This is a genomic window from Burkholderia sp. BCC1640 (assembly GCF_902833125.1).
Classification (GTDB): domain Bacteria; phylum Pseudomonadota; class Gammaproteobacteria; order Burkholderiales; family Burkholderiaceae; genus Burkholderia; species Burkholderia diffusa.
The window spans coordinates 230,687-287,926 of sequence record NZ_CADFEF010000002.1 but is presented as its reverse complement, the minus strand read 5'-3'; the positions used below and the strand labels follow the sequence as shown (position 1 = coordinate 287,926).

At 66.2% G+C, this 57,240-nt stretch carries 50 protein-coding genes and 1 pseudogene (2 of these 51 only partly in view); 26 read left to right on the top strand and 25 right to left on the bottom strand.

Going from position 1 to position 57,240, the window contains the following annotated elements:
* Positions 1-598, top strand: partial view of an acyltransferase gene (locus tag HWX25_RS03700; RefSeq protein ID WP_175907185.1) — the 3' portion only. It extends 572 nt beyond the left edge of the window; 598 of the gene's 1,170 nt are visible here — the last part of the coding sequence; its start codon lies beyond the left edge, outside the window; the stop codon is at positions 596-598.
* A 139-nt stretch (positions 599-737) separates the two neighbouring features.
* On the opposite strand, the gene HWX25_RS03695 is transcribed toward HWX25_RS03700, so the two are convergent.
* From HWX25_RS03695 to HWX25_RS03685, 3 genes are all read right to left on the bottom strand, one after another.
* Positions 738-1,817, bottom strand: a complete 1,080-nt coding sequence (locus tag HWX25_RS03695) for a glycosyltransferase family 1 protein (protein WP_175907183.1) — start codon at positions 1,815-1,817, stop codon at positions 738-740.
* Positions 1,818-1,844: 27 nt separating this feature from the next.
* The gene (locus HWX25_RS03690; protein WP_175907181.1) at positions 1,845-2,993 is read right to left on the bottom strand and encodes a glycosyltransferase; all 1,149 of its coding nucleotides are present in this window, start codon (positions 2,991-2,993) and stop codon (positions 1,845-1,847) included.
* Between the two features lie 458 nt (positions 2,994-3,451).
* Positions 3,452-4,501: a glycosyltransferase family A protein gene (locus tag HWX25_RS03685; protein ID WP_175907179.1), complete on the bottom strand. Its 1,050-nt coding sequence runs from the start codon at positions 4,499-4,501 to the stop codon at positions 3,452-3,454.
* 415 nt (positions 4,502-4,916) lie between these two features.
* On the opposite strand from HWX25_RS03685, the gene HWX25_RS03680 reads away from it, so the two are divergent.
* A complete protein-coding gene (locus HWX25_RS03680) occupies positions 4,917-6,206 on the top strand; it encodes a right-handed parallel beta-helix repeat-containing protein (RefSeq protein ID WP_175907177.1) in 1,290 nt (429 codons plus the stop codon).
* 114 nt (positions 6,207-6,320) lie between these two features.
* Here HWX25_RS03680 and HWX25_RS03675 read toward each other — a convergent pair whose 3' ends face one another.
* Both HWX25_RS03675 and HWX25_RS03670 read right to left on the bottom strand, forming a co-directional pair.
* On the bottom strand, positions 6,321-7,895 hold the full coding sequence (locus HWX25_RS03675; protein WP_175907175.1) for a mannose-1-phosphate guanylyltransferase/mannose-6-phosphate isomerase: 1,575 nt from the start codon (positions 7,893-7,895) through the stop codon (positions 6,321-6,323).
* Positions 7,892-8,476: a drug:proton antiporter gene (locus HWX25_RS03670; protein WP_059819647.1), complete on the bottom strand. Its 585-nt coding sequence runs from the start codon at positions 8,474-8,476 to the stop codon at positions 7,892-7,894. Before HWX25_RS03670 ends, HWX25_RS03675 begins: the two co-directional genes overlap by 4 nt.
* A gap of 1,299 nt (positions 8,477-9,775) precedes the next feature.
* Between HWX25_RS03670 and HWX25_RS03665 the strand changes: the two genes are divergently transcribed.
* Complete coding sequence (locus HWX25_RS03665; RefSeq protein WP_059525160.1) at positions 9,776-11,167, top strand: sigma-54 dependent transcriptional regulator; 1,392 nt, start codon at positions 9,776-9,778, stop codon at positions 11,165-11,167.
* A gap of 45 nt (positions 11,168-11,212) precedes the next feature.
* Here the strand turns inward: HWX25_RS03665 and HWX25_RS03660 are convergent, their stop codons facing one another.
* The 6 genes from HWX25_RS03660 to HWX25_RS03635 form a co-directional block, all read right to left on the bottom strand.
* Positions 11,213-13,687 (bottom strand): glycoside hydrolase family 2 protein, encoded by a 2,475-nt coding sequence (locus HWX25_RS03660; RefSeq protein ID WP_175907171.1) that lies wholly within the window; start codon positions 13,685-13,687, stop codon positions 11,213-11,215.
* Positions 13,684-14,739 carry a DUF1839 family protein gene (locus HWX25_RS03655; RefSeq protein WP_175907169.1) on the bottom strand — a complete coding sequence of 352 codons (1,056 nt, stop codon included), beginning with the start codon at positions 14,737-14,739 and terminating at the stop codon, positions 13,684-13,686. Before HWX25_RS03655 ends, HWX25_RS03660 begins: the two co-directional genes overlap by 4 nt.
* Positions 14,736-15,707 carry an amino acid--[acyl-carrier-protein] ligase gene (locus HWX25_RS03650; protein ID WP_175907167.1) on the bottom strand — a complete coding sequence of 324 codons (972 nt, stop codon included), beginning with the start codon at positions 15,705-15,707 and terminating at the stop codon, positions 14,736-14,738. Before HWX25_RS03650 ends, HWX25_RS03655 begins: the two co-directional genes overlap by 4 nt.
* Complete coding sequence (locus tag HWX25_RS03645; RefSeq protein ID WP_175907165.1) at positions 15,704-16,900, bottom strand: acyl-CoA dehydrogenase family protein; 1,197 nt, start codon at positions 16,898-16,900, stop codon at positions 15,704-15,706. Before HWX25_RS03645 ends, HWX25_RS03650 begins: the two co-directional genes overlap by 4 nt.
* On the bottom strand, positions 16,897-17,148 hold the full coding sequence (locus HWX25_RS03640; RefSeq protein ID WP_047903457.1) for an acyl carrier protein: 252 nt from the start codon (positions 17,146-17,148) through the stop codon (positions 16,897-16,899). Before HWX25_RS03640 ends, HWX25_RS03645 begins: the two co-directional genes overlap by 4 nt.
* Before the next feature lie 168 nt (positions 17,149-17,316).
* Entirely contained in the window at positions 17,317-18,099 is a 783-nt protein-coding gene (locus HWX25_RS03635; RefSeq protein WP_175907162.1) for a Crp/Fnr family transcriptional regulator, read from the bottom strand.
* Between the two features lie 917 nt (positions 18,100-19,016).
* On the opposite strand from HWX25_RS03635, the gene HWX25_RS03630 reads away from it, so the two are divergent.
* Both HWX25_RS03630 and HWX25_RS03625 read left to right on the top strand, forming a co-directional pair.
* Positions 19,017-19,799: a Crp/Fnr family transcriptional regulator gene (locus HWX25_RS03630; protein ID WP_059818969.1), complete on the top strand. Its 783-nt coding sequence runs from the start codon at positions 19,017-19,019 to the stop codon at positions 19,797-19,799.
* Between the two features lie 32 nt (positions 19,800-19,831).
* Complete coding sequence (locus HWX25_RS03625) at positions 19,832-21,220, top strand: undecaprenyl-phosphate glucose phosphotransferase (protein WP_175907160.1); 1,389 nt, start codon at positions 19,832-19,834, stop codon at positions 21,218-21,220.
* 82 nt (positions 21,221-21,302) lie between these two features.
* Here HWX25_RS03625 and HWX25_RS03620 read toward each other — a convergent pair whose 3' ends face one another.
* Positions 21,303-21,476 carry a hypothetical protein gene (locus tag HWX25_RS03620; protein WP_175907158.1) on the bottom strand — a complete coding sequence of 58 codons (174 nt, stop codon included), beginning with the start codon at positions 21,474-21,476 and terminating at the stop codon, positions 21,303-21,305.
* Positions 21,477-21,819: 343 nt separating this feature from the next.
* Here HWX25_RS03620 and HWX25_RS33875 point away from each other — a divergent pair, with 343 nt between their 5' ends.
* Entirely contained in the window at positions 21,820-22,212 is a 393-nt protein-coding gene (locus HWX25_RS33875) for a TraR/DksA C4-type zinc finger protein (RefSeq protein WP_059818971.1), read from the top strand.
* Between the two features lie 169 nt (positions 22,213-22,381).
* Entirely contained in the window at positions 22,382-24,148 is a 1,767-nt protein-coding gene (gene polX / locus HWX25_RS03610; protein WP_175907156.1) for a DNA polymerase/3'-5' exonuclease PolX, read from the top strand.
* Positions 24,149-24,163: 15 nt separating this feature from the next.
* Here polX and ald read toward each other — a convergent pair whose 3' ends face one another.
* Entirely contained in the window at positions 24,164-25,279 is a 1,116-nt protein-coding gene (gene ald / locus HWX25_RS03605; protein ID WP_175907154.1) for an alanine dehydrogenase, read from the bottom strand.
* A gap of 354 nt (positions 25,280-25,633) precedes the next feature.
* Between ald and HWX25_RS03600 the strand changes: the two genes are divergently transcribed.
* Entirely contained in the window at positions 25,634-26,050 is a 417-nt protein-coding gene (locus HWX25_RS03600) for a DUF3995 domain-containing protein (RefSeq protein WP_175907152.1), read from the top strand.
* 244 nt (positions 26,051-26,294) lie between these two features.
* Here HWX25_RS03600 and HWX25_RS03595 read toward each other — a convergent pair whose 3' ends face one another.
* Positions 26,295-26,657, bottom strand: coding sequence for a hypothetical protein (locus HWX25_RS03595; RefSeq protein ID WP_175907150.1), 363 nt, complete (start codon positions 26,655-26,657; stop codon positions 26,295-26,297).
* A 6-nt stretch (positions 26,658-26,663) separates the two neighbouring features.
* Between HWX25_RS03595 and HWX25_RS03590 the strand changes: the two genes are divergently transcribed.
* The 4 genes from HWX25_RS03590 to HWX25_RS03575 all read left to right on the top strand — a co-directional run bounded on the left by HWX25_RS03590 (position 26,664) and on the right by HWX25_RS03575 (position 32,501).
* A complete protein-coding gene (locus tag HWX25_RS03590) occupies positions 26,664-27,401 on the top strand; it encodes a gluconate 2-dehydrogenase subunit 3 family protein (protein ID WP_059818974.1) in 738 nt (245 codons plus the stop codon).
* Entirely contained in the window at positions 27,401-29,179 is a 1,779-nt protein-coding gene (locus tag HWX25_RS03585; RefSeq protein WP_175907148.1) for a GMC family oxidoreductase, read from the top strand. Before HWX25_RS03590 ends, HWX25_RS03585 begins: the two co-directional genes overlap by 1 nt.
* Positions 29,176-30,570 carry a cytochrome c gene (locus tag HWX25_RS03580; protein ID WP_175907146.1) on the top strand — a complete coding sequence of 465 codons (1,395 nt, stop codon included), beginning with the start codon at positions 29,176-29,178 and terminating at the stop codon, positions 30,568-30,570. The genes HWX25_RS03585 and HWX25_RS03580 overlap by 4 nt, the downstream gene beginning before the upstream one ends.
* A 209-nt stretch (positions 30,571-30,779) precedes the next feature.
* On the top strand, positions 30,780-32,501 hold the full coding sequence (locus tag HWX25_RS03575) for a cation:proton antiporter (RefSeq protein WP_059525184.1): 1,722 nt from the start codon (positions 30,780-30,782) through the stop codon (positions 32,499-32,501).
* Positions 32,502-32,630: 129 nt separating this feature from the next.
* On the opposite strand, the gene HWX25_RS03570 is transcribed toward HWX25_RS03575, so the two are convergent.
* Positions 32,631-34,523, bottom strand: a complete 1,893-nt coding sequence (locus HWX25_RS03570) for a penicillin-binding protein 2 (protein WP_175907144.1) — start codon at positions 34,521-34,523, stop codon at positions 32,631-32,633.
* Between the two features lie 375 nt (positions 34,524-34,898).
* A complete protein-coding gene (locus HWX25_RS03565) occupies positions 34,899-35,246 on the bottom strand; it encodes a DUF3564 family protein (RefSeq protein WP_059525188.1) in 348 nt (115 codons plus the stop codon).
* A 650-nt stretch (positions 35,247-35,896) separates the two neighbouring features.
* Here HWX25_RS03565 and HWX25_RS03560 point away from each other — a divergent pair.
* Positions 35,897-37,108 (top strand): SDR family oxidoreductase, encoded by a 1,212-nt coding sequence (locus HWX25_RS03560; RefSeq protein WP_175907142.1) that lies wholly within the window; start codon positions 35,897-35,899, stop codon positions 37,106-37,108.
* A 78-nt stretch (positions 37,109-37,186) separates the two neighbouring features.
* Here HWX25_RS03560 and hpaR read toward each other — a convergent pair whose 3' ends face one another.
* Entirely contained in the window at positions 37,187-37,627 is a 441-nt protein-coding gene (gene hpaR / locus HWX25_RS03555; protein ID WP_124660096.1) for a homoprotocatechuate degradation operon regulator HpaR, read from the bottom strand.
* Positions 37,628-37,787: 160 nt separating this feature from the next.
* Between hpaR and HWX25_RS03550 the strand changes: the two genes are divergently transcribed.
* From HWX25_RS03550 to HWX25_RS03510, 9 genes are all read left to right on the top strand, one after another.
* A complete protein-coding gene (locus HWX25_RS03550; protein WP_175907140.1) occupies positions 37,788-38,477 on the top strand; it encodes a fumarylacetoacetate hydrolase family protein in 690 nt (229 codons plus the stop codon).
* Positions 38,474-39,238 carry a fumarylacetoacetate hydrolase family protein gene (locus HWX25_RS03545; protein ID WP_175907138.1) on the top strand — a complete coding sequence of 255 codons (765 nt, stop codon included), beginning with the start codon at positions 38,474-38,476 and terminating at the stop codon, positions 39,236-39,238. The genes HWX25_RS03550 and HWX25_RS03545 overlap by 4 nt, the downstream gene beginning before the upstream one ends.
* 22 nt (positions 39,239-39,260) lie before the next feature.
* Positions 39,261-40,724 carry a 5-carboxymethyl-2-hydroxymuconate semialdehyde dehydrogenase gene (gene hpaE, locus HWX25_RS03540; RefSeq protein ID WP_175907135.1) on the top strand — a complete coding sequence of 488 codons (1,464 nt, stop codon included), beginning with the start codon at positions 39,261-39,263 and terminating at the stop codon, positions 40,722-40,724.
* Between the two features lie 64 nt (positions 40,725-40,788).
* Entirely contained in the window at positions 40,789-41,637 is an 849-nt protein-coding gene (hpaD, locus tag HWX25_RS03535) for a 3,4-dihydroxyphenylacetate 2,3-dioxygenase (RefSeq protein WP_175907133.1), read from the top strand.
* Between the two features lie 29 nt (positions 41,638-41,666).
* Positions 41,667-42,059: a 5-carboxymethyl-2-hydroxymuconate Delta-isomerase gene (locus HWX25_RS03530; RefSeq protein WP_059525202.1), complete on the top strand. Its 393-nt coding sequence runs from the start codon at positions 41,667-41,669 to the stop codon at positions 42,057-42,059.
* Positions 42,060-42,079: 20 nt separating this feature from the next.
* A complete protein-coding gene (gene hpaH / locus HWX25_RS03525) occupies positions 42,080-42,883 on the top strand; it encodes a 2-oxo-hept-4-ene-1,7-dioate hydratase (RefSeq protein WP_175907131.1) in 804 nt (267 codons plus the stop codon).
* A 12-nt stretch (positions 42,884-42,895) separates the two neighbouring features.
* Positions 42,896-43,702, top strand: a complete 807-nt coding sequence (gene hpaI, locus HWX25_RS03520) for a 4-hydroxy-2-oxoheptanedioate aldolase (protein WP_175907129.1) — start codon at positions 42,896-42,898, stop codon at positions 43,700-43,702.
* Between the two features lie 108 nt (positions 43,703-43,810).
* The gene (locus HWX25_RS03515) at positions 43,811-43,969 is read left to right on the top strand and encodes a hypothetical protein (protein ID WP_175907127.1); all 159 of its coding nucleotides are present in this window, start codon (positions 43,811-43,813) and stop codon (positions 43,967-43,969) included.
* On the top strand, positions 43,966-45,609 hold the full coding sequence (locus HWX25_RS03510) for a DUF6396 domain-containing protein (protein ID WP_244138728.1): 1,644 nt from the start codon (positions 43,966-43,968) through the stop codon (positions 45,607-45,609). Before HWX25_RS03515 ends, HWX25_RS03510 begins: the two co-directional genes overlap by 4 nt.
* Before the next feature lie 275 nt (positions 45,610-45,884).
* On the opposite strand, the pseudogene HWX25_RS33350 reads toward HWX25_RS03510, so the two are convergent.
* Positions 45,885-46,008 (bottom strand): annotated as a pseudogene (locus HWX25_RS33350) (helix-turn-helix domain-containing protein); the annotation flags it as partial.
* Between HWX25_RS33350 and HWX25_RS33345 the strand changes: the two are divergent.
* Both HWX25_RS33345 and HWX25_RS03505 read left to right on the top strand, forming a co-directional pair.
* Positions 45,981-46,175, top strand: coding sequence for a DUF6402 family protein (locus HWX25_RS33345; RefSeq protein ID WP_244138731.1), 195 nt, complete (start codon positions 45,981-45,983; stop codon positions 46,173-46,175). The pseudogene HWX25_RS33350 and the gene HWX25_RS33345 sit on opposite strands and share 28 nt — an antisense overlap.
* Positions 46,172-46,672, top strand: coding sequence for a hypothetical protein (locus HWX25_RS03505; protein WP_244138727.1), 501 nt, complete (start codon positions 46,172-46,174; stop codon positions 46,670-46,672). The genes HWX25_RS33345 and HWX25_RS03505 overlap by 4 nt, the downstream gene beginning before the upstream one ends.
* Positions 46,673-46,818: 146 nt before the next feature.
* On the opposite strand, the gene HWX25_RS03500 is transcribed toward HWX25_RS03505, so the two are convergent.
* The 4 genes from HWX25_RS03500 to HWX25_RS03485 form a co-directional block, all read right to left on the bottom strand.
* Entirely contained in the window at positions 46,819-47,892 is a 1,074-nt protein-coding gene (locus tag HWX25_RS03500; RefSeq protein WP_175907125.1) for a porin, read from the bottom strand.
* 138 nt (positions 47,893-48,030) lie between these two features.
* Positions 48,031-49,098 carry an ABC transporter ATP-binding protein gene (locus HWX25_RS03495; protein ID WP_175907123.1) on the bottom strand — a complete coding sequence of 356 codons (1,068 nt, stop codon included), beginning with the start codon at positions 49,096-49,098 and terminating at the stop codon, positions 48,031-48,033.
* On the bottom strand, positions 49,091-50,863 hold the full coding sequence (locus HWX25_RS03490) for an iron ABC transporter permease (RefSeq protein ID WP_175907121.1): 1,773 nt from the start codon (positions 50,861-50,863) through the stop codon (positions 49,091-49,093). Before HWX25_RS03490 ends, HWX25_RS03495 begins: the two co-directional genes overlap by 8 nt.
* Before the next feature lie 114 nt (positions 50,864-50,977).
* Complete coding sequence (locus HWX25_RS03485) at positions 50,978-52,078, bottom strand: ABC transporter substrate-binding protein (RefSeq protein WP_175907120.1); 1,101 nt, start codon at positions 52,076-52,078, stop codon at positions 50,978-50,980.
* 125 nt (positions 52,079-52,203) lie between these two features.
* Between HWX25_RS03485 and HWX25_RS03480 the strand changes: the two genes are divergently transcribed.
* Both HWX25_RS03480 and HWX25_RS03475 read left to right on the top strand, forming a co-directional pair.
* On the top strand, positions 52,204-52,878 hold the full coding sequence (locus tag HWX25_RS03480) for a response regulator (protein WP_059450182.1): 675 nt from the start codon (positions 52,204-52,206) through the stop codon (positions 52,876-52,878).
* 127 nt (positions 52,879-53,005) lie between these two features.
* Positions 53,006-54,403, top strand: coding sequence for a sensor histidine kinase (locus HWX25_RS03475; protein WP_175907321.1), 1,398 nt, complete (start codon positions 53,006-53,008; stop codon positions 54,401-54,403).
* Between the two features lie 81 nt (positions 54,404-54,484).
* On the opposite strand, the gene HWX25_RS03470 is transcribed toward HWX25_RS03475, so the two are convergent.
* From HWX25_RS03470 to HWX25_RS03460, 3 genes are all read right to left on the bottom strand, one after another.
* Positions 54,485-55,351, bottom strand: a complete 867-nt coding sequence (locus HWX25_RS03470; RefSeq protein WP_059525223.1) for an MOSC N-terminal beta barrel domain-containing protein — start codon at positions 55,349-55,351, stop codon at positions 54,485-54,487.
* A gap of 99 nt (positions 55,352-55,450) precedes the next feature.
* Entirely contained in the window at positions 55,451-56,410 is a 960-nt protein-coding gene (locus HWX25_RS03465; protein ID WP_175907118.1) for an ABC transporter substrate-binding protein, read from the bottom strand.
* A gap of 38 nt (positions 56,411-56,448) precedes the next feature.
* Positions 56,449-57,240, bottom strand: partial view of a cytochrome c gene (locus HWX25_RS03460; protein ID WP_175907116.1) — the 3' portion only. It continues 390 nt past the right edge of the window; only the last 792 of its 1,182 coding nucleotides appear in the window; its start codon lies beyond the right edge, outside the window; the stop codon is at positions 56,449-56,451.

Below are 57,240 nucleotides of genomic sequence, written 5' to 3'. Positions count from 1 at the left end.
CGTGTATGGATGGCTCGTAGGCCTCGACAACGACAAACTGACCGTCATCCTGAATCAGGGTTGGTCGGCCGATAACTTCATCGGCGGGTTCTTCAGAGTCGGCTACGGATTCCTGCTAGGAGTGGCGATCGGGAAGATGCACGACGCCAGTCTCTCGGCCAGGCCCCACTGGTTTGTCGCCAGGCTCATCAAGAGCGATTACATGCTGTTTGTCGCTTTCCTGCTGGTTGTCGTGTTTCCGACGTCGATCAAGGGGATTTACGCGCTGGCCGTGCTATGGTTCGTCGCGCCTGCGCTGGTTTATCGGGGTGCCATGCTGGCTCCGAGCGGCAGGGTCATTGCCCGTATCAGTGCATTCCTCGGCTGGATCTCTTACCCGCTCTATTGTGTGCATTACCCGATCGGAAGGCTGGTGTTCGCGTATGCACCGCATGGCGACATCCACGTCGTCAGAACGGCGATGCTTGCGGCGTGCGTTTCGATCGTCTCCGCTGCCGTCCTCGCGAAATTCGTCGAGGAGCCGATCAGGTCGTATCTCGGCAAACGCCTGTTCGGAAATCGACGGGCCGCGGCCGGTAGCACGGTCAACGTCGCGTAATTGCGTCGATTTGCCGAGCATGCCGGCCGGTGGCGGCGCGACTACATGAAACTGCGAGTCTCGATCGGGGCGCGGGGAGGCGCATGAGAGAAGGGCGTGTCGATCGATCGCTTCCCGATGACGACACGCCGCGATCGACCTACAGCGACTCGAAGATCTCCTTCATCATCTCGGCACTTCGGCTCCAGCGATATTTCTCCGCGTGCAGGCTTCCCTTGCGTTTGAGCTCGGACCTGAGTTCGGCGGAATCGAGCAGGCTCCGTAACTTTTGTGCAATGTCGTCCTGCGAATACGGGTCGCAGTACAACGCCGCATCGGCGCAGACTTCCGGCAGTGCGGCCGATTTACCGACAACCACCGGACAGCCGTATCGCATCGCCTCGAGCGGCGGTATGCCGAAGCCTTCGTAGATCGACGGGTAAAGGAAGCACGCCGCATTCTGGTACAGCGCCTTCAGTTGCTCGTCGCTGATGTAGCCCACGTACTTGATGTTCGGCTCGGCTGCCGAGAGGTGATCCTGCTTGCCGAACACGGTGGCGTTCTGCATGCCGACGATGACGAGATCGACCGACGGATCGTTGATTTGCCGGAACGCCGCGATCAGCCGGCCGAAGTTCTTGGTGGGATTCATGCTGCTGACCGCGAGCACGAACCGGTCCGGCGTCAGCGCATGCTTGTCGAGCACGCTCGTGTCCGGTTCCAGGGCGTCGAGGTGATCCGCGCCGAGCGGCACGACGCTGATCTTCTCCGCGGAAACGCCGCAGTGATGCGCGAGGCGATCCCGCGAGAAACAGGAGTTGGTCAGCACGCAAACGGAGGTTCGCGCGAGGATCCAGAACATGATCCGGTACCACGCGCGAAACGCCCTGGAGAAATGCGCGGGCGTGTCGAACACCGCCGCGTCGTGCATGTAGATGATCTGGTTGCCGATGAAAATGGATGCCGAATTGCTGAGATTGACGATGCGGCCGCGGCGCGCGAATAACGGGAGAACCAGCTGCTCCCAGACCACGCCCTTGTAAAACCCCACCTTGACCGTCTTCGCGCCGCTTACCTCGACGCTCGGCTGCGGCGGCACCAGCACGGTCACCGGATCCTGCGGCTGAAACTTGATCAGTGCGGCGATCAGTTCGCGCGCGACGCGTTGCACGCCGGTTGTTTTCTGCGTCGTGAATCGGCCGTTGTAGACGAGTTGCTTCGATTTCTTGAAAGCGGTCATGTCGATAAGGGAATGTCGAATTCGGAATCAGGCTTTGACGTGATCCGGAACAACCGGCTTGAAGTCGCGCGTGTCGACACGCGGCTCGTCGGTGTCGAGTCCGTATAGGGCGTGCCACTGACGGAAGATCGCGTTCATCGAAAATCGCTGAATCGCCCGTTGCCGGGCAGCCGCACCCATTTCCTCGCGAAGCTGCCGGTCGTCGCGGAGCAGGCTCAGATATGCGGTCATCTCGTCGGCGTTGGACGCGACGTAGCCGGTCACGCCGTGAATCACCACGTCGCGATTGCCCACGACGTCCGTCACCACGGCCGGTATGCCGGCGACCTGCGCTTCGATCAGCGCGACCGGCATGCCTTCCCAGCGGGAAGTCTGGACATAGATGTCCAGTTCCGACGTCAGCGCGAGCGCGCGTGCGCGGGTTACCCAGCCGCTGCAGACGACGGCGCGGCGCTGGCCGGGGTCCGGAATTTCGGCGGCGTCGCCGCCGATCCAGAGAAACTCGACGTCCGCGCCGTGCAGCGCGTCGGCCAGACGCACGAATGCTTCGTGATTCTTCTGGAACGACGCCCGACCGCTCATCCCGATGACGACCTTGCGATCGTCGCGCGTTCGACGCAGCGGAATCTCTGCCGCATTCACACCGTTTTCCACCAGGACGGCCGACTTCGCACGAACCTTTCCCCTGATCTCGGCGAGTTCGCTGCCCGAGCACGCGACGATGGTTCCGCCGATATGCGCCGCGATGCGTTCGAAGCTCAGATAAGCGTATTGCTTCATGCGCGATACGTCGCGGCGCAGGAACGAGAGTCCGTGCGGCGAGTAGAGGACCCTTGCGTCCGGGGCGGCGATCCGGGCGGCGACTCGCCCCAGCACGCCGGCCTTCGACGAGTGCAGATGAATCGCGGTCGGCTTGCAGTCGCGCAGGTTCCGGACCAGCGCACGCAAGCTCCGCAGATCCTGTTTGATGCTCACCTCGCGCGCCATCTCGACGTATACGAGCTTCACGTCGGGCAGGAACAGCGTCGAGAAATCGGCCGGAGTTTCCGGTCGGATCGAATGCAGCACCGTCACGTCGACACCGGATGCCGCCGCATGGTTCGCGAGATGGGTCAGCATCGAAAGCACGCCGCCGCCAAATGCCTCGGCAATATGAACGATCTTTTCTTTGGTCATCTTTGGGTCTGGCGATCCGATCGCACACTCATCGCCCATCGTGACGATGAGTCGCCTGCAAATCGTGCGGTCTAGGTGTCCGGTTCGTTAAACTATGCATTCCTGATTGATAAATGCATGGTGGTCTTGACCATTGGATCCTGCAGTCGCGGTCGCATGTGTGAGCTGGCGAGGCGGCCGGGTGATTTCAGCCGATGCAATATCGGGTAGACGTTGCCGGAGAGCACCGAAAACGATCCGGCACGAAGCATCCATGCCGCGCGCTACGCGTCGGCCAGATTTCTCCGAACATCGGATGCCGGTGTTCGACTACGACGACTGGAGAGAGAACACGGCGAGATCCGGTCAGCGCGCGTGAATCCACTGGTCCGGATCATTGTGCAGCGCATGCGCGGCCCACTGGGTGCGATGGCTTACCGAAGGAGCGATTTGGCGCGGGATGCGCTGGCCCGACGCTGCTATCGAGCGTCGGCGCGATGCCCGGATGACTTGCGCACGCGTGCGAGAGGGTTGGAGATGTAGTGAATCGCGCGATTGCTGAGCGTTGCCGACGGCAGCAGGCATGCGAGTGAAAGTCCGGCGACGGCCACTTTCTTGGCAGGACCCCAGAACGGGTTGCGCAGCACGGTTTGCCAGTAGCGCCCGGATTCGCACAGGAACCAGCGCCAGCGCCTCACGAGCGGCGCGTGATACAGCGTGCTTGCGAAGCGCGCCTTCTCGATCGCGAAGTCGAGCGGCGCGATCGGCAATGTCTCGTGCAGCCGCGTGCCGGCGATCATGCGCAGCGTCGACCAACGGCGTTCGGCTTTCAGCGCGCCGGTCGCGGCGTCTTCCGAATTGGTGAGGGCAAGTGACGGCGTGTCCTCGGCCGGCCGCGTATCCGACTGCTGATGCACGCGATAGCCGCCGAGCGTTGCATCGATCATGTGCACGGCGCCAAGCAACGCGATACCGTAGATCGCGTAGAAATCGGCGCCATGCAGGTTGTCCGGCGTGACGGGCACCGGAAAGATGCGCTTGAGCGCATCGACCCGATACGCGTTGCCGGATGCCGGCGGCGACGGGTACAGCCAGCCCGCGCGCAACAGTCGGCCGCAATCGGAGTCGACGGCCGACTGCGGCACGCTCGCCCCGGTCACTGCACCGTCCCGCGCGATCACGTCGAGCCGGAAATGCACCTTCACGAAGTCGCCGGACGCGAACGCGGCCAGCACGCGGACCGCGGCGTCGTCATAGAGCAGGTCGTCCGCGTCGAGCAGGATGACGTAGCGCGTCGTGACGTGCTCGAGCGCGCGATTGTATGCGGCGACCTGACCGCGATTTTCCTGAAACACCGCCGTCACCCGCTCGCCGTACGAGCGAATGATGTCGCGCGAATCGTCGGTGGAACCGTCGTCGACGACCAGCACGCGTACACCGTGCGCGGTCTGTGCGAGCGCCGAATCGATCGCGTCGCGCAAGTAAGCGCCATGGTTGTAGTTGCAGATTGCGATGGTCAGGTCGGTCATGAACGGGTTCTGGACGAGCGAAGAGCGGACGATGCGGGTGGGGCGCGCATGGGACCCCGTCGGGACCACGACGCCGGATCGGCGGCGGCCGGTGTCTTTGGGTGATGCCGTACCACGGTCGCGTCGCACGATGACCATGATACGCGTCGCCGATCTGCACTCGGTTCGCGAGCCTACCGTTCGGCGATTCGCGTCACGGGAGGCGCGACGAATGATCAACGGTACGTGAGCGCATGCCGCGCAGGAGGGATGCATTGGTCTGTTGACGCACCGAAACGCGCCTGGTTCGAATGATCTAATCGAACATATCGCGTCGCCCGCTTCGGCGGTATCACGGGCAGGCAATCCGGCTGGGATCCCGCGTTCGGCTGCGCCAGCCGACGCGCATGAAGTCATTCGAGGGAGTCGATTCGATATGTGTAGATCACCAAGCCCGTTCCTCGCATGCGCGGCGATCGCCGGCATGTGCATTGCAGTCGGGCTGGCGTGGCCGGGTAGTGCCGTGGCGGCATCCGGCACGCCCGCACCCGGCGCACTTCATGCGAGCGTACCGGATGCATACGTGCGTCCCGCCGCGGACGGTGCAGATCAGGCCGACATGCTGCAACGTGCGCTGGACGCATTGCAGCCGGGCCAGCAACTGATATTCGCGCCGGGGCGGTACGTGATCGGCCGTTCGCTGGTCGTGCGGCAGCCGAACGTGGTGTTGTCGGGCTACGGCGCGACGCTGATCGCGACGACCCCCGACGACCAGACGATCGAGATGCGCGGCGACGGTACGACACTCGTCGGCTTTCGGCTCGCGGGAACCGGCACGACTCGGCTCACGACGCCCGCATCGACGAAGGTCGAGGTCACGGGGCGCGGCGTGCAGGTGCTCGACAACGTGATCGACGGCGGCGCCGGCGCCGGCATTTTCGTGTTTGGCGGCGCGGACGTCGCGATCGTCGGCAACGAGGTGCTGTCGACGCTGGCGGACGGCATTCACATGACGCACGGCTCACACAACGTGCTCGTGCAAGGCAACGTCGTGCGCGGCACCGGCGACGACATGATCGCCGTGGTGAGTTACCAGGCGGAAGGCGTGCTGACGCGCAACGTGCTGATTACCGGCAACTCGCTGGAGGGCAATCCGTGGGGCCGGGGCATCACGGTGGTCGGCGGCGCGAACGTCACCATCTCGAACAACATCGTGCGCAACGTGGAGGTGAGCTCGGGGATTCTCGTCGCGCAGGAAGACAGCAACCGCACCGCCGGCTCGTCCGACATCCGCATCGAGAGCAACTCGATCGCGGATATCCAGACCGCGGCGGGCCGGCCCGATCATCGCCCGATCACACAGCAGGCGGCAATCGAGGTCAGCACGTGGTCGGGTTCGGTGTCGCGCGTGACCGTGATCGGCAACCGCGTATCGCATGCGCGATTCGACGGCATTCGTCTGTGGGGAAACGTGTCGGGCGTGCGTCTTGCGGACAACAAATTATCGGAGATCGGCGGAATGCCGGTCCGGATCGACCCGGCGCACGATTGCGCGACCAGCCGGCCGGCGATGGCATCGGGAGGGCGGGCGAAGGGCACGCCGTGTGCGGCCGGGCATCAATCGCCGTTGGCGGCGGGTGACGCGGTCGGCGCGGATGCGTCGTTGTTGCCGCGCGTGCGCGAGTCCGTCAGGCAGGCGCGCTGGTCGCAAGGCGGAATCGACTGATGATGCGTCGCATGGGCCGCCGGTCCGAAGCGACATACGGTGAGCGGTCCGCCGCCGCTTGTTCGCGCGGCGGCGCCCGTCATCGTCGCGCGCGCCGCCGCGATTCGCATGCGCCTACCGGATGACGTCGCGTTCCGTGGCTTCCTCGTCCGGTTCGCGCGAGGCGAGCGACGGTCGCTGCCGCGCGGTCTCGGCGACCGGCCGTCCATATTGATCGTCGAACCGCACGATATCGTCTTCGCCGAGATAGTCACCCGACTGCACCTCGATGATCTCGAGCGGAATCCGGCCGGGATTCTCGAGACGGTGAACCTCGCCGACGGCGATGTAGGTCGATTCGTTCTCGCTGAGCAGAAAGGTCTCGTCGCCGCGCGTGACCTTCGCGGTGCCGCGCACGACGATCCAGTGCTCGGCACGGTGATAGTGCATCTGCAGCGACAGCCGCTTGCCGGGCTCGACGACGATCCGCTTCACCTGGAACCGCTCGCCGAGATCGATCGAATCGTAGTGTCCCCACGGCCGCTGCACCTTGCGGTGTTCGCTTGCCTGCGGGCGCTGCTCGGTCTTCAGGCGCGTGACGATGTTCTTCACGCGCTGGACGTCGTGCTTGTTCGCGACCAGCACCGCATCGGGTGTCTCGATCACGACGACGTCCTTCATCCCGACGCACGCGATCAGGCGGCCTTCCGAGCGCACGAGACTGTCCTGAGTGTCCTCGAACACGATCGGGCCACGCGCGACGTTGCCGTGATCGTCCTTCGGCATGATTTCCCAGATCGCATCCCAGGTGCCGACGTCCGACCAGCCTGCGGAAAGCGGGACCACGATGCCTTCGATGCCAAGTTCGGGGCTCTCCGCGAGACGTTCCATGACCGCGTAGTCGATCGAGTCGGACGGACACGCGTCGAAAGCCGCCGCGTCGATGCGGAAGAATGGATCCTCGGCGGTGCCCGCGCCCCATGCCGCGTCGCAGGCCGCATGGATGTCGGGTGCGAGCGCGCCGATGGCCTTCAGCCAGATCGATGCGCGCGTGATGAAAATCCCGCTGTTCCACCAATAATCGCCCGAATGCAGGTAGCGTTCGGCGAGTGCGGCGTTCGGTTTCTCGACGAACCGCCCGATTGCATAGCCGCCTTGTCCGCCGAGGCGACCGGCGCGCGGTTCGCCGACCTGGATGTACCCGTAGCCGGTTTCCGCGCGGCGCGGCAGCACGCCGAGGGTGACGATCGCGCCTTCCTGCGCGTAGCGCGCCGCGCGTCCGATCGCTTCCTGGAATGCGGCGACGTCGCCGATCACGTGATCGGCCGGCATGACGACGAGGATGGGATCGTCCGCAAGCGCACTGGCGTCGAGCGCCGCGAGCGTCAGCGCGGGTGCCGTATTGCGCGCGGCCGGTTCGAGCAGGATACGGGGAGGCGCCGCGCGCCCGACCACCTGAGCGGCGCTCATGATGCGATGCTGTTCGCCGCATACGAGCAGCAGCGTGTCGCCGAGTGCCGCGTTCGCGATGCCGTTCAGGCGGCGCGCGGTCGACGACAGCGGCGATTCGTTCGAGGTCAGCTCGATCAACTGCTTCGGATACTGCTCTCGCGACAACGGCCAGAGGCGCGTGCCCGAACCGCCGGCGAGAATGACGGGCAGGATGCAGGGCAGCTCCGGGTCGGGAACCGGGCGAAGGGTGGCGCTCATCGATTGGCTCCGGTATCGGCGGGCAGCCGGTTGTGCGCGCGGCCGTCGACGCGCGCGTCCTCGTTTCGCGATCGCGGCGCGGAGATGGCCCGTGACAGGAGCTGACGCAGCGCGCCGGCGGCGCGGTCTGCCGGCCGGACGAGACCGACGAACGGCGCGCCCTGTTCGAGATAGGGGCCGTAGGCCTTGCGGAATCCGAAACGCTTGTAGAAGGACTGACGCTGAGCGGGCACGTGCGTGCGCACAGCCACGTCGGGCCATGCGGCTTGCGCGGCCGTGAGCGCGCGCTGCATCAGTTGTTCGAGGGTGCGGTCGTCGCGACATGCCTCGCTTGTCAGCACCTTGTCGATCACAACGTCCGGATCGGCGTCGTCGCCGGGGAGGACGCGCGCGTAGGCGACGACTTCCGTCGTGTCGCCCCTGTGCATGCACGCGAACACGTGCAATGCGTGCGCATCCTTGCCGTCGATGTCGAGATGCGTGTGCGCGTCCTCGACCACCAGCACCGCGTTTCGCGAACGCAGGATTGCGTAGAGATCGATCGGGCTCAGATGTTCGAATTCACAACAATGCCATTCCATGATGCGGTCCTCGTGTGAAGCCTTCAGCACGCCGGGCCGCATGAACGCCTTCGTTCCGTGCGGCCGGACGATATTCATGATGCGGATGCGGCGTGCGGCGGTCTGTTCGAAAGCGCACTCACGCTCCCGTTATTCCTGTTTCGCGCGGCCGATGCCGGCTGCGCGACACGGACCGCGTGCCGCGAACGGGGCAATGTGCGGTAGCACACGGTGGCCGTATGGCGGCTTTCCCATAATTGAATCGTCGCGACGCCCGCTGCGAAATTCGCAGGGAGGTCGTCCGCATCGAACGCGATTGAAGAACCGGGGCCGTACTTGAAGATTGCGATCGTTCACGGCAGGCAGGTCGCGCCTCGCGATCGGCTGTCGCTCGCAAGCCAACGTCCATCGCATCGCCGGTTTCCTCGCGGTGCGCACATCTTTCATCTGGCCGCGATCGTTTCGCCGCGCCGGCCAACACGCGCATACTTGCCATTTAGCGCTGCCCGGCCCTTTTCGGGCTGCATGCGGGCTTGCACCAGCGCGGTGCCTGTCGCATCGGCACGTCGGCAGCGACAGGGGGTGCGACAGGCATGGAGGTCATGCTGCATCGCGGCAGTAGGCGGATGGTCCGGCCGGCCGCTTCGTTACGATGTTGTAACGAACACGCCCGGTTTGCCCGCATTCGATGCGTCATGCTGCGTCGCGCGCGACGCGCGATTACCGACGGACGAAACATGCTGTCCGGACTTTTTGTTCGATTCAGGCGAGAATCGCGGGCAATGGGAGGGGCCGATCTTGCAGAAAAGTGGGATTTGCCACTGATTGACGGGAATGGTCGTAGATAATCAAATCTGAGTCGCTAAACGCGCGCCGCGCAGGCGGAGCGGCACCGTAATCGGCTGAATCGATGTTTAGCTTTTGGTAACAAGGCCATCTCGATACGGGGTGTAAATTCAGGAGCGGATGAAATGAGGTCACCATTCCGAAAGCGGGTTGGCGGCCATCCGGTTCAGCATCGGGCGCGACTGTCGTGTACGACGCGACGCAAATGCGGACGGAATTCCCGTTTGCCGACGTGCTCCGCCTGACGGCGCGTCGCATGAAAGCCGGAACGCCGCGGCTCCCGCGGCCGTGCGTTCCCTTCGAGTTCGATGACAACGAGGCCGGATGACATCCGGCTCGACCTCCGGGGGCTCTCGCCGTGTGCAGTTTCGATCTTCGCCAAAGCTGCGGAAACGCAGCGCGGACAGGCGGCCATGCACCGCCGTCCGCAGCGCACGCGAACGGTTCGCGGAGTGGAGAAAGTGATGGTTCGTTATGAATATGCCAATAACGCGCGATAAGAGCGCCGGCGGGGGGAGGACTACCGGGCAGCGTCCTCTGATTTACTGGACCCGGTCGCCGTCCGTCATGCTGCGCAAGGAACTTGCCCGGCGTGACTGGAAAGTGACGGTCGTTGCGCACGCAAACGAATTGCGCGACACCTCCGGCGAAATCACCTGCGGCATCCTCGACCTGAGCGGCGGCCACGCCGACGCGATCGGCAGCATCGCGTCGACCTGCGCGTCGATGCGCGATGTCGTATGGGTCGCGCTCGTCGAAACCGGTCAGACCGCGTCGCCGAACGTGCGCGCACTGTTGCGCGACTATTGCTTCGACTACATCACGTTGCCCGCGTCGCACCAACGAATCGCCGATACGGTCGGCCACGCGTACGGAATGGAATGCCTGTTCGCGCGGGATCGCGAAGCGCTCGAATCGCGGGAGCACGGCATCGTCGGCACCTGCAGCGCGATGCTGCGGCTGTTCGATACGGTGCGGCGCTTCGCGCGCACCGACGCACCGGTGTTCGTGTTCGGCGAGACAGGAACCGGCAAGGAACTGACGGCCGTCGCGATCCATCGTCATTCCGAACGGCGCAACGGCCCGTTCGTCGCGGTCAATTGCGGTGCGATCCCGCCCCACCTGCTGCAATCGGAACTGTTCGGCTACGAGCGCGGCGCGTTTACCGGCGCGAACGCACGCAAGATCGGCTACGTCGAAGCCGCGAACGGCGGCACGCTGCTGCTCGACGAAATCGGCGACCTGCCGCACGAGAGCCAGGCGAGCCTGCTGCGCTTCCTGCAGGAGCGTGCGATTCATCGCCTCGGCGGCAGCGATCCGGTGCCGGTCGACGTGCGGATCGTCTCCGCGACGCACGTCGACCTGCGCGAAGCGATGGAAGAAGGGCGTTTCCGCGCGGACTTGTTCCACCGTCTTTGCGTGATGCGCATCGATCAGCCGCCGCTGCGTGCGCGCGGCAAGGATATCGAGCTGCTCGCGCATCACATGCTGGAACGCTTTCGTGGCGACGCGCGCCATCGCGTGCGCGGCTTCTCCACGGATGCGATCACGGCGCTCTACAAGCACGACTGGCCGGGCAATGTCCGCGAGCTGATCAACCGCGTGCGGCGCGCGGTCGTGATGACGGAAGGGCGCCTGATCACCGCGCAGGATCTGGAGCTCGAATATTGTCTCGACGCGGCGTCGCCGTCCGTTGCCGATATCCGCAAGTCGATCGAACGCGAAGCGATCGAAACCGCGCTGCTGCGCACGCGCGGACGCGTCGCCGCTTCCGCGCGCGAGCTCGGCGTGTCGCGTGCCACGCTCTATCGCTGGATGGAAGCGTACGGAATCGAGCGGCCGCGCGGCACGGGCTCGTCGGACTGACGTGCGCGGCGCGGCCGTGCGACCGTGTGAGCGGTCCCGCCCGCGTCAGCCGGCCAACGCGGCGCGCACGGTTCGCGCGGCGTTGACCGCACGGATCTCGACGGTCGGTGGCGCGCCGGCGGCCGGATGGTCGCCGGTGTTATCCAGCGGCACGAGCGCGACGCGTGCCGGCGTGCCGGGCGCGAGATCGAACCAGTCGTCGCGCGGCACGAAGCCCGGTGCGTCGATCTGCACGTGACGCGCGACGTGGCGCGTATCGATGTCGACGTGCCACGTGTCGCCGGTGCGCGACACGCATGCCTCGATGCCGGGTTCGCGGCGGGCGAACACGGCCGGATGCGTGCGGGACGGAAAGTAGAAGGCCTGCGACAGCAGCGTGCCGTCCTCGGCACGCAGCGTCGCGACGACGGTATCGTGCTCGCACGGGCCGAAGCGATACGCATAGGTCCAGTCGAAAAAGCGGCCGAGCAATTCGGCCGACTCGAGCCGCACCGTGTCGTGCGCGGCGATCCGGAGGGACCCGCCGGCCCGCGCGACCGGCGTACGGCCGTCGCGCAGCGCGACCAGCTCGACCGCTGCCGACAGCGGCGCCGGCCGTTCGTTGATCACATGCACGTCGAGCCCGTTCAGCCCTTCGTCGACGAGCAGGACCTGCACCGGTTGAAGTACCTGGCGCAGCGCATACCATGCCGATTTCGGCCGATGCGTCGCATCGAGCAAGCCCCATCCGGCGCCCGCCATCACGTCCTGGAACTGCCAGACGAGCGCACCCGCGCAGCGTGAGCCGGTGCGCCGCCATTCCGAGAACGTGTCGCGCATCAGGTCCGCGATCACCGCGCGCGACAGCTCGAAGTAACGCGACGGGTCCTCGCGCCGCAGGCGGTCGGGCGCCACGTCGTACAACGTCTGCAGATAGTGATCGCGAATATCGTCGAAATCCCACGACGTGCCGGGATCGCGCGGCACGGCCGCTTTCCAGCGCGGCTCATGAACGCCCGGCCAGCCGAGGCTTGCGAGCATCGCATCGCACGGCACGTTCGCGAACGCGAGGCATTCGCTTGCGAAGCGCACGTCGGCGCGACGCGCGTCGTCGAGCGGGCGAAGGTACGCGCCGACGCCGTAGTAGTGCGACACACGTTCGCGCGGCATGAACGGCAGCACGCCGCCGTCGGGCGAGTCGGGGACGTAAACCGTGTCGGGCCGTCGCGCCGCCGCATGGCCGGCGAGGCGCTCGGCAGTCAGTTCAAGGAAGCGCTGCTTCGGCCCGAGCCCCGACATCGCGGCCTGCTGCGCGATCTCGCTGCCGCCGCACAGAACCGCGAGCGACGGCGATGCGCGGTGGCGCGTGAGGAACTGTTCGGCTTCGCGATCGACGGCGTCCGCGAACGCGCGATCGTCGAGCGCGTAATCGAAATTCGCGAACATGAAGTCCTGCCAGACCAGCAGTCCGAGCCGATCGCACCACGCGTGGAATGCGTCGGCCTCATACGCCATCGTGCCGCCGACGCGAATCATGTTGAAGCCGGCGTCGCGCGCGAGTCCGAGCAGCCGGCCATAGGTTGCGTCGTCGGCGTGCAGCGCGAGCGGTGCGGCGCTGCTCCAGCAGGCGCCGCGCGCGAACACGCGCACGCCGTTCACGCGCAGGCCGAACCCCTTGCCGTCGTCGCCCGCGTCCTGCTCGATCGTGCGAAACCCCGTCGAGCCGAGCGGTCGTCGATCGGCGCCGATGTGCAATGCGACTTCATAGAGCACCGGTTCGCCGTGCGTGTGCGGCCACCAGCGGCGCACGTTCGGCACCGCGACGGTCGCGTGCAGCCGGTCGGCGCCGCTGCGCTCGAGCGTCGCGTGGTGCTCGCCGCACGACAGCCGGGCCGTGAACGCATCGGGCAGCGGCCCGGCGAACGCGAGTTCCGCGTCGAGCCAGCCGGTGTCGCCATCGATGCGCGCATGCAGGTCGCAATGAACGAGAACGGGCCCGGCGGCCGGATCGAGCACGTCGACGGGCCGCCACGGTCCGGTCGGCACACAGCGCGGAAACCAGCCGGGCATGTGCCCGAGCAGCGACGTGCGAACGGTACGCAGCGTCGCCGGTTCGGCCAGTCGCGTGCGCCAGCGTGCACGGCGCGGTGCGCGCACGTCGTGCAGGTGCGGCGCGAGGGCGCGGAAGCAGACGGTCAGGCGGTGTGTGCCATCGAGCGACACGAGCACGTCGTGCGCGACGAACATGCTGGCAGAGCGCAGGATCGGCGTGTCGTCGAGCCAGGCCTCGGCGAGTGTCGCGAGGCCATGAAAGCGCAGCACGCGTGGCCCGTGCCCATGCAGCTCGACGCGATACCAGTGGTCGCGCTCGTCGAGCGACGCCGTATCGTCGGGGCGTCCGGCCTGCACGAGCGCTTGCGCGACCGTGCCGGGGACGGGGGCGGCGATCCAGCCGTCGGCGGGAAGATCGAGCGGCCCGCGCGTGGCGCCCGCTGCCGTGGCGAGCATCGACCACGCGAGCGCGGCGGGCGCGCGTCTCACCGCATCGACGGCACGGAGGCCGCGTCGACGCGAACGGGCACCGCGCGCTGAAGCGGCGGGGTGATCTGCCGCGCGCAGTCGATCAGGTCGGCGTATGCCGCTTCGATCGCTTCGAGCGTCGCGTCGCCGCGCTCTTCCTTGCCGCGCGCGCAGGCCCGCGCCAGCCGGAACTCCAGCACCATCGCCTCGGACGCGATGCGGTCGCAGGCGGTGCGAATCTCGGCGAACGGTCCGACGCAGCCGCTTGCCTGCAGCCAGCGCGCGTAATGGCCGAACAGTTCGAAGTTTGCACCGAGTTGCCGCACCGAATTGAACGAGTACGCGTGGAACCGTTCGAGCGGCGAATCGGCGAGCGACTTCGCATCGATCTGCAACTGGCGCCGGAACGCCGCGACCGGATTGACGACCGGCAGGCGGCGCAGATGGCGCTGCAGCGCCGCGAGCGAGGCTTCGCACAGCGCGCGCTCGTCGAGCGGCGCGAAACGCCGCTTCGCGCACTCGACGTACGGCGGCAGCGGCATCGGCGAACCGCCGCCGACGAGGCCGTCGTAGTCCACATCCTCGGCCACGTAATAGCCGCTGTTGTGGAAGTAGCCGATCTGGCGGTGCGTGCGATCGATCGAGTCGATGCCGATCGTCGTCTTCGTATGCTGCGCGCGGTAGCTGCTGCCGCGCGTGTCCGGCAGGAACCACGCGTCGACCTCGACGATCATCAGGTGACCGCGCGCGACCTGCGTCTCGACGTGCTGGTCGAGCGGCTCGTAGATCGAATGCTCTTGCACGACGATTCCGTAAAGCCGCTCCAGTTCGTCGTGCGGAAACTTGAAGAACGTGAACTGGTCGCCCTCGAAATCGAGCGCGATCGTAAACGGCAGTGCCGCGTACGGATTGAGGCCCCACCAGCGGAGCACCTCGAGCCACATGTCGACGTAGCAGTTGGTCTGCTTCCAGACCATCTCCTGACTGTGCAGCGGGTGCGGCCGGTAGTGGCGTGCGCGATGGCGCACGTCCTCGAACGACGCGTCCTCGCCGTCGCGGGACACGAATTTCATCGCGTACCCCACAGCACGTCGCGAACGTCGGCCGGCCATGCGTTGATGTCGAAACCGTGATGACGGAACAGCGCGAGCGTCAGCCGCTCGAGGCCGAAGCCGACACAGCCCGTGTGCGCGACGTCGCCCGTCGCGGTGCGGATGTCCCACAGCAATCCGAAGTGATCCATGTGGTAGTTGAAGCTCAGGCACGCGGTTTGGCGATCGTCGTGCTCGATGGGGATCAGAAGCTCGAACTTCAGGTTCTGCTCGCGCTGGCTGTTCGCGACGATCTTGCCGCCGCGCCCGAAGAACGGATCGTTCGCGAGATCGATCGCGTTCGGCAGGCGCAGCGCCTCGATCATCCGCGTGCCGCGCTCCATCCACGTCGCGCGGAACGCGACGATCTGCTCGGGCGTGCCGATCCGCACGTATTCACGCATCCGGAACAGCTGCATGCGGGTCGGGTCGAGCGACGGCTCGTGGCGAAAGCAATACGAGAACACGTCGACGATGCGGCCGTCGTCGGGCAGCGCACCCGCTCGCACGACGACCGGATAGACCGGGTAGCAGGCGGCCGGCGTCAGCACGACGTAAGTCGGCTTCTGGCTTTCGGTCCAGTCCTCGCCGCGGTCGAGGCACTGCAGCACGCGCTGGTGGCGCTGCTCGTCGCCGCAGAACGCATGCACGGTGCCCGCGAGCTGCGGGAAGCTCTTCATGTATTCGCTGCGCTCGAACTCGGTGCGGCTCATCGCCGGCGGGAAGCGCAGCACTTCGGCCTGTTGGTCGGCGCCGAGGCGCGTGACGAAGGCGTCGAGCGCTTCGACGACGCGCTCGAACCGTTCGCTGCGGCCGAACAGGCCCTGGATGCCGGTCGACACGAGCAGGCCCGCATCGATCAGCGCGTCGCGCAGCGGATTGACGCCCGCGCGGTCGAGCGGTGCGTCGGACGGGGTGGCGGCAGAGGGCACGGACAGGCGGTCGTTCACGAATGTTTCTCCAGCGTCGCGGGACGCAATGCGAGCAGCAGGCTCGCGGTATTGGCGGCAATGCGGTCGTTGCTGATCATCAGCGGCGCCGCGTGCAGGTCGCGCAGGTGGCGGCCGATGCTGAACGGCGTGCCGTGCTTGTAGCCGGCCATTCCGCAGATCATCATCGCCTGCTGTGCGACTTCGAGCGCGGTCGACGACACATAGGTTTTCAGCGTGTTGATCTCGGCGGCCCAGGCCATGCCGGCCGACCACGAGCGGGGCGACGCGCTGGCATAGAGGCGCAGTACGTTGTCGACGCGGGCCTGCATCGCCTGCATCAGCGCAAGCGATTCGGCGATGCGCCGCGACGCGGGCGACGGCGCGCCGTCGGTCTGGCGCGCCTGCGCGCGGAAAAACTGATGCGCGCGATGGAACGCATCGCCGGCCACGCCGATCCACACCGCCGCCCACAGGATGTGCGAAACCGGCACCATCGTCTGTTCGGCGATCTGCGCGAACGGAACGGGCAGGCATTGTTCGGTCGCGCCCTGTGCGTCAAGCACGAAGCCGTTGCTGCACGTTCCGCGCATGCCGAGCGTGTCCCATTCGCCGCGGCGCGTGAGCGTATAGCCGTCGCGCAGCAGCGTGACGAGCACCTGTTCGGACGCCGGCGCGTCGGCGTCGCGCCGCGCGGTCGCGAGGATGCCGTCGGCATAGTCACCGTACGAGATCGTCGGTGCGGATTTGTGCAGCCGGAATGCGCCGCCGTTGGTCTCGAGCGCGCACTGGCTCGCGCGCAGGTTGCCGCCGACGCCGTCTTCGGATGTCGCCGACGCGAGCAGCCACTGATGGCGCACGAGCTGCTGCAGGAACAGCTTGTGCCAGCCCTGGTCGGCAGCGTGATTGACGATGCACGCGACCTGGATCTGGTGCATCGCGAACACCATCGCCGACGATGCGCACGCTTGCCCGAGGATCGAGCATGCCGACGCGATGTCGGCCAGCGACGCGCCGGCACCGCCGAGCCGGGCCGGGACCATTGCGCTCAGCAGGCGGCGCGCGCGCATGGCCTCGATCGCTTCGACGGGGCAGCGCGCGTCGCGATCGACCGCATCCGCATGCTGGGCGGCGATATGCGCAACGGCATGCGCGGCCTCGTCGAGCCGGCGTGCTTCGTCGTCGGCCGCGAGTTCGGGAAGCAGCGCGCTCATGCGGAATGCTCGGAGCGTTGCAGGGTCGCGATCGTATCCGCGAGCGCGTCGATGCTGCGGAACAGATTGCGGTTCAGCATCTCGTCGGGAATCTCGATGTTGAACTGCTTCTCGATCGCGAGCATCAACTGGATCGTGTCGAGCGAGGAGAGGCCCGCTTCGTAGAGGTCGTCCCCGTCACCGATCGAATCGATCGCGGCTTCGAGGTGGGCGACGTGCTTGAGGATGGTTCTGATTTCGTTTTTCACGTGCTGCTCCGGCGTGTGTGGTGTCGTCCGCACGGGCGGACGCGCGCAGCGCGCTGACATCCCCCCGGCAGTCCGGCATCAGTAGACCATTCGCAAGCACGGCGTTCTGTTCGCCACCCTACAATCGGCTGACTCGGATCGCACGCGTGCGCCGAAACGACGTGCGTATCACGCGCGTGCCGCAGCGGTCACGCTCGAGTCGGCCGACAGGATGCGCTTCATCTCGTCGCGCACGATCGCGCGGCAGCCGCACGACATTTTCTCGAGGCCCGCAAGGTCGGCAAGCTCGATCGAGCTCCGGTACTGGCGGATCAGGCCGAGTTTCTGGATCTCGCCGGCTGCGTCCGTGACCGTCTCGCGCCGCACGCCGAGCATCTGCGCGAGCATGCTGTGAGTCACCTGGATCTCGATGCTGCGCGACCGGTCGTAGGCAAGCAGGAACCATCTGCATAACTGATGTTTGAGCACATGATGGCGGCTGCAGAACGTGATCTGCGATACCTGGGCCATCAGCAGCCGCACGCAGACGAACACCAGGTGGCGAATCACCGGTGACGCATCGAACGCGGCGGCGAAGACGCGTCGGTCCAGCCGGTAGACGAAGCCGTCGCGGCATGCGACGGCACGGCAGGGCATCCGGCCGCTGCCGCCGATCACGTCGTCGCACACGACGCTCTCGCTGCCGATCTCGGCCACTTCCAGCGTCATGCCGCCGGACGATACGTACTGCAGCGAAATCGCCGTCGTGACGGGCAGATAAACCGCGGTGAGCATTTCGCCGGGTTCGCACAGCACCTGGCCCGATTTCAGGTGAACGAGCTGAAGATTGGCAATCAGCGTGGCGCGTTCCTCGCGGTCGAGGGCCGCGAGGAACCGGTTGGCGTCGAAGCTGTGGGAGAGCTCGATCATGCCGCTCGCGTGGGCGACGGCGTCATTGGCCTGGTGGGTCACGGCGCATCCTCGTAGGGGGCGGTCGCACGTCGCGCGGCGGCATCCATGGGGATTTAGCACGCGCGTGCGGATTTGAGTTCGTCGGAATTCGAATGCCGATGGCGGGAAAAGGCTAGCACGCAATTGAATTCGATAAATTGCGCACTGCGTAACTTCACAAAGTTTGACGATTTGGGATAAATGAAAACGTTATATGGATTTGAAGATCATGTTTTCGCGAGTTAATCGCCGTGATATGGATAGACGGTTAAGTCGGGAATTCGATGATGATCTGGAATCAATCGGGAGTCGATGCATATCGTACAGGTAAAACATTAAGAATGCATTGAACATTATTTGACAATTTGGATTTCTGTCGTAAATTGGTCAATTGAATCATGGTGTTACGGTGGTTGTGTGCGTTTGCTTACAGAGTCGTAAATTAATATGCCGATTCATATTTGAGACAGTTTCAAACGATCATTCGAGGTGTCGTGCGCCGCTCGGGTGACGCGCGGGACATCACGGAAACAATTGAAAACGGGCCGTAAGTAGTTGAACGATAAGCTTCGTGGCCCGGCTGTCGGAGCCGCCGCATACTCGGTGGCCATTGATCAGTCGAATCGCCGGCGGTGTCCGCTGCGGCAGAGGGTGTCCGAAAATGAGACGCTTTTTGCGGTTTTCAGTCGGCAATTCGGGGGTGCAAAATCGCGGGTCATTTATATATTAAGGATGAGGCGGGTATTGGCACGTAAATCGCTTATTGAGATGGGCGCATCGAAACGGGACTGCCGATTCGATCCGGCGGCGTGAAGCTGACGGTCGATTGGAAGGAGGGTTGTGGGCCGCAACCCGCGTCGCCGTCGGGACGCGCATCGCGATAACGAGTTCCGCTGACGCGGCTGCATGCGGCGCGGACGACAAAATGGGATACAGACATGCTTCATCTTCACTCGAGCTACTCGGCGAACGCCATCCTCGATGCCCTCCCGGAGGACAGCATCCGTGCCATCGCACCGCACCTCGAACTGGTCAGAATCAAGGCCGGCATGCTCGACCGTGTCGGGGAGCCGATGCGCCACCTGCATTTCCCGACGACCGCCATGATGTCGGTGCAGCACCTGATGGAGGACGGTGCGATGGTCGAGGTCGCCGTGGTCGGCCGCGAAGGCGTGGTCGGTCTGGCGACGCTCGTCGGCGGTACCGCGATATCGAACCGCGTCGAAGTCCGTATCGGCGGCATGGCCTATCGCGTGCCGACCTGCGTGATGCGCTCGGAATTCGAGCGTTCCCCGGCGACGTATCGGCTGCTGCTGAACTACTGCCAGGCGACGATGGCGCAGATCTCGCGCAGCGCGTTGTGCAACCGGCATCACTCGGTCAGCGAGCAGTTGAGCCGCTGGCTGCTGCTCGCGCATGACCGGATCGACGGCGACGAACTGGCCGTCACGCAGCAGACGATCGCGAACATGCTCGGCGTGCGTCGCGAAGGCGTGACGGAAGCAGCCGGCCACCTGCAGGAAGCCGGACTGATCCGTCAGCGTCGCGGCCGCATCACGGTGCTCGACCGCGACGGCCTCGAGCGCCAGGCGTGCGAATGCTACGAGCTGATTCGTGCGGACTATCGCCGGCTGCTCGGCACGCGGAACGGCGCGCGATCGATGCCGGTGCGACCGCGCATGCACGACGTGCACGGCGGATTCCCGGTGCATGGTGCGTGACGATGCACGCGACGGCGGGTGGAACGAATACGATGCGGCGCGCCGCGATCGCCGCGGCCGATGCCGCGCTCGTGCTGGCAGGCGCGCTCGCCGCGCAGGTTGCGATGGGGCTCGCGTGGCGCGATCTGTCGGATGCGCAGCGCGGCGCGATTGCATTGCTGTGCGCGCTGACGGTCGCGTTGTTGCCGCGCAGTGTGCGCGTGTCGCGCGGGGCGTCGTCGCATGACAGCGGAACCGTGCTGACGCGCACGGTGGTGGCCGTCGTGTGCGCGGGCACGCTGACGGTGGCCGGCACGATGTGGATCATGAACCGCGGCGGCACGGTCACGACGCGCTGGATTGCGCGGACGGTGCTGTCCGGCGACGCGGCACTGCTGCTCGGCAGGCTGGCACTGTGCGCGCTGGCGATGAAGCGCGGCGATCCGCGCACACGGCAGCGGCGGGTCGCGATCGTAGGCGCGACCGCTTACGGACGGGTGGCGATCGAGCGCATGCAGCTCGAGCCGACCGGCCCATTCGCGGCGGCCTGCGTGTTCGACGACGACGCGCCGGCCGCTGCAGCCACCGCCGGGATCGGCGGCGTGCCGGTGATCGGCGACTGGGTCGCACTTCGGCGCATGATCCGCGGCGGCGAGATCGACGAAGTGTGGCTCACGCTGCCGATGTCGCACGAGTCGCGCATTCAGCGCATCGTGCGCGAACTGCGCGACGAGTTTGTCGAGTTGAGACTGTTGCCGGACGTGCGGCAGATGGCGGTCGTCGAGCGATCTGCGACCGATGTACTCGGCATGCCGGCAATCAACCTCGCGACTACGCCGCGTTCCGCGCCGGAACTGTGGGCGAAGTTCGCGTTCGACCGGCTGTTCGCGGTCGCCGTGCTGATCCCGCTGCTGCCGCTGCTTGCGGTGCTGGCGATCGCGGTGAAGCTGTCGTCGCCGGGGCCCGTCTTGTTCAGACAGCGCCGCAAGGGTGCCGACGGCCGCGAGTTTCACATCCTCAAGTTCAGGACGATGCGCGTGCATCGCGCACAGCCCGGTGTCGTGCGGCAGGCCTCGCGCAACGATGCGCGCATCACGCCTGTCGGTGCGTTTCTGCGGCGCACGTCGCTCGACGAGCTGCCGCAGTTCTTCAACGTGTTGTTCGGCCAGATGTCGGTGGTGGGTCCGCGTCCGCATGCGATCGAACACGACGACTTCTACCGGCAACTGGTCGACTGCTACATGTATCGCTATCGCGTACGGCCGGGGATCACGGGATGGGCGCAGGTAAACGGCTATCGCGGCGAGACGCGCAAGGTCGAGGCGATGGCCGCGCGCGTGAAGTTCGATCTGTTCTACATGCAGAACTGGAGCTTCTGGTTCGACATGAAGATCATCCTGATGACGGTCGTGCGTGGCTTCGTCGGGCGCAATGCCTTCTGACGAAGAGGATTGCGAAGTATTCTGTGCGGCGTTTTCGTCGTCGATGCGATGCGCCACGCAACGGCGCACCTGAAACCGCGTGTCAACCGTCCGACGGCGGCTGAGCGGCCGCCGGCAACGCAGCGGGCGTGGCGGCGGGGCTGGCGTCGGGCGCGGCTTGCGCACTCGACGGCTGGATGGCGTGCTGGATCGTCGGCACGACCATCGTCGGGAACAGGGCCGCAAGGGCCACCCAGATGACGACGCCGAACAACATGACGTTCTCCCTCAAAGCAGCGGATTCGCCGCGCATGTTTTCAATCTATGTCGCAACTTTTTACAGGGGATTGATCGACCTCAACGGCGGCTGCGTCAGACGAATGCGGGTATGCGGGATTATCGCGTCGGTCCCCCGTTTTCGCGCGCACGAGGTGGGCGCTGACGCCGGTCAACACATGCGTGTGCATTGGGTTTATGCTGCGTCGAAGGCGTCCGGCGCTTCGTGCGGCCGGGCGTGCATCCGGGCGCGGCGAGCCGGGGCGTTCCGGCCCGCCGCGCACCGGCGCGACAACCGCGCGCCGTATGCTCGTTGCGCGGAACCCGGAAAAGGAGAGACGGCGATGGCGCTCGATCAAGAACAACGGCGGACGCTGCAGCAGCGGCTGACCGAGAGCGAGCAGGCGTTGCGGGCGGATATCCGCACGAGCGAGGACCAGCGCGCGTCGGAGTCCTACGCGGAGCTCGCCGGCGCGGCGCCGGACGAGGGTGACGAGGCGAACGCCGATCTGTTCGTCGACATGGATCACGCGCTGATCGGGATGAAGCTGGCCGAGTTGCGTGCGATCGGGCGCGCGCAGCAGCACATGCGCGACGGCAGCTACGGCGAATGCATCGATTGCAATGCGCCGGTCGGCTACGAGCGGCTGCTCGCACGCCCGACTGCCGAGCGTTGCACGCATTGCCAGTCCCTGTACGAGCGCCGCTACGCGACGACACCGCGCGCATCGCTCTGAGGTATCGGCGCAGGCGCCGCGCAAGCCGCATGTCCCGCGCGACATGACACGGGCAATCGGTGCAGGATGACCAACGGGCGCCCGCCGTCGTCGACATGCGGCGCCGGGCGGGCAGAGGCCGGCGCGCCGGCGCACGGCGCCATCCACGTGGAAGGGAGCCACGCCGACCATGCCGATCCACAATGCCGAGTGTGCGGCCGTCTTCGCCGAAATCGCCGACATGCTCGAGATCCAGGGCGCCAATCCATTCAGGGTGCGCGCCTATCGCAACGCGGCCCGCACGATTGCCGACTACGGGCGCGACATTCCCGCGATCATCGCGAGCGGCGGCGATCTCGGCCGGATTCCATCGATCGGTGCCGATCTCGCGGCGAAGCTGCGCGAGATCGCGTCGACCGGCACCTGCGAACTGCAGCAAACGCTGCGCCATGCGCTGCCGGGCGCGATCGTCGAACTGCTCGACGTGCCGGGGCTCGGCGCGAAACGCGTCAAGGCGTTGCATGACGCACTGCACGTCGACTCGCTCGAGCAGCTGCGCGCCGAAGCGAAGAGTGGGCACATCCGTGCGCTGCCGGGTTTCGGCGCGAAGACCGAAGCCCATCTGCTCGACGCGATCGACGATCGCCTGAAGCGCGAGCCGCAACGCTTCCTGCTGCCGGATGCCGCGCAATCGCTGATGCCGTTGCTCGAGCGTCTGCGCAAAGTGGCCGGCGTCGGCGAAGCGGTGCCGGCCGGCAGCTTTCGCCGCAGCCGCGAGACGGTCGGCGATCTCGACATCCTCGTGACGGCCCGCGATCCGGCCACGGTGGCCGATGCGTTCGTCGGCTACGGTGAAGTCGCGCGCGTGCTCGCGAACGGCAAGACGCGTTCGAGCGTCATGCTCGGCAACGGGCTGCAGGTGGACCTGCGCGTCGTCGAGGCCGACGCGTTCGGCGCGGCGCTCGTCTATTTCACGGGATCGAAGGCGCACAACATCGCACTGCGAAGGATCGCGCAGGCCGGCGGGCTGAAGATCAACGAATACGGCGTATTCCGCGGCGACGAACGAATCGCGGGCGCGACGGAGGCATCCGTCTACGAGGCGATCGGTCTTCACTGGGTGCCGCCCGAGTTGCGCGAGGACCGCGGCGAGATCGACGCGGCGCGCGCGGGCACGCTGCCGGCGCTGGTCGAGCGCAGGCACGTTCATGGCGATCTGCACGCGCATACCGCGGCGTCGGCCGGGCGCGACAGCCTGCGCGCGATGGCGGATGCGGCCAGGGCCCGCGGACTCGCTTATCTGGCCGTCACCGATCGCGCACCGGATACGAAAGGTCGCCGCACCGATGGCGACTGGCTCGTGCGGCAGATCGACGAGATTGATCGCCTCAACGCGTCATTCGACGACTTCGTGCTGTTGAAGGGCGTCGAGGCCGGCATTCGCGAGGACGGCAGCCTCGACGTGCCCGACGACGTGCTTGGCCGCCTCGACCTCGTCGTCGGCGCAGTGCGCGACGGCTTCGACCTGTCGGGCGACGCGCAGACCGCGCGGATCCTGCGTGCGATGGATCAACCGAATTTCACGATCCTCGCGCATCCGACCGGCCGGCTGCTCGGCGAACGCGACGCATGCGAACTCGACGTGCCGCGCGTGCTCGCCGCGGCCGCCGCGCGCCACTGCTTCGTCGAACTCGACGGCGATCCGCGGCGGCTCGATCTGCCGGACGTCTGGTGCCGCGAGGCCGCGAAAGCCGGCGTCGCCGTGGCGATCGGCTCGGACGCACTGTGCGCGAACGATCTGGACAACCTCGGATACGGTATCGGCCAGGCGCGGCGTGGTTGGCTCACGCGGCAGGACGTGCTCAACACGCGCACGCTCGCGCAACTGCGGCCGCTGCTGGCGCGCACGATGCGCGCGAGCGGCGCGTCGAAGCGCGGCCGCCCGAAGGGTGTGTGACGGCGCGCGCCGAAGTCAGGCAAGCACGTCTTCCGCCGGTACGTACGGCAGGCCGAGCGCCAGCGCAACGGCCTCGTACGTGATGCGGCCGTCGCATACGTTCAGGCCCGCGCGCAGATGCGGATCGTCTGCCATCGCGCGTTTCCAGCCCTTGTCGGCGAGCGCGAGCGCATGGCCGAGCGTCGCGTTGTTCAACGCGAACGTCGACGTGCGCGCGACCGCGCCGGGCATGTTCGCGACGCAGTAGTGCACGACGCCGTCGACGACGAAAGTCGGCTGCGCATGGGTCGTTGCATGCGATGTCTCGAAACAGCCGCCCTGGTCGATCGCGACGTCGACGACAACCGCCCCCGTGCGCATCGTCGCGATCATGTCGCGCGTGACGAGCCGCGGCGCCGACGCGCCCGGCACGAGCACCGCGCCGATCACGACGTCGGCGTCACGCACGGCCTCGTCGATCGTGTGCGCGTTCGAGCAGACGGTCGCGATCCGGTTCGCGAAGACCAGGTCGAGCTGGCGCAGCCGGTCCACGTTCGTGTCGAGCACGGTGACGCGTGCGCCGAGGCCGACCGCCATCTGCAGCGCACCGGTGCCCACCACGCCCGCACCGAGCACCACGACGTGCGCGGCCGGCACGCCGGGCACGCCGGCCATCAGCACGCCGCGGCCGCCGCGCGGGCTTTCGAGGTGCGTCGCCGCGACCTGGATCGACATGCGTCCCGCGACCTCGCTCATCGGCGCGAGCAGCGGCAGCCCGCCGCCGGGGCCCGTCACGGTCTCGTACGCGATGCACACCGCGCTGGACTTCACCAGCGCGGCCGCCTGCTCGGGATCGGGCGCGAGATGCAGATACGTATAAAGAATCTGTCCGCGCCGCAGCATCGCGCACTCGGCCGCCTGTGGTTCCTTGACCTTGATGATCATGTCGGCGCGCGCGAAGACGTCGCGCGCGTCGTCGCACAATGCCGCGCCGGCGGCCGTGTAGTCGTCGTCGAGCAGGCCGATCGCGGTGCCCGCGCCGCGCTGCACGAGCACGCTGTGGCCATGCCGCGTGAGTTCGCGTGCACCGGCTGGCGTGAGGCCGACGCGGTATTCGTGGTTCTTGATCTCCTTCGGCACACCGATCAGCATGAGTCGTCTCCATGGGTATTCATCGTTGTCGTCGTGCCCGGGTGCGCAGCGATCGTCCGATCGAGCGTGCCGGCGAACGGCACGTGTGCGACGGTCGCGCATGTACGGTTCGAGTGCCGTACTGGAATAAAAGGGTAGTGGTGCCCGGAGGGAAGTCAAGCGGCGGCCGTTGAGACGGCGCGCGCGCACTGCACCGCAGCACGCGGCATGGCGCATTGCGACCGGACGTCGCAATGCATGCGGCACGTGGTTTGGGTATCGTCTCGTGTTGCGCGAAACGGGGCCGCGCGCGGCCGGAGCCTTTCCGGCCGGATCACGACACGACGACACGATGAGACAAGGAACCTTACCGAGATGACCGGCGCGTATTTCAGCGTGCCGACGCTTTGTGCGATCGCACTCGTTCACGTCTACTGGGCGTTCGGCGGACGGCTCGGCAAGCGCGCGGCCATTCCCGAACAGGACGGCGTACCGCTGCTGCGGCCGACCATGCTCGGCACGCTCGCCGTCGCGACGGCATTGCTGGCCGGCGCATGCGTGGTGGCGTCGCGCGCGGGCTGGCTGTGGCCGAACCTGTATCCCGGCGCGATCGCGTTCGCGATCGTTGCGCTCGCATTGATCTTCGCGGTGCGCGCGGTCGGCGATTTCCGCTACGTCGGCTTCTTCAAGCGGGTTCGCGGGTCGCGTTTCGCGCGGATGGACAGCGTGTGTTACTCGCCGCTGTGCGTGGCGCTCTCGTTGTCGATCGCGTCGATGCTGTGGCCGTGGTGAGCGTCGCGCCCGGCGCGGCAGGCCGTGTGCAGCGACGGGAGCCCTGACGCTCGTCGCGGCGTCGAGATGGAACGCGCAGACCGGGGAGGGGCGGGAGAAGCCCGCGCGCGCATCGCGCCGGCGGGGTAAGCGACGACGCAACCGCACCACGGCTCTTGCGCAATCCGGAAAACGATTTCCCGATTATTGCGATTTTCGATGTAATGAATTGCATTGAACCCTTTGGAAATGGAACCGGTTCCATCTATAATTCGCGACGTTTGTCGCCGGGCCCGGAATGAGGGTCGTGCACGATGCGCTTGCCGCCGGCCAGCGCGGCGTCTAAGTTGGATAGGGCCATGGCGATGCAGGGTAGATGCGGGCGGTAAGCCGGTATTTGTCCGACGATGAGACCCACGAAGAGGTCGACTCCATGCAGCGCGCCGACAACCGGCGCGCTGCGCGGCTGCATGACGGCGCCGCCGCGTAACGCGCGGCGTGCGCCCGCATCGAGATTGTTCGCAACACCGCAAGAACAGGACGGCCAGCCGCGCGCGGCATGGCTGCCGTGCCGGGCATGCCGCATGCGGAATGCGCGCCCCGAACCACGTTCCCCAACGATCACCATCCGACCATGTCCACGCCACCCGACAAACCCAATTCGCGTCGCCGTTTCCTGCGCACGTCGGTCGCGCTCGTGCCGATCGCGTCGGTCGCCGGTTGCGACCTGCGCTCGTCGTCGTCCTCGACCGCGGCCGGCAATGCGTCCACCGCATCGGCCAGTGTCGAACGCGCGCCGTACAAGCCGACCTTTTTCGATGCGAAGGAGTGGGCGTTCGTCCAGGCCGCCGTCGACCGCCTGATTCCGGCCGACGCCGAAGGCCCCGGCGCGCTCGAATCCGGCGTGCCCGAATTCATCGACCGGCAGATGGAAACCCCGTACGCGCACGGCGCGACGTGGTACATGCAGGGGCCGTTCCAGCAGGGCGTGCCCGAACTCGGCTACCAGCTCAAGCTCGTGCCGCGCGACATCTACCGGCTCGGCATTGCGGCCGTCAACCGCTACTGCGAAAAGGCCCACGGCAAGGTGTTCACCGATCTCGACGCGCCGACTCGCGATACCGTGCTCGGCGCACTGGAGAAAGGCGGCGCGCAGATCGACGACGTGCCGTCCGTCGTGTTCTTCGGCCAGTTGCTGCAGAACACGCGCGAAGGCTACTTCTGCGATCCGGTGCATGGCGGCAATCACGACATGGCCGCGTGGAAGATGATCGGTTTTCCGGGCGCGCGCGCCGACTTCATGGATTTCGTCAACCAGAACGGCAAGCCGTATCCGTACGGCCCGGTCTCGATCAACGGGGAGCGCACCTGATGGCAGCGGAAAAGAAGCCGCACGTCGATGCGGTGATCGTTGGTTTCGGCTGGACCGGCGCGATTCTCGCGAAGGAACTCACCGAAGCGGGCCTGAACGTCGTCGCGCTGGAGCGCGGCGAGTATCGCGACACCTATCCGGACGGCGCGTATCCGAACACGATCGACGAGCTGACCTACAACGTCCGCAAGAAGCTGTTCCTCGACCTGTCGAAAACGACCGTGTCGATCCGCCACGGGCTGCAGGACACCGCGCTGCCTTACCGGCAGCTCGCCGCGTTCCTGCCGGGCGAGGGCGTCGGCGGCGCGGGGCTGCACTGGTCGGGCGTGCATTTCCGGATCACGCCGGAAGAGCTGCGCCTGCGCAGCCACTACGAAGAGCGCTACGGCAAGAAGTTCATCCCGGAAGGGATGACGATCCAGGACACGGGCGTCAGCTACGACGAGCTCGAGCCGTATTTCGACTTCGCCGAGAAGGTGTTCGGCACGTCGGGGCAGGCATACAAGGTCGGCGGCAAGGTGGTCGGCGACGGCAACGTGTTCGAGGCGAACCGCAGCGACAACTTCCCGCTGCCCGCGCAGCTCAACACGTATTCGGCGCAACGCTTCTTCGATGCGGCGAAGTCGCTCGGGCTGCATCCGTACCGGCTGCCGTCGGCGAACACGTCGGGCCCATACACGAACCCGTACGGCGTGCAGATGGGGCCGTGCAACTTTTGCGGCTACTGCAGCGGCTATGCGTGCTACATGTACTCGAAGGCGTCGCCGAACCTGAACATCCTGCCCGCGCTGAAGCAGGTGCCGAACTTCGAGTTGCGCTCGAAGTGCCACGTGCTGCGCGTGGACCTCGATGACACGAAGAAGCGCGCGACGGGCGTCACCTACGTCGACCCGGCAGGCCGTGAAGTGCACCAGCCGGCCGATCTCGTGATCGTCGCGGCGTTCCAGTATCACAACGTGCACCTGCTGTTGCTCTCGGGCATCGGCAAGCCGTACGACCCGATCTCGGGCGAAGGCGTCGTGGGCCGCAATTTCGCGTACCAGAACCTGTCGACGATCAAGGCGTTCTTCGACAAGGACACCTTCACGAACCCGTTCATCGGCGCGGGCGGCAACGGCGTCGCGGTGGACGACTTCAACGCGGACAACTTCGACCATGGCCCGCTCGGCTTCGTCGGCGGTTCGCCGCTGTGGGTGAACCAGGCCGGTGTGAAGCCGATCAGCGGCATCGCGACACCGCCGGGCACGCCGCAATGGGGCGCCGCGTGGAAGAAGGCCGTGAAGGACAACTACGCGCATACGATCTCGATGGACGCGCACGGCACGAACATGTCGTACCGAGATGTCTACCTCGACCTCGATCCGACCTATCGCGATTCGTACGGCCAGCCGCTCTTGCGGATGACCTTCGACTGGAAGGACAACGACATCAAGATGGCGCAGTACGTGACCGGGCAGATGAAGAAGATCGCGGAGGCGATGGGGCCGAAGGCGATCGGCGTGTCGACGCGCGAGTTCGGCAAGCACTTCGATTCGCGCGCGTACCAGACGACGCACCTGGTCGGCGGCGCGATCATGGGCACCGATCCGAAGACGAGCGTACTGAACCGCTACCTGCAGTGCTGGGACGTGCACAACGTGTTCGTGATGGGCGCGTCTGCGTTGCCGCAGGGCATCGGCTACAACCCGACCGGGATCATCGCGGCGCTGGCCTACTGGTCGGCACGTGCGATCCGCGAGCAATACCTGAAAAATCCCGCCCCGCTGGTGACCGCATGAAGAGGACAGTGAACCATCACAACGCCGCGCGCCGAATTTCCCCACTGGGGCGCGCACTGGTGATCGGCACGGCATGGGCGGCGTTCGGTCTCGCCGGCGGAGCAGCCTTCGCGCAACCGGCGGCGCCAGCGGCACAGTCCGCCGACGCGAACCTCGTCAAGCGTGGCGAATACCTCGCCCGCGCGGGCGATTGCATCGCGTGTCACACCGCGGGCGGCGGCAAGCCGTTCGCGGGCGGGCTGAAGTTCGACACGCCGATCGGTGCGATCTATTCGACCAACATCACGCCGGACCCGAAGACGGGCCTCGGCGGCTGGACGCTCGACGACTTCACCCTCGCGGTGCGCGAGGGCGTCCGCAAGAACGGCGACACGATGTATCCGGCGATGCCGTATCCGTCCTACGCGCGCCTGAGCGACGACGACATGAAGGCGCTGTATACGTACTTCATGCACGGCGTCGCGCCGGTCGAACGCGAGAACCGCGCGGTCGACATCGTATGGCCGCTGTCGATGCGCTGGCCGCTGACGTTCTGGCGCAAGATGTTCGCGCCGGCGCCGAAGCCGTTCGATGCGGCGTCGTACACCGATCCGGTGGTCGCGCGCGGCGCGTATCTCGTGCAGGGTCTCGGCCATTGCGGCGCGTGCCACACGCCGCGCGCGGCGACGATGCAGGAGCGCGCGCTGACCGATGCAGGCGGCCTCGACTTCCTGGCCGGCGGCGCGGCGATCGACGGCTGGGTGCCGACGAGCCTGCGCGGCGAGGCGCGCACCGGGCTCGGCACGTGGAGCGAAACCGAGATCGTGCAGTTCCTGAAGACCGGCCGCACGCTGCGCACGGCCGCGTTCGGCGGGATGACGGACGTGGTCGGCCACAGCATGCAGCACATGACCGACGACGACCTGACCGCGATCGCGCGCTACCTGAAGACGCTGCCGCCGCGCGTGCAGGGCGAGCAGCCGCACGTGTACGATGCGGCCGCCGCGAAGGCGCTGCAGACCGGCGACGCGAGCAAGCCGGGCGCCGCCGTCTATCGCGACAACTGCATGGCGTGTCACCGCAGCGACGGCCACGGCTACACGCGCGTGTTCCCGGCGCTTGCGGGCAACCCGGTCGTGCAAAGCGAGGACCCGACGTCGCTCATCCACGTCGTGCTGGAAGGCAGCGCGCTGCAGGGTACGCACACCGCGCCGTCGACCTTCACGATGCCGCCGTTCGGCTGGCGCCTGTCGGACCAGGAAGTCGCGGACGTGTCGAACTTCGTGCGCACGAGCTGGGGCAATACGGGCGCGGCGATCACGGCCGCGCAGGTCGCGAAGGTGCGCAAGAGCACGCCGTCGACGCGGCCGGAGCCGCCGCCGGGCGCTCGGTTCCCGCAGGCGTCGCGCTGACGCACGCGGCGGGGCGCCGGGCCGCGCCCGATCGATCCGCCTCGCGCTGCCGGCCGGCTCGTGCGGTGCGTTCCGACCGCCCGGGGTAGTACCCCGCAATGGCGGGCCATCGCGTGAATTTTTCGCGGTGGCCCGCCATTTTTCCATCTCATCCCTTATCCTTCCATTCTTGAACCTTACTAAATAGTTACAAGAACTTGGGAGGGGGGATGCCTCATGACGTCAGCCTGATTGCGTTGCTCGCGGCCGGTTTCGGTCTCGCGATGATCTTCGGTTACCTCGCGTCACTGCTGAAAATGCCGCCGCTCGTCGGCTATCTGCTTGCCGGGATCGTGATCGGCCCCGGCACGCCCGGTTTCGTCGGCGACCTGTCGCTCGCGCAGCAGCTCGCGGAAGTCGGCGTGATGCTGCTGATGTTCGGCGTCGGCCTGCATTTCTCGCTCGGCGACCTGCTCGCGGTGCGCAAGATCGCGCTGCCGGGGGCCGTCGTCCAGATCACCGTCGCGACGTTGCTCGGCGGCGGGCTCGCGCTCACATGGGGCTGGAGCCTCGGCGCGGCGCTCGTGTTCGGGCTCGCGCTGTCGGTCGCGAGCACGGTCGTGCTGCTGCGGGCACTCGAGGGGCGCGGGCTCGTCGAAACGGTGAACGGGCGCATCGCGGTCGGTTGGCTCGTCGTCGAGGATCTCGTGATGGTGCTCGTGCTCGTGCTGCTGCCGCCCGTCGCGGGGCTGCTCGGCGGCACGCCGCCCGGCGACGCGCACGCGGCCGGCGGCAGCGTATGGGGCACGCTCGGCGTCACGATGCTGAAAGTGGCCGCGTTCATCGCGCTGATGCTCGTGGTCGGCAAGCGCGTGTTTCCGCGCATCCTGTGGCTCGTCGCGCGCACCGGTTCGCGCGAGCTGTTCACGCTGTGCATGATTGCCGCGGCGGTTGGCATCGCGTTCGGCGCGGCGAAGCTGTTCGACGTGTCGTTCGCGCTCGGCGCGTTCTTCGCCGGGATGATGATGCGCGAGTCGGAGTTCAGCCGGCGCGCGGCCGACGAGACGCTGCCGCTGCGCGACGCATTCTCGGTGCTGTTCTTCATTTCGGTCGGGATGCTGTTCGACCCGACGGTGCTGCTCACCGAGCCGCTGCACGTGATCGAGGTCGCGGCGATCGTGCTGGTCGGCAAGACGCTCGCGGCGGTCGCGCTCGTGATCGCGTTCCGCTATCCGCTGAACACCGCGCTGACGGTTGGCGCGGGCCTCGCGCAGATCGGCGAATTCTCGTTCATTCTCGCGGGGCTCGGTCGTGCGCTCGGGCTGCTGTCGGCCGAAGGGCAGAGCCTGATCCTCGCGGTCGCGCTGATCTCGATCGCAATGAACACGCTGCTGTTCGCGATGATCGATCCGGCGCTTGCGTGGATCCGCAAGCATTCGGCGTTCGCGCGCAAGCTCGAGGCACGCGACGATCCGCTCGCCGCGCTGCCGATGTCGACGCCGCAGACGCATCTGACCGGGCAGGTCGTGATCGTCGGCTACGGCAAGGTCGGCACGCGGATCGCGCATGCGCTGGACGAGCGCGGAATCGCGTATGTCGTCGTCGAGCAGAATCGCGAGCTCGTCGAGAAGCTGCGCGCGGACGGTGTCGCCGCCGTGTCGGGCGATGCGATCGAGCCGATCGTGCTCGTCCAGGCGCACATCGCGCGCGCCGGGATGCTGGTCGTCACGCTGCCGGACGTATTCGACGTGCGGCAGATCGTCGAGATCTCGCGCACGCTGAATCCGACGCTGGAGGTCGTGCTGTGCACGAACAGCAGCGACGAAGCCGCGTTGCTGTCGAGCGAGGGCGTCGGCACCGTGTTCATGGGCGAGAGCGAACTCGCGCGTGGAATGACCGAGCATGTGCTCGGCAGGATGGTGAAACCGGTGGCGGCTGCGCACGCGCACTGACGGTCGTGCGGTCGGATTCGCGTGGATAGAGGGGCGTGTCGGCCAGCGGAAAGCGGGCGTGCCGGGCATTCGACACCGCGAACGATCGACCTGTTCGCCGCGCGCGGCGCCGAGTGCGCCCCGGCGGCTTCAGCCTGCCGCCGCCTTCGCCTGTACGGCCGCGCCGGATTGCGCGGCCGTTTTCACGGGCGCCGATGCCTTCTGCTCGGCCGCCGTCTTCGGTTGCGCCGCGGCCTTCGGCGCCGCGACGGTCTTCTGCGGTGCGGCCTTGACCGGCGCATTCGGCGTTGGTTCGACCGGTGCGTCGGGCGGCACGCCGAGCAACTGCAGCGAGCCGCTCGTGACCGACGAGAACACCGGGCCGGCCACCGTGCCGCCGTAATAGCCCTTGCCGCGCGGCTCGTCGATCATCACCGCGACGATCAGGCGCGGGTTGCTCATCGGCGCCATCCCCGCGAACAATGCGCGGTACTTGCCCTTCGCATAGGTCGCGCCGACCTGCTTGCGCGCCGTGCCAGTCTTGCCGCCGATCCGGTAGCCGTCGACCCGCGCGCGGCGCCCGGTGCCGCCTTCGCCGACGGCCGACTCGAGCATCGCACGGATCGCCGCCGCGGTTTGCGGCGACGTCACGCGGTGGCCGCGATGGGCATTGATCGTCTGCGGGTCGGAGCCGTTCTTCAGCAGCGACACCGGGTGCAACGTGCCGTCGCCCGCGTAGGCGGTGTAGGTCTGCGCGATCTGCAGCAGCGACATCGACAGCCCGTAGCCGTACGCCATCGTCGCCTGCTCGATCGGCCGCCAGCGCTTGTAGCCGCGCAGGCGGCCCGACGCGACGCCCGGGAACGTCAGCTCCGGCGCGCGGCCGATCCCGTATTCCTGGTACTTGTTCCAGATCGTTTCGGCGGGCAGGTTCAGCGCCAGCTTCGCGAGCGCGACGTTGCTCGACTTCTGCAGCGCCTGCGAGACGGTCAGCGAGCCGTGGTTCGACGTGTCGTGGATCACGGCCGGGCCGATCTTGTAGGTGCCGGGCGACGTGTTGATGATCGTGTTCGGTGTGACCTTGCGCTCGTCGATCGACAGCGCGACGACGAGCGGCTTGATCGTCGAACCCGGCTCGAACGTGTCGATCACCGCGCGGTTGCGCAGCTGCTGGCCCGTCAGCCGGGCGCGGTCGTTCGGGTCGAAGGTCGGGTAGTTCGCGAGTGCGAGGATTTCGCCGTTCTGCGCGTCGAGCACGACCACGCTGCCGGCTACCGCGTTGTTCTCGAGCACCGCGGCCTTGAGCTGGCTGAACGCGAGCTGCTGGATCCGCCGGTCGATCGTCAGTTCGATCGTCGCGCCGTGCTGCGCGGGCACGAGCGGACGCGTGTCGGACACGATGCGGCCCAGTCGATCGCGGATCACCTCGCGCTGCCCGGCGGTGCCCGACAGCCGCCCGTTCGCCGCGAGCTCGACGCCTTCCTGGCCCTTGTCCTCGACGTTGGTGAAGCCGACCACGTGCGCGGCCGATTCGCCCTCCGGATAGAAGCGCTTCGAGTCGGCGATCTGCGTGATGCCGTCGATCTCGAGCTTGTCGAGCCGGCTCGCGGTGTCGGCGTCGATCTGCCGCTTGAGCAGCACGAACGTCCGGTCGTTGCGCAGGCGGCGCTTCACTTCCACGAGCGGCATGTCGAGCAGCTTCGCGATCTGCGGATAGTCGATTTCGGCGACCTGTTTCGGATTTGCCCAGATTTCATAGGTCGACAGGCTGGCCGCGAGCATCGCGCCGTTGCGGTCGACGATGCGCCCGCGCATCGCGTCGAGCTCGATCGTGCGCTGGTAGCGCTTCTGGCCTTGCCCGACGTAGAAATCCTGGTTCGCGACCTGCACCCAGAAGGCGCGTCCGATCAGCGCGGCGAAACCGAGGGACACCATGATCACGACCAGCTTCGAGCGCCACATCGGCAGGCGTGACGCGAGCATCGGATGCTTGGTCGCGGCGGCGTATGGATCGGCGGGGTGGGTCTTCTTTTTCACGCTCATGCAAGGGCCGGGTCGGGCCGCCGGACGGCGGCAAGTCAGTCGGAATAATGCGATTGTAATAAATGAGTAAACATCATGTGGGGAAAGTGTGTTTCGGCCCCGTAAAAGATTGGCGTTTCCGCCCGGGCACGGTCGGGAAAAGGTGGGGGCGGGGCGAAATGGCGGCGCGGCCTGACGTGCTGGCGCAACGGAGCCGGATTGGAGGGGGCGGATCGTTACCGTCGTCGCGGTTCGATTAACCCGGCCCCGATTAATTCAGGGACCGGAAAATAAAAAGGCGCCTTGAAGAGAGGCGCCTTATTGGTGAATATCGAAATGAATATCGCGGAAACTGGAATAAACCCGAAAACCGCAGAGGATTGCCGTCAAAAATACCTACCGCGCGACGGAAATAAATTCATGGTATTCCGGCTCCGCAGTGGAACGATCGACCGCTTGCAGACGCCATGCACCGTCGGGGTGCTCGCCGGCGAGCACCGCGGGACCTTGTTCGCGCTGCGTCGCGCTGAACGACAGCCCCTTCAACTGGCACACGGCCTTCCCGCTGTCGGCCGCGCAGAGGGCCATTGCGCCTTCCACGTCCCGAACCTTGCCCCAGCTCGGAAGATCGATCCCCTGGTGAGCCTCGCGCGACCACAGCCCCTCGTCGGTATCGACCCAGAGCACCGCGAAGGAGTGACGGGTTGCCGACTCGCTGCCATTAATCCGAATAGTGAGGCGCATTGGATCGTCTCCTGAAGAAAATGACACATTCGACCGTTTTGGTTTGACCAGTCTAGATAGACTGCCGTGAAACGCAAGTGATAATCCGCAATAAATCCGAATTGCGCCTATAGGCGTTTCCCGATGAAACGATGTCTGACGATCCGCCGCGATCGTGACGGCGCGCGCAAACGCAAGCGCAGCGTGATCCGCGCACCGCGATCGGACCCTGGCGTGTCCCGGACATGCGATGACCCCGTGAGAGGCCGCGTCGAAGTGTCGCGCTGAAACGAGGGCTCCACGCGTATCGGCGGGCTGGCCGCTGACGCATCCCGAATGCTGCCCGCCCGGACGTTTCGACGATTTGATCGCCCGGCCGGCGCGACACACTCCGACATTCGCGTACAAATCCTCACACTTTCACGAAACTTTCAGGACAGACTTGCGGGCGATCAGGCCCCACACTTGGATATTCCGATCCTGCGCCGTGGACGCCTGTCCGCGGCGGGCCGCCGCCGCCTCGTGCCAGAGACGCGATCGACGCGATCGCGGGCCGCAGCCCGATCGGGATTGCCGGGGCGAGCGTCGGCCCCGGCCCGGCCGACAGCCGTGCGCCGCTCCGCGATCCGGGGCGGCCGCGCCGTCCGGCCGATTCTTCGAAGGAGACTATCGTGCTGATCTGGAAAACCGCGTTGTCGCTCAACTGGCGCACGAGCCTCGTGTCGCCGGCCAGCGCACCGGTCGCGGCGGCCAACGTCGGACGGCTGGTGCTTACCGGCGCCACCGGCTTCATCGGCAGCACCGTGCTGACGGCGCTCGTCAACGCCGGGTTGCTCGAGCGCATCGTGTGTGTCGTGCGTGCGGAGAATCGCGGCCACGCGGTCGCGCGTTTGCGTGAAGCGGCGTTGCGCGCGGGGCTCGCGCCGTACTGGGCATCGCGTCTCGGCGACGCGAACGTGGTCGTCGGTGCGCTCGGCGACGTGTGGCAGGGCACCGACGCGTCGCGTCTCGCCGGCGCGACGCACGTGATCCATTGCGCGGGCCATGCGTCGCCGGCCGACGGTTCGCACCTGCAGGCCGACATCGCCGATTCGCTGCGCTTTGCCGAACGGTTCGCGCACGCGCCGCAATTGCAGCGTTTCGTGTACGTCGGCACCGCCTATGCGCACGCGGGCCGCGGCGGGATCGTGTACGAGGCGACGGCGGGCGCGTCGGCGAGCGACGCGGCGCAGGGCGGCGACGGGTTGCACGGCGCGGTGCTCGCGGCGGACTACTTGCAAGCGAAGGCCGAAACGGAGCAGCGCCTGCGCGCGCTCGGGCTGCCGCTCGTCGTCGTGCGTCCGTCGCACGTCGTCGGTCACACGGTGCTCGGCACGCGGCCCGCACCGAATTCATTCTGGATGTTCCGCGTCGCGCACGCGGCGCGGCGCTTTACCGCGCGGCCGATGACGCGCATCGACATCGTGTCGGTCGACGACGTCGCGCGCGCGACCATGCTGCTGGCCGTGAAGCCGACGCTGATGCACGATGTGTACCACGTGTCGGCCGGCGACGAGGCGCCGCAGGTCGCGCAGATCGTGCGCGCGATGGACGAGGCGGCCGGCATGACGGGCGCGCCGCGCTACGTGGCCTGTGCGCCGGCCGAACTGCCGCTCGTGGTGCGCGACGTGCTCGGGCGGTCCGATCCGGCGCTTGAACGCGTGATCGGCCGCGCGTTGCAGCGTTGCGCGGAGTTCGCGATGGTCGATCGCGTGTTCGACAACCGCCGCGTGCGCGACGAAATCGATTTCGAGCCGCTGCCGTTCATCGATTACGTCGAGGAGTGCATGCGCACGTCGCGCGGCGTCGCGGTGACAGAACTGATGCGTGGCGCGCTGCACTGAGAGCCCGCGCGATTCGGGGCCTGCCAATTCCCGGCGGCCGGTTTGCCGCCGCTCGCGGCGGTCCGACGACGGCAGGCCCTACGACGCGCTGCCGAGTTCGATCAGCCGGTCGAGCGCTCGGTAGATGTCGTCCAGGCCGTCCTGGCCGAAACGCGCTTCAAGCTGGCGATACTGCTCGTCGATGCGCGGACCGATTTCCGTGACCAACTTCCTGCTTTGCGGCGTCAGGCTCACCAGCAGCCGGCGCTGATCTTCCTGCGCGCGCGTGCGCGTAATCAGGCCGTCGCGCTCCATCCGTTCCAGCACGCCCGTGAGACTCGGGCTCAGGATGCAGCAGCGGCGCGCGATCTGTCCCGCTTCGAGCGCGTGCGCAGGCTCGCCGTCGAGCACGCGGATGATCCGCCATTGCTGTTCGGTCAGCGCGAATTCCTTGAGAATGGGGCGGAACAGGCCCATCAGCGTTTCGCGGGCCTCGAGCAGCAGCATGGCCAGGTTGCGATGGTCGAGCGTACGGTTCATCGGGGTGGGTAGAGGTGCAGAGGACGGGGACGCATCAATCTTAACAGCCGATGGTGATGAATTTCGCGTATCAGGGTAATCGAGGTTGCGAGCATTCGATTGTTTACTTAAGATGTTAAGTATTGATGATGCGCCGCGATGCGCGGCAGGGGAATGACGCATGGAGCTGTCCTGCATGACCGCCGCGGCGCCGCCGCTGCCGGTCGCCATCGGTACCGTCTACGGTGCGCTGCTCAACGAGCGCGCCGCACTCGACGCGCTCGGCGACGCCGTGCACGCGCCGCCTTACGGCCGTCCGCCGCAGGCACCGATCCTTTACATCAAACCGGCCAACACGCACGCAGCCGACGGCGCGGCCGTCGTGGTGCCGGCGGGCGTCGATGCGCTGGAGATCGGCGCATCGGTGGCCGTCGTGTTCTCGCGGCGCGCGACGCGCGTGCCGGCCGCGCAGGCGCTCGACTACGTGCATGGCTTCACGCTCGCGAGCGACGTGTCGGTTCCGCATCCCGATTACTACCGTCCGGCCGTGCGCTTCAAATGTCGCGACGGTTTCTGCCCGCTGGGCCCGATGATCGTGCCGGCGGCCGCGCTCGGCGACATCGACGCGATCGGCCTGACGGTACGGATCGACGGCCGCACCGCGGTGTCCGCATCGACCGCCACGCTGATCCGCCCGGTGCGCGAGCTGATCGCCGACGTGACGGCGTTCATGTCGTTCGACGCGGGCGACGTGCTGCTGCTCGGCGTCGCGGGTGGCGCACCGCGTGCCCGCGCGGGCAGCACGGTCGAGATTGACGCTGCCGGCATCGGCACGTTGCGGCATACGCTGATTGCGGAGGAAACACGATGAAGACGGCGCGCGTGATCTACAACGGCGCACTGCACGCGGCCGAACCGGCCGGCGACGGCGCGATCCGCCTCGACACAGGGCGCGTGCTCGCCGAGGACGCGGTGACGTGGCTGCCGCCCGTCGCACCGCGCACGACGTTCGCGCTCGGCCTCAACTACGCGGACCACGCGAAGGAACTCGCGTTCAAGGCACCGAGCGAGCCGCTGATTTTCCTGAAGGGGCCGAACACGTTCATCGGCCATCGGTCGCACACCGTGCGCCCGGCGGACGCGACGCACATGCATTACGAGTGCGAGCTGGCCGTCGTGATTGGCCGCCCGGCGCGCAACGTGAGTCGGGCGCGGGCAATCGACTACGTTGCCGGCTACACGGTCGCAAACGACTATGCGATCCGCGATTACCTCGAAAACTACTACCGCCCGAACCTGCGCGTGAAGAACCGCGACACCTGCACGCCGCTCGGGCCGTGGTTCGTCAGCCGCGACGAGATTGGCGATGCAGGCGGCCTCATGCTGCGCACGACGGTGAACGGCCGGGAGACGCAGCGCGGCAGCACGCGCGACATGATCTTCGACGTACCCGCGCTGATCGAGCACATCAGCGGTTTTATGACGCTCTCGCCGGGCGACCTGATTCTGACCGGCACGCCGGAAGGGCTGGCCGACACGAAGCCGGGCGACGAGGTGGTGACCGAAATCGAAGGGATCGGCCGGCTCGTGAACACGATCGTCGGCGAAGCAGACTACTATCGCGCCGGCTGAGTCCGTCGCCCAAGGAGAGCACATGACCATCAAGCACTGGATCGACGGCCGCGAAGTCGAAAGCCGAGAGACGTTCACGACGCTGAACCCCGCGACGGGCGACGTGATCACCGACGTCGCGTCCGCCGGCGAGGCTGAAGTCGACGCGGCCGTGCGCGCGGCGAAGGAAGCGTTTCCGAAATGGGCGAACACGCCCGCCAAGGAGCGTGCGAAGCTGATGCGCAAGCTCGGCGAGCTGATCGAGAAAAACGTGCCGATGCTCGCCGCGCTCGAGACGCAGGACACCGGCCTGCCGATCGCACAGACGAGCAAGCAGCTGATCCCGCGCGCATCCGAGAACTTCAACTTCTTCGCGGAAGTGTGCGTGCAGATGAACGGCCGCACGTACCCGGTCGACGACCAGATGCTGAACTACACGCTGTACCAGCCGGTCGGCGTGTGCGCGCTGGTGTCGCCGTGGAACGTGCCGTTCATGACTGCGACGTGGAAGACGGCGCCGTGCCTCGCGCTTGGCAATACGGCCGTGCTGAAGATGTCGGAGCTGTCGCCGCTGACGGCCGACCAGCTCGGCCGGCTCGCGCTCGAGGCCGGCATTCCGCCGGGTGTGCTGAACGTCGTGCAGGGCTACGGCGCGACCGCCGGCGACGCGCTGGTGCGCCATCCGGACGTGCGCGCGGTGTCGTTTACGGGCGGCACGGTCACGGGCAAGCGGATCATGGAGCGCGCGGGCCTGAAGAAGTATTCGATGGAGCTTGGCGGCAAGTCGCCGGTGCTGATTTTCGACGATGCCGATTTCGACCGCGCGCTCGACGCGTCGCTGTTCACGATCTTCTCGATCAACGGCGAGCGGTGTACCGCGGGCTCGCGGATCTTCGTGCAGCGCACGATCTACGATCGCTTCGTGCAGGAATTCGCGCGCCGCGCGAACAACCTGGTGGTCGGCGACCCGACCGATCCCGCGACGCAGCTCGGCGCAATGATCACGCGCCAGCACTGGGAGAAGGTGACGGGCTATATCCGGATCGGCGAGCAGGAAGGCGCGCGCGTGGTGGCAGGCGGCGCGGACAAGCCGGCCGGTCTCGCCGACCATCTGCGCAACGGCAACTTCGTGCGCCCGACCGTGTTCGCGGACGTCGACAACCGGATGCGCATCGCACAAGAGGAAATCTTCGGGCCGGTCGCGTGCCTGATCCCGTTCGAGGACGAGGAAGAAGGGCTGCGGCTCGCGAACGACACGTGCTACGGGCTCGCGTCGTATATCTGGACGCAGGACGTCGGCAAGGTGCATCGCCTCGCGCGCGGCATCGAGGCCGGGATGGTGTTCGTGAACAGCCAGAACGTGCGCGACCTGCGCCAGCCGTTCGGCGGCGTGAAGGAGTCGGGCACCGGGCGCGAGGGCGGCGAATACAGCTTCGAGGTGTTCGCGGAAATCAAGAACGTGTGCATCTCGATGGGTTCGCATCACATTCCCCGTTGGGGCGTGTAACGGGCGCGGAACGTTTCGCCGCAGGAACGCCGTCAGAACGCCAGAACGATACGGAGACTTAACGATGGGCAAACTGTCCCTCGCCGCCAAGATCACGCACGTGCCGTCGATGTACCTGTCGGAGTTGCCCGGCAGGCATCATGGCTGCCGCGAAGCGGCGATCCGCGGCCATCAGTTGATCGGCGAGCGTTGCCGCGCGCTCGGCGTCGATACGATCGTCGTGTCGGACGTGCACTGGCTCGTCAACGCCGGCTATCACGTGAACTGCAATGCGCGGTTCGCAGGCACGTATACCAGCAACGAACTGCCGCATTTCATCCGCGACATGGCGTATGCGTATCCGGGCAACCCGGCGCTCGGCCGCCTGATCGCCGAGACGGCCAGTGCGCGCGGCATCGCGACGCGCGCGCACGAGATCGACAGCCTCGAACTCGAATACGGCACGCTCGTGCCGATGCGCTACATGAACGGCGACCAGCACTTCAAGGTCGTGTCGATCGCGGGCTGGTGCATGTGGCACACGCTCGACGAAAGCCGGCGCTTCGGCGAGGCGCTGCTGGAGGCCATTGAAAAGAGCGATTCGACCGTCGCGTTCCTCGCGAGCGGTTCGCTGTCGCACCGCTTCAACGACAACGGCAGCCCCGAGGAATCGATTCACCAGATCAGCCGCGAATTCTTCAGGCAGGTCGACCTGCGCGTGGTCGAGCTGTGGAAGCAGGGCGACTTCAAGACCTTCTGCGCGATGCTGCCGGAGTACAACACGCATTGCCACGGCGAAGGCGGCATGCACGACACGGCGATGCTGCTCGGCCTGCTCGGCTGGGATCGCTACGACAAGCCCGTCGAGATCGTCACCGACTATTTCGCGAGCTCGGGCACCGGGCAGATCAACGCGATCTTCCCGCTCGCCTGAGCGTCGCATCACCTATCCGGAGCGTTGCCATGCCACACATCGTCGTCGAGTACACCGCGAACATTCGTGACGACGCGCGCATTCCCGCGCTGCTGCGCACGATCAACGCGACCCTGATCGCGCAGGGCGGCGTGTTTCCAACGGGCGGCATCCGCTCGCGCGCGATCGAGTTGCAGGACTATTGCATCGCCGACGGCACCGGGGACGACGCGTTCGTCCACGTGACGCTGAAGATCGGCTCGGGCCGCAGCGACGAAACCAAAAAGGCCGCGTGCGACGCATTGTTCGACGCGATCAAGGCACATTTCGCCGAGCTGTACGCGAAACGCTATCTTGCGTTGTCGATGGAGCTGACCGAGTTCAGCGAAAGCGGTTCGTACAAGCACAACAACATCCACGCCCGCTACAAGCGGGCCGGCTGAACACCATTCCCGATCCGACCATGCTCGAACCCGCCATCATCGACCAGCTTGCGCAGCGTCTGCACGACGCCGAGCGCGAGCGCAAGCAGATCCGCCAGATCTCGCTCGACCATCCGGACATCACGATCGACGACGCCTACGCGATCCAGCGCGCGTGGGTGACCCTCAAGCTCGCGGAAGGCCGCACGCTGAAAGGGCACAAGATCGGCCTCACGTCGAAGGCGATGCAGAACACGTCGCAAATCGACGAACCCGATTACGGTGCGCTGCTCGACGACATGTTCTTCGACGACGGCGGCACGATTCCGACCGGCCGCTTCATCGTGCCGCGCGTGGAAGTCGAACTCGCGTTCGTGCTCGGCAAGCGGCTCGCGGGCCCGAACTGCACGATCTTCGACGTGTATGACGCGGTCGACTATGTGGTGCCCGCGCTCGAGATCATCGACGCGCGCAGCCAGTCGATAGACCCCGATACGAAGCGGCCGCGCAAGGTGTTCGACACGATCGCCGACAACGCAGCGAACGCGGGCGTCGTGATCGGCGGGCGGCCGGTGCGGCCGCAGGACGTCGACTTGCGCTGGGTCGCGGCGATCATGTCGCGCAACGGCGTGGTCGAGGAAACGGGCGTCGCGGCTGGCGTGTTGAACCATCCGGCCAATGGCGTCGCGTGGCTCGCCAACCGGCTGTCGCGCTTCGACGTCGCGCTGGAACCGGGGCAGATCGTGCTCGGCGGTTCATTTACGCGGCCGTGCGCGGCACGTTCGGGCGATACGTTCAGCGTCGACTACGGTCCGCTCGGGACGATCCAGTGTCATTTCGAGTGAGGTGAGCGAACGATGCAGATTCCGTCGAATGTCTTCAAGGCCGCGCTCGCGCGCGGCGATGCGCAGGTCGGACTGTGGCTCGGGCTCGCGAATCCGTACAGTGCCGAAGTCGTCGCGGGCGCTGGTTTCGACTGGCTGCTGATCGACGGCGAACATGCGCCGAACACGGTGCCGACGATCCTCGCGCAGTTGCAGGCGATCGCGCCGTATCCGACGCATCCGGTCGTGCGCGTGCCGTGGAACGATCCGGTGATCGTCAAGCAGGTGCTCGATCTCGGTGCGCAGACGCTGCTTGTGCCGATGGTGCAGAGCGCCGAGGAAGCACGCGCGGCGGTGGCCGCGACGCGTTATCCGCCGCATGGGATTCGCGGGGTCGGCAGTGCGCTCGCGCGCGCGTCGCGCTGGAATCGCGTTGGCGACTACCTGCATCGCGCGAACGACGAGATGGCCGTGCTCGTGCAGGTCGAGACGCGCGCCGGGCTCGATGCGATCGACGCGATTGCGCGGATCGATGGCGTCGATGGCGTGTTCATCGGGCCGGCGGATCTGGCGGCCGACCTCGGACATCTCGGCAATCCCGGGCATCCGGACGTGCAGATGGCGATCGACGGCGCGATCCGGGCGATCAAGGCGGCAGGGAAGGCGCCGGGCATTCTCAGCGCGGACGAGGCGGCGGCGCGGCGGTATCTCGAAGCGGGTGCGCTGTTTGTTGCGGTGGGAGTCGATACGACGCTGCTGGCGCGGAGTGCGGAGCGACTGGCGGCGCGGTTCAAGGGGAACGGTGGGGAGGCGGCGAAGAAGGGGGATGGGACGTATTGACGATACGGCGGCGGGCGGCCGTTCTCTGGGTTGCTTTATGGTGGTGATATTAAATATAGCGGTCATCCGAAAGATATGCCGGATGCATTCAGGAATTGGAATCGACGAATGAGCAAGAATCAAGATATCCAGCAAGCGGGTACGCAACCGATGACAGGGTTTTTGCTGCCATTTGTCGAGCATCGTTCGACCACGACGCTATACGGGTCGATCTCCGTGCCAAATGGTGGTGGTATCGGTGGCCATCCTGAAAATGTGTACGCATGAAAACTTTTATCTACGTATTGCGTTTTGCCTTTGCCTTTTTGTTCCTAACAACTACGGCGCACGCAGGCATCCTGACTTCTATCGGTAATAAGTTAACCACTGCTATGTCTGATCTGCCACGAAACGAAAAACTGCCACTGTTTGATCCACATCGAAAAGATTTTACCTGCGTGTATGAGGCGCAACGAGTGCCACCCGTCGATCCGCAGGCAGAAATGTGGTTCCAGCAAGCGTTGAAGTTGGACGACCCTGCTGTAGCTGTCGATAACATCGATTATGCAAAGGTGTATCAGCTCTATTTGCAAGCAGCTGAGAAAAGCCATTGGAAAGCAATGCTGAATCTGGCGTCGTTGATCTTGAGTGATCATTCCGGCGTGCCGGAACACAATCCTGAAGTGGCAATTCAATGGGTGGAGAAGGCGATGAGACTCGATATTCCCGATGCGTACGACAGAATGGGTGTATACCATCTCAACGGCGTAGTGAAGGAGGGAGACGCTACGAGCGCTTACGCGTTTTTCCAGCGAGCAGCGGATATGGGTAGTCCGGCCGCAATGGCGTTCCTGGGATACAAGCTGGCCGCGTCTTACGATAACCCCAGTGAGGGCTTTTGGGCCAACCAAGCGGTGGGAACCAAGATGCTCGAATGTGCTTTTGCACAGGGAAATGGAGATGCCGCCGAGAAGCTGGGTTTGATCTATGCACGTCCCAATACACTCGAGGCGAAGCTCCGCGCGCTGAAGGTCTTGCATGAAGGTGTAAAGCTCGGGAGCTCCAAGTGTGCAGATAGCCTCGTTTCGGAGTTTGACGGGATGGATCTCGACAATGGAACTAATCTGGTAGGCCATATCGACAAAGCGCGTGCTCAACGCTACGGAAAAATTGCCGATATCTTGAAGCTTTACGATGGTCGATTGAAGCTTCCCAACTTGGACAAGATACTGCCATTACCGCCGACGCCGCTACCCAAATGGAACGGTGACGGACAAACGCTCATCAATGCCGCGAAGGCGGTTACTCCGCCGGTCAGGCGGCAAAAGAGCGGTGCGCTTCAGGGGCGTTCTTTTATACCCGATGGCTACGCGGTCGCCGCACTAGGAACGAGCACGCTTGCAGTTGGTGGTGATCAAAGCGTACCCAAAACGGGATACTGGCTGGCACTGTACGGTTCATCGAATGAGCCCAATGGACGGTTGATGGCGCGATCCGGCTCGCCAGAGCGTTTTGAAACCGGCGAGCGGTTCGAGCCGCCGTTCCATGAGTGGCTATCGCGGGATCGCGTGCAATGGTATTTCCTCGGCGAAGCGTACCGCCTGCCGCCACAGCGTGCAGATTTTCTGGCGAATATGGTCGAAGCGGGATTGTTGCGCGAAGTAGCGGCGCAGCCGTTGGTGGTGAAGTGCTCAGGTGATCGTCGCTGTACGGAGACAGGCGTGTGGGAGGGCCGCGTTGCAAATGGCCACCCGATGGCCGCCTTGTTTAACCAATGGGATCAGCAAGCGTTTGTCGAGAAAGGGCAGGCGTTTCCATCACCGGCCGAGCAATTCATCGACATTGCGAATGATGATGTTCAATGGACCTATTTGGGGAGCCCGAATGCAGAAACGGGCACCGCCGGTATTTACACCATTAATCTATAAAAGTGGTGTGGCGTTGCATTCGACGTAGCCAGATGCGGTCATCGTTGACGCCTAGCCGATTGTTCGCAAGTGCGACACCGCCGAGTGCAGCGCGCAGGATAGATGAGATATCTTGAAACCGGACGACGGTAGTGTTCTGTCATTGACAGGCAGGTAGACCCGAAGGAACGATTTCGAATCGCGGCGCAGCGTGTCAACTATGTGTGCTGTTCAGTTCGAAAATCCGACATATCAGTAAGTGGGCCGCGCCCGTTCACGCCTGCGGGCGGCCGCACCTATCCCTCCGCTCGCCGTTCCGTCTCCATATACTTCCCTGGCGTCGTCCCCATCGCCCGCCGGAACATGTCGATGAAACGCGCTCATGTCGTCGTATCCGAGATCGAGCGCGATCGTCGGCAGGCAGTACGGTCGCAAACCTCTATGAACCGGGGAAGATTTACTATCCGGTCCGGAATCGCTCGTTCCGCGAGTGGCAAGCACGGTACCATCGAGGCGGCGACTTCATCATATTTTCCGACTATAGGCCAATCATGTTAGCTAAACCCATAACGGTGTATTTCGAATGAATGGACTGGCGATAGGTATGCAAGGTGCAGGAATGGTTGCACTTGCAGCACTCGTTCTGGCCGGAACCGTTGTCTGTCTGCTGATAGTCGTTTTATACAGCCTCTCGCACAAGGAGGGGCGCGTTGGACGAATGAAGTCGGGAATGAAGGCACTGGGTTCCGGTCTGGCAATTGTCACTTTGTTGTTCTGCGCCGGTTCTTACTACAAGGATGCGCGCGTACGCTCACAGGCGATGCGGTTTGATACCGAGCTTTCCAGGAACAATGGGGGGCGCTATACGGCGCAATACGCCTACCTCGGAGCGGATCGAATCCTTATACGCCTCTATCGGACATCCGACATGCGATTGCTTGCCGAGCGGACTTACGAGTCCCCGGATTCTGTTCGTTTGGTATGGACCAAGAAATCCCTGATCTTTGATACCGCCGTTGATAGTGAGGGAGAGATCAGGCTGCCGCCTACTCGGTTTGATCGATTCAAGGCTATGTTGCCGTAGCAGACAGTGATCCGTGCGTGTACGACGTCGTGCTGCGCATTAGGCTCGGCGCACGATGGCGAGCGAGTGCCAGTGACCGCATCGCATGGAGGCGGGCAGGCGGCGCGTGCCGCCGCCTGTCGTCAAGCCAGGACTCAGAACAGGACTCAGAACCGCTGCTGAATCCCCGCCGTCACGCCGACCTGCGTGGTGCCATACCCGGCGAAATCGCGCGACACGCCGACCTTCTGGTCATGCTTCGCGATCGCGAACGCACCGGCCGCGTAGAGCACCGTGCGCTTCGACAGCGCGTAATTCGCGCGCACCGACACCAACGTCGGATCGGCATCGCTGCCACCCTTGACGTTCTGGTGATAGACGGCCGCGATCAGCGAGAACGTCGGCGTGAACTGGTACGATCCGCCGACCCAGTACGTGTCGCTCAACTGGTTCGCCGCCGCAGTGCGAAACGTGCGCTTGTAGTTGCGATAGCCGGCCATTGTCTTCAGGTCGCCGAAGTCGTAGCTCAAGCCCGCGTGAATACCCTGGATGTAGTTGACGGTATCGGCCGGCGTGACGCTGTCGGCCGCGCCGTTCTGTCGATCGAACGTGAGCACCGCCGCGAACGGGCCGGTCTCGTAGCCGAGCGCGAAGTCGTATTTCGAGCTGGTCTTCACGCTGCCCGGCACATTGCCGAAGCCGTACATCGCGCCGAACTTCACGCCGCTGAATTCACCGTCATAGCGCACCGCGTTCGACGAGCGCGTGAACATGCCGTCCTTGCGGCCACCCGTCGCCATCGACGATGTCGCCCACGAGTAGTTCTGCGCGTAACCCATCGGATCGAACGGCAGCATGTAGTCGTACGTGACGGTGTAGTTGCGGCCGAGCGTCAGCTCGCCCCATTTGCCTTTCAGGCCGACCGTCGCGCGACGCGCGAAGATCGAGTCGGGGCCATCGTCGAACGCACCGTTCGCGAGATCGATTCCGCTTTCGAGGCGGAACACGGCCTTCAGCCCGCCACCGAGATCCTCGACGCCGCGCAGGCCCCAGCGCGACGTATTCTTGTTGCCCGACTTCAGCTTGACGGAACTGCCGCCCTCCGGCGCCGCATGGTTCGTGTATTCGATGCCGGCATCCATGATCCCGTACATCGTGACCGACGACTGCGCGTGCACGACGGGGGTTGCGATGCAGGCCGCGGCGGCCGAGCTGGTGAGGACTGCTGCGCGAAATTTCATTGACGGTGTCTCCTGATTTATTGTGGGTTGGGTAAAACGGGTGTGACGCGGTCGAGGCCAACGCCGGAAAGCGTTCGCCGGACGGTCTGTCATTGCCTTGCTCGACGTGCGCGGCGCACAGAGCACGCCGCGCCCGGGTCAGCCCGCTTTCGCGAACGCCCAGCAGTCGTTGGTCGGGAATTCGATCCAGTGCTTGCCGGCCGCGCGCGGCACGTGGCCGAACGCGCGCAGGCGCATCTCGCCGCAATGGAACAGGTATTCCCAGCGATCGCCGAGATACATCGACGTGACGAGATCGGCCTGCAGCCGGTTCGCCCCAGGGCCGTCGGTGACCTGCACGCGTTCGAGACGGATCACGGCCTGTGCGTCCTGGCCCGGTGCGAACGTGTCGCGGGCCAGCGCCTGCAGTTCCCAGCCGTCGCCGGCGAGCGTCACGCGTTCGCCGTCGACGGCCGCGACGCGTGCGTCGATGCGGTTGTTGCTGCCCATGAACTCGGCCGTGTACAGCGAGCGCGGCGCGCCGTACAGCTCGGCCGGCGTGCCTTCCTGTTCGATGCGGCCGTTGCGCAGCAGCAGGATGCGGTCGGACATCGCCATCGCTTCGGTCTGGTCGTGCGTCACGCAGAGCGCCGACAGCCCGAGCGACACGATCAGCTCGCGCAGCCACGCACGCGCTTCCTCGCGCAGCTTCGCATCGAGGTTCGACAGCGGCTCGTCGAGCAGGATCACGGGCGGGTTGTAGACGAGCGCGCGTGCGATCGCGACACGCTGCTGCTGGCCGCCCGACAACTGATGCGGAAAGCGTTCGGCGAGATGGCCGAGGCCGAGCTGATCGAGCGCGGTCTGCACGCGGCGCTTCTGTTCGGCCGGCGCGACGCGGCGCAGCTTGAGACCGTAGCCGACGTTGTCGGCCACGGTGCGGTGCGGCCACAGCGCGTACGACTGGAACACGAGGCCGAGCGAACGCTGTTCGACCGGCAGGTCGACATGCCGCGCGCCGTCGAAGAACACGCGGTCGTCGAGCTGGATGCGCCCGTCGGACGGCTGTTCGAGGCCGGCCACCGCGCGCAGCAGCGTGGTCTTGCCGCTGCCCGATGCGCCGAGCAGGCACACGACTTCGCCGGCCTTCAGTTCGAACGACACGCCCTTGAGGATCGGGTTGGCGCCGTAGCTGAGATGCAGGTCGTCGACGATGAGCTTATCCATGAAGTTTCACTCCGAAGCGCAGGGCCACGCCGAGACCGGCGCCGACCATCGCGATGTTGATGACAGAGAGCGCGGCCACCTGGTCGACGGCGCCGGTCGCCCACAGCGACACGAGCAGCGCGCCGATCACTTCGGTGCCGGGCGACAGCAGGTAGACGGCGGTCGAGTATTCGCGCTCGAAGATCATGAAGATCAGGAGCCACGCGGCGAGCAGGCCGAAACGCACGAGCGGCAGCGTCACGTCGAGCGACACGCGGCTGCGCGTCGCGCCGACGCTGCGGCCGGCTTCCTCGAGTTCGGGGCCGACCTGCAGCAGCGCGCTTTGAATGAGCCGCATCCCGTATGCGAGCCACACGACCGTGTACGCGATCCAGATGCTCCACATCGAGTTCTTCAGCTCGCGCAGGCCCGGGACGAACAGGAAGATCCACAGAAACGCGAGACCGGCGAGCAGGCCGGGCACCGCGCGCGGCAGCAGCACGAGATAGTCGAGCAGTTTCGTCGCCCAGTCGTGCCGGCGGTGGCCGGCGAACGCGACGAGCGAGTAGAAGCCGATCGCGAGCGCGCCGCCGATCACGCCGATGCCGAGCGTGTTGACGATCGCGCGCACGAGGTTGTCCTGCTCGAACAGCTCGATGAAGTTCGACAGCGTCAGCACTTCGGCGAGCGTGACACCTTCGCCCCAGTTGGTCACGAATGCACGCAGCACGATGCCGGAAATCGGCACGATCACCGTCAGCATCAGCCATAGCGCGACGATCGCGAGCGCGACCCAGCGCCATACGCCGAGCGGCAGCACCGTCGCGCGGCCGGCCTTGCCCTTCACGGTGACGAAGCGGTTCGCGGTCTTCAGCAAACGGCGCTGCAGCAGCACGAGCGGGAACGTGATCGCGACGATGCACACGGCGACCGCGGCCATCAGGTGATACGACGGCACGCCGAGCTTGTTGGTCAGCTTGTACAGGTAGGTCGCGAGCACGAGGTGGCCTTCCGGATCGCCGAGCACGAGCGGCAGCCCGAACACCTCGAAGCCGAGGAAGAACACGAGCACGCCGGCGAACAGCAGTGCGGGCATGGTCATCGGCAGGCTCACGTCGAGCGCGACGCGGAACGGGCGCGCGCCCGTCACGCGCGCGGCTTCCTCGACGTCCGAACCGAGGTTGCGCAGCGCGGCCGACGAGTACAGGTACACGTGCGGCACGTGCGTGAGGCCGACGATCACCGTGATCGCGAAGATCGAGTAGACGTTCCAGGGTACGTTCTGCACCCCGAACAGTTCCTTGAACCACACCGAGTAGAAGCCGACCGGGCCGGCCGCGACCACGTAGCCGAACGCGAGCACCATCGGCGACACGAACACGGGCGTGAGCAGGAGCGGTTCGAGCCAGCGGCGGCCGGGCAGGTTGGTGCGCACCATCAGGAACGCGAGAATGCCGCCGAGCGGGATCGAGATGAACAGCATCCCGCCGGCGATGATGAACGAGTTCTTCACGGCCGACCAGAAGTCCGGGTCGGTGAAGATGAAGCGGAAGCCTTCGATGCCGAGCGTCTTGTTCGCATCGAAGAACGGCGCGGACAGCAGGCTCTGGAACAGGATGAAGCCGAGCGGCAGCGCGACCGCGACGGTGAGCACCGCGACGACGAGCCAGCGCAGCATGCCGGCGAGCGGCTGCAGGCCGTTGGCCGGAAGCGCGGGGATCGCGCCGCCCGGGCCGGTGGTGGGCGGAACGGCCGGCGCCGCCCCGCGTGTGCTGGTTGAAAGCATGAGTTCGCCCCTGCGGCCATCCGGATGGCCGCCTCTAGGAAGTCGGTAAGGGGAAGGGGCCGCCCGCGCGGCGTGCGGCGGGCGGCCGTCGGTCGGCCGAAGCCGATCAGCGGATCAGCTCTTGATCGCCTGCTGCCATTGCTTGAGGAATGCGAGCCGCTTCGACTGGTCCAGATAGACGAGCAGGCCGGTGCCGATCGGGATCGGCTTCAGCGAATCGCCGAGTTCCTTCGTGAGGCTCGCGACCGACGTTTCGCCGGTCACGTCCGTGCGAATCGCGTACAGGTTCGCCTGGTTCGCGATCAGCGTCTGGCCGCGCTTCGACAGCAGGTAGTCGACCCACAGCTTCGCGGCGTTCGGGTTTTTCGCCTTCTTCGAGATCGTGGCCAGGCGGCTCACGACTTGTGTGTAGTCCTTCGGGAATACGTAGCCGATCGACTTGTCCTTCTTCGCCTTCGCGTACGCATACGAGCCGATGATGTTGTAGCCGATCAGGTTCTCGCCCGACGAGATGCGCTCCATCATCGCGCCGGTGCTCGACTGCAGCTTCGGACCGGTCGCGCCAATCGCCTTCACGAGCTCCCACGTGACCTTCTCGTTCAGGTGCGCGTCCTGCGTCAGCGCGTTGAAGCCGACGCCGGATTTCTCGACGTCGTACGTCGTCAGCTTGCCTTTGAATTTGTCGGGTTGCGACGTGAGCAGCTTGATCAGGTCGGCGCGCGTCTTCGGCACCTCGTTCTCGGGAATCAGCCGCTTGTTGTAGACGATCGCGAGCGGCTCGAACGTCGTGCCGTACGCCTGCTTCTGGTATTGCGCCCATTGCGGCACGTTCGCGCTTTCGGGCGAATCGTACGACGTCATCAGGCCGTCGTTGACGAGCTTGACCTGCAGGTCCATCGCCGAGCTCCACAGCACGTCGGCGCTCGTGCTGCTCGCCGCGTTCTCGCTGATGTAGCGGTTGTAGAGCTCGGTGCTGTTCATGTCGTTGTACTCGACCTTCACGCCGTACAGGCTTTCGAAGTCCTTGATCAGCGGGCGCACGAGGCCCGTGTCGGTCGTCGAGTAGACGATCAGCTTGCCTTCCTTCTTCGCGGCGTCGACGACGCCTTGGTAGTTACCCGGATATCCGACCGGAACCTGCGCGACGGCGGCGCCGGCGGTGGTGCCCAGGACGATCGCCAGCGCGGCGGCGAGTTGCTTCGGTGCAAACGGCATGTCTTCCTCCAGTGATGCGTGTGTGTTGTTCGAGTGACGCGGATGTTAATTGCGAGGCACTTTCAGCCTGCTTTCATTTCGGTTCACAATAGCGTCCTTTGTGTCATGGATTTCCCGAGGTCCCCATGCGTGTGCTGCTCGTCGAAGACAACCCGAACCTGGCGCAGTCGCTGAACGACGCGCTGAGCGCCGCGCGTTTCGCGGTCGATCACATGGCGGACGGGGAGGCGGCGGATCACGTGCTGCGCACCCAGGACTACGCGCTGGTGATCCTCGATCTCGGGCTGCCGAAGCTCGACGGGCTCGAGGTGCTGCGGCGGTTGCGCGCGCGCCGCAATCCGGTGCCGGTGCTGATCCTGACCGCGCACGGCTCGGTCGAGGACCGCGTGAAGGGGCTCGATCTCGGGGCCGACGACTATCTCGCGAAGCCGTTCGAACTGACCGAGCTGGAGGCGCGCGCCCGCGCGCTGATCCGGCGCAGTCTCGGTCACGAGCATTCGCGGGTCGAATGCGGGCCGCTTTCGTATGACAGTATCGATCGCAGCTTCCACCTCGCCGGCGAAGCGTTGCCGCTCACGCCGCGCGAGCGCTCGGTGCTGGAGGTGTTGATCCTGCGCAACGGGCGCGCGATCAACAAGGAGACGCTGTCGGAGAAGATCTTCGGGCTCGACGAGTCGGTCAACGCGGACGCGATCGAGATCTACGTGTACCGGCTGCGCAAGAAGCTGGAAAACACCGGCGTCGCGATCGTCACGCTGCGGGGGCTCGGGTATCTGCTCGAAGCGAAGGCCGCCGGATGAACCAACCGCACGCTCACCGGCCTTGCACCGGACCGGCGTATGCGCTGAAGCGCTATTCCGGATCGACACGTCCGCTGCCCGCCGAGGGGGCGCATGCCGCGCTTGGGGCGGCCCGGTGGCAGACATGATGATCCGGCGTCCGAACCTGCGCACGCAAGTCGCGCTGTGGCTGCTGCTGCCGCTGCTCGGGCTGCTCGCGCTCGACTCGTGGCTCACGTACCAGCGCGCGATGAGCGCCGCGCACGTCGCGTTCGACCGCACGCTGTCGTCGTCGCTGAAGTCGATCCGCGAAGGCGTGCGGCTCAACGACGGTGAGATCGAGGTCGACCTGCCGTATCTCGCGCTCGAGATGTTCGAGTCGGGCGACGGCGGCAAGATCTATTACCTGATCCGCGAGGACAACGGCCACACGATCACCGGCTATCCGGACCTGCCGCTGCCGCCGGGCGACGGCGCGCTGTTCGTCACGCGCTACTACAACGTCGTCTATCGCGGCGAACAGTTGCGCATGGCCGCGTTGCGCGTGCCGGTGCACGACGTGCCGACCGCGCAGACGCGCATCGTATGGGTGATGGTCGGCGAAACGATCGAGGGGCGCCAGGCGCTCGCGCGCGAAATCCTGATGGGCTCGCTGCTGCAGGAAGGCTTGCTCGTCGTGCTCGCACTCGGGATCGTGTGGCTCGGCGTCGGGCGCGGGCTGCGGCCGCTGAACCGGCTGTCCGCGAAGGTCGCCGCGCGTACCGACGGCGATCCGACGCCGCTCGACACCGGCGGCATGCCGAGCGAGCTCGCGCCGCTGGTCGAGTCGATCAACCAGTACATCGGCCGCACGCAGCGGATGCAGGTCGCGCGGCGGCGCTTCTTCGCGGACGCGGCGCATCAGCTGAAGACGCCGCTCGCCGCCGTGCAGGCCGGCGTCGAACTGGCCTTGCGGCCGGACGAGCAACCGCGCGTGAACGTGCATTTGCGGCGCGTGAACGGTGCGGTGCGGCAGGCCGCGAAGATCGTCCAGCAGTTGCTGTCGCTGTCGCGGCTCGATTCGGACAGCGGCCATGCGGTCGCGCACCAGCCGGTCGCGTTGCATCGGCTGGCGCGCAGCGTGACGCTCGACTGGTCGCCGGTGGCGCGGGCGCGCGACATCGATCTCGGCTTCGAGCACGAGGCCGACGTCGACGTGCACGGTCAGCCGGATCTGCTCGGCGAAATGATCGGCAACCTGATCGACAACGCGATCCGTTATTCGGGCGACCGTGCGGTGATCACGGTGCGCGTGTCGCGCGACGGCGAACATGCGCGGCTCGACGTGATCGACAACGGGCCGGGCATTCCGGCGGCCGAGCGCGACGCGGTGTTCGAGCGCTTCCATCGCGGCAGCAAGACGCAGACGGTCGAAGGCACGGGGCTCGGGCTGTCGATCGTGCGCGAGATCGCGCGCGTGCATCAGGGCAGCGTGACGCTGACCGATGCGGCGGGCGGCGGGTTGGTCGTGACGGTGATGCTGCCGACGGTTCCGGCGGCGCAATAGAAGGCGGGCCGCGCTCGACGCAACCGCAGTGAGTGGCGACGGCGAAAGCGATACGCCGTCGCGCTGTTTCGACCGATCCGCTCAGTCGCCGAACCCGATCTCCGCTTCGAGCGACTGCCCGACCTCGAGCCACGCGCCCGCGCCTTCGACGACGATCGCGTTGATGCCGAACGTCAGCGCGTCGTCGTAGTTCGGATGCGCGCGATAGGTCTGCATCGTGTCGGTCGGCTCGTGCGGCCATTCCGGGTTCGGCGCGCCGGTCACCTGGTCGATCGTCGGCATCGGGCAGCGCGTGCACAGTTTCACGAGGCGCAGCCGCACGGGCGTGTCGCCTTCGGCGTCGAGATGTTCGACAAAATCTTCTTCGTATGCATCGAGATCCGACACGACGATGTTCGGGCGGAAGCGGTTCATCGGAATCGCCGGCGCGCCTTTCGCGACGAGCTTCGCGTTCAGGTCGTCGAGCGACGACTGGCCGATCACGAGCAGCGGGTAGCCGTCCGCGAACTGCGTGTGCGTGTCGATGTCGCCGGTCCATTTGCGGTTGCAGCCGCGGCGCGACTCGGCGCCGAAGCGCGCAAGCTTCAACGGCACGCCGAGGAATTCGGTGAGCCACGCGGCCGTTTCGGCGCCCGTGTCGATCGCGTCGACGGTGTCGCGCCAGACGGTCGCGGCCATCTTCGGTGTGGCGGGCGTCGCATCGCCGTCGAGCGGCGTGCGGATCTCGGGCATGCCCGGCGCGTTCAGCACGAGCGCATCGTGCTCGAGCGCGGTGCGGATCAGCGCGAGGCGCGGGTGCGTGCGCTGTGTGATCATCATTCCGTCCGGCGTGGTGATCAGCCAGTGGCGGTCGTACGCGAGGCCCGTTTCGAGCAGCTGCGCACGCGACAGCGCGATGCCGGCGCAGGATTTGATCGGATAGACGAAGAGTTCGGAAATGGCTGGCATGACGCTGGCTGAAGGCGGGATGGTCGAATCGCGATTGTGCCAGATCATGCGGAAGCCGTTTGGGCGGTTGCAGGCCATCACGCCGCGCCGCGCGTCGCGTCACGCCAGCGGAAAGCCGAGGTCGAAGGTCGTGCGCACGTCGAGCGGCTGGCGCAGCAGCCCGGCCTTCAGGTAGAAGTCGGCCGTGCGTTGCTGCTCGGCGATCACCGTCGCGTCGATCGGCTGCCAGCGTGTGTTGCGGCGCTCGAACTGCAGCTTCGCGGCCGCCGGCGGGATGCCGACGATGCGAGCGAGCGCGGCCGAATACGCGTCGACGTGCCGGTACGACCAGGCCTGCGCGCGCACGACGCGTTGCAGGAAGTCGCGCAGCACGTCGCGCTTCGATGCGATCGCCGCGCCGGTCGCCGCGACGTAGCTGAGGCCCGACCACAGGCCGCGGCCGTTGACGAGCACGCGCGCGCGGCCGCTCGTTTCGGCGAGCGCGGTATAGGGCTCCCACGTCGCCCACGCGTCGATCGAACCGGTTGCGAGCGCAAGCATCGTGTCGGCCGGCGGCAAGAAGCGGAACGATACGGCGTCGGGCGGCAGGCCTGCGGCGTCGAGCGCCTTCAGCGTGACGAAATGGCCGATCGAGCCGCGCGTGGTGCCGATGCGCTTGCCTTTCAGGTCGGCGGCGTTTTTCAGCGTCGCGTCGGGCCGCACGAGCACGGCGGTGCCGTACGGGTCGGAGCGGTTCGCGCCGATCACCTTGATGCGCGCGCCCGATGCGAGCGCGAAGATCACCGGTGCGTCGCCGATCGGTCCGCAGTCGACGGCCGCCGCGTTCAGCGCTTCGGCCAGCGGCGCGGCCGCCGGGAATTCGGTCCACGCGATGTCGTATGCGAGGCCGTTCAGTTCGCCGGCCGCTTCGAGCAGCGCGCGCAGTCCGCCTTTCTGGTCGCCGGCACGCAGCAGCGGTCGCGTGCCCGATTGCGCGTGCAACGCGGTCGGCGCGACGGCGAGGGTGGCGGCGGCGAGGGCGCTCGCTTGCGCGAGAAAGTGACGTCGGGTCGGATTCATCGTGAAGTTCGGTCGATCGGAGGAAACGGTTCAGGGATTCAATGCGGGAGCCCAGCCTGCACGTCGCGCACGGGTTCAGCGTCCACACGCAGCAGCAGCGCGGTCAGCGGATCGACGTTCGCGGGGGCGGCGGACGGCCGGGCGGTCGCATCCGAGCGGCACAACAAATCGTCGGCCGACCAGCCCGCGCTGCCCGGCAACGCGCGCGCCCGCAGCCAGCCGCGCCGGTCGGCAAGCAGTTGCGTGCCGCCGAACGTCTCGGGCGGCACGCCGGCGATCGTCGCGAACGCTTGCCATGCACCCGGCGTCGACGCGACGCAGTTTGCGCGCGGGCCGGTTGCTGTTGGCGCGGGCGTGTCGTCGGCGGTGACGAGCAGCGTCTGCCAGCGCGGATCCTCCGTCGGCAGTGCTCTGCCCGGCGCGAGCGCAACGACGCGCACGCGCTGGCCTTCGCGCCAGCGCTCGAGCGGCTGCGGCGCGGCGCTGCCGCAACGCACGTCGAGCGCGGGCAGCGGAACGGGCACGGGCCACGCACCTTCCGCCCGTGCGCCGCTGCCCGCCGACAGCGCGTTCAGGTAGGCAAGCACGGCCCACGTGTCGGCCGGGCCGAGCGTCGCGGCAAAGCCCGGCATCGACGCCGCGCCGCGCGCGTCGTGCATACCGTGCCGCACGCGCCAATACAGTTCGCCGTCGAGCCGGCGGGCGAGCAGCGCGCCCGCGAAGGTCGGCGGCCAATGCGCGAGCGTTGCCGCGAGCGGCCCTTCGCCGCGGCCGTCCGCGCCGTGACATGCCGCGCAATGCCGCGCATACAGGTGCGCACCGTGCATCAC

Excerpts from the sequence above, each read along its gene's own strand:
- HWX25_RS03695 (WP_175907183.1), bottom strand. The coding sequence starts at position 1,817 with ATGACCGCTTTCAAGAAATCGAAGCAACTCGTCTACAACGGCCGATTC.
- HWX25_RS03690 (WP_175907181.1), bottom strand. The coding sequence starts at position 2,993 with ATGACCAAAGAAAAGATCGTTCATATTGCCGAGGCATTTGGCGGCGGC.
- HWX25_RS03685 (WP_175907179.1), bottom strand. The coding sequence starts at position 4,501 with ATGACCGACCTGACCATCGCAATCTGCAACTACAACCATGGCGCTTAC.
- HWX25_RS03680 (WP_175907177.1), top strand. The coding sequence starts at position 4,917 with ATGTGTAGATCACCAAGCCCGTTCCTCGCATGCGCGGCGATCGCCGGC.
- HWX25_RS03675 (WP_175907175.1), bottom strand. The coding sequence starts at position 7,895 with ATGAGCGCCACCCTTCGCCCGGTTCCCGACCCGGAGCTGCCCTGCATC.
- HWX25_RS03670 (WP_059819647.1), bottom strand. The coding sequence starts at position 8,476 with ATGGAATGGCATTGTTGTGAATTCGAACATCTGAGCCCGATCGATCTC.
- HWX25_RS03665 (WP_059525160.1), top strand. The coding sequence starts at position 9,776 with ATGAATATGCCAATAACGCGCGATAAGAGCGCCGGCGGGGGGAGGACT.
- HWX25_RS03655 (WP_175907169.1), bottom strand. The coding sequence starts at position 14,739 with ATGAAATTCGTGTCCCGCGACGGCGAGGACGCGTCGTTCGAGGACGTG.
- HWX25_RS03645 (WP_175907165.1), bottom strand. The coding sequence starts at position 16,900 with ATGAGCGCGCTGCTTCCCGAACTCGCGGCCGACGACGAAGCACGCCGG.
- HWX25_RS03630 (WP_059818969.1), top strand. The coding sequence starts at position 19,017 with ATGCTTCATCTTCACTCGAGCTACTCGGCGAACGCCATCCTCGATGCC.
- HWX25_RS03625 (WP_175907160.1), top strand. The coding sequence starts at position 19,832 with ATGCGGCGCGCCGCGATCGCCGCGGCCGATGCCGCGCTCGTGCTGGCA.
- HWX25_RS03620 (WP_175907158.1), bottom strand. The coding sequence starts at position 21,476 with ATGTTGTTCGGCGTCGTCATCTGGGTGGCCCTTGCGGCCCTGTTCCCG.
- HWX25_RS33875 (WP_059818971.1), top strand. The coding sequence starts at position 21,820 with ATGGCGCTCGATCAAGAACAACGGCGGACGCTGCAGCAGCGGCTGACC.
- polX (WP_175907156.1), top strand. The coding sequence starts at position 22,382 with ATGCCGATCCACAATGCCGAGTGTGCGGCCGTCTTCGCCGAAATCGCC.
- ald (WP_175907154.1), bottom strand. The coding sequence starts at position 25,279 with ATGCTGATCGGTGTGCCGAAGGAGATCAAGAACCACGAATACCGCGTC.
- HWX25_RS03600 (WP_175907152.1), top strand. The coding sequence starts at position 25,634 with ATGACCGGCGCGTATTTCAGCGTGCCGACGCTTTGTGCGATCGCACTC.
- HWX25_RS03595 (WP_175907150.1), bottom strand. The coding sequence starts at position 26,657 with ATGGTGATCGTTGGGGAACGTGGTTCGGGGCGCGCATTCCGCATGCGG.
- HWX25_RS03590 (WP_059818974.1), top strand. The coding sequence starts at position 26,664 with ATGTCCACGCCACCCGACAAACCCAATTCGCGTCGCCGTTTCCTGCGC.
- HWX25_RS03585 (WP_175907148.1), top strand. The coding sequence starts at position 27,401 with ATGGCAGCGGAAAAGAAGCCGCACGTCGATGCGGTGATCGTTGGTTTC.
- HWX25_RS03580 (WP_175907146.1), top strand. The coding sequence starts at position 29,176 with ATGAAGAGGACAGTGAACCATCACAACGCCGCGCGCCGAATTTCCCCA.
- HWX25_RS03575 (WP_059525184.1), top strand. The coding sequence starts at position 30,780 with ATGCCTCATGACGTCAGCCTGATTGCGTTGCTCGCGGCCGGTTTCGGT.
- HWX25_RS03570 (WP_175907144.1), bottom strand. The coding sequence starts at position 34,523 with ATGAGCGTGAAAAAGAAGACCCACCCCGCCGATCCATACGCCGCCGCG.
- HWX25_RS03565 (WP_059525188.1), bottom strand. The coding sequence starts at position 35,246 with ATGCGCCTCACTATTCGGATTAATGGCAGCGAGTCGGCAACCCGTCAC.
- hpaR (WP_124660096.1), bottom strand. The coding sequence starts at position 37,627 with ATGAACCGTACGCTCGACCATCGCAACCTGGCCATGCTGCTGCTCGAG.
- HWX25_RS03550 (WP_175907140.1), top strand. The coding sequence starts at position 37,788 with ATGGAGCTGTCCTGCATGACCGCCGCGGCGCCGCCGCTGCCGGTCGCC.
- HWX25_RS03545 (WP_175907138.1), top strand. The coding sequence starts at position 38,474 with ATGAAGACGGCGCGCGTGATCTACAACGGCGCACTGCACGCGGCCGAA.
- hpaE (WP_175907135.1), top strand. The coding sequence starts at position 39,261 with ATGACCATCAAGCACTGGATCGACGGCCGCGAAGTCGAAAGCCGAGAG.
- hpaD (WP_175907133.1), top strand. The coding sequence starts at position 40,789 with ATGGGCAAACTGTCCCTCGCCGCCAAGATCACGCACGTGCCGTCGATG.
- HWX25_RS03530 (WP_059525202.1), top strand. The coding sequence starts at position 41,667 with ATGCCACACATCGTCGTCGAGTACACCGCGAACATTCGTGACGACGCG.
- hpaH (WP_175907131.1), top strand. The coding sequence starts at position 42,080 with ATGCTCGAACCCGCCATCATCGACCAGCTTGCGCAGCGTCTGCACGAC.
- hpaI (WP_175907129.1), top strand. The coding sequence starts at position 42,896 with ATGCAGATTCCGTCGAATGTCTTCAAGGCCGCGCTCGCGCGCGGCGAT.
- HWX25_RS03515 (WP_175907127.1), top strand. The coding sequence starts at position 43,811 with ATGAGCAAGAATCAAGATATCCAGCAAGCGGGTACGCAACCGATGACA.
- HWX25_RS03510 (WP_244138728.1), top strand. The coding sequence starts at position 43,966 with ATGAAAACTTTTATCTACGTATTGCGTTTTGCCTTTGCCTTTTTGTTC.
- HWX25_RS03505 (WP_244138727.1), top strand. The coding sequence starts at position 46,172 with ATGAATGGACTGGCGATAGGTATGCAAGGTGCAGGAATGGTTGCACTT.
- HWX25_RS03500 (WP_175907125.1), bottom strand. The coding sequence starts at position 47,892 with ATGAAATTTCGCGCAGCAGTCCTCACCAGCTCGGCCGCCGCGGCCTGC.
- HWX25_RS03495 (WP_175907123.1), bottom strand. The coding sequence starts at position 49,098 with ATGGATAAGCTCATCGTCGACGACCTGCATCTCAGCTACGGCGCCAAC.
- HWX25_RS03490 (WP_175907121.1), bottom strand. The coding sequence starts at position 50,863 with ATGCTTTCAACCAGCACACGCGGGGCGGCGCCGGCCGTTCCGCCCACC.
- HWX25_RS03485 (WP_175907120.1), bottom strand. The coding sequence starts at position 52,078 with ATGCCGTTTGCACCGAAGCAACTCGCCGCCGCGCTGGCGATCGTCCTG.
- HWX25_RS03480 (WP_059450182.1), top strand. The coding sequence starts at position 52,204 with ATGCGTGTGCTGCTCGTCGAAGACAACCCGAACCTGGCGCAGTCGCTG.
- HWX25_RS03475 (WP_175907321.1), top strand. The coding sequence starts at position 53,006 with ATGATCCGGCGTCCGAACCTGCGCACGCAAGTCGCGCTGTGGCTGCTG.
- HWX25_RS03470 (WP_059525223.1), bottom strand. The coding sequence starts at position 55,351 with ATGCCAGCCATTTCCGAACTCTTCGTCTATCCGATCAAATCCTGCGCC.
- HWX25_RS03465 (WP_175907118.1), bottom strand. The coding sequence starts at position 56,410 with ATGAATCCGACCCGACGTCACTTTCTCGCGCAAGCGAGCGCCCTCGCC.